General features: G+C 69.2%; 46 protein-coding genes and 1 pseudogene (2 of these 47 cut by a window edge). 24 read left to right on the top strand and 23 right to left on the bottom strand.

The genetic code is table 11. The annotated features are described in order from the left end of the window. On the bottom strand, nucleotides 1-976 hold the 5' portion of the coding sequence (locus ABH935_RS08560) for a polysaccharide lyase family 7 protein (protein ID WP_370377248.1). Its footprint begins 215 nt before the window's first position; only the first 976 of its 1,191 coding nucleotides appear in the window; it begins with the start codon at nucleotides 974-976; the stop codon falls past the left edge of the window. Nucleotides 977-1,240: 264 nt separating this feature from the next. On the opposite strand from ABH935_RS08560, the gene ABH935_RS08555 reads away from it, so the two are divergent. The 5 genes from ABH935_RS08555 to ABH935_RS08535 all read left to right on the top strand — a co-directional run bounded on the left by ABH935_RS08555 (nucleotide 1,241) and on the right by ABH935_RS08535 (nucleotide 6,504). Next, nucleotides 1,241-1,711, top strand: a complete 471-nt coding sequence (locus ABH935_RS08555) for a hypothetical protein (RefSeq protein WP_370377247.1) — start codon at nucleotides 1,241-1,243, stop codon at nucleotides 1,709-1,711. 97 nt (nucleotides 1,712-1,808) lie between these two features. Then, nucleotides 1,809-2,462, top strand: a complete 654-nt coding sequence (locus ABH935_RS08550; protein ID WP_370377283.1) for a PadR family transcriptional regulator — start codon at nucleotides 1,809-1,811, stop codon at nucleotides 2,460-2,462. Beyond that, nucleotides 2,459-3,193, top strand: coding sequence for an ABC transporter ATP-binding protein (locus ABH935_RS08545; RefSeq protein ID WP_370377246.1), 735 nt, complete (start codon nucleotides 2,459-2,461; stop codon nucleotides 3,191-3,193). The genes ABH935_RS08550 and ABH935_RS08545 overlap by 4 nt, the downstream gene beginning before the upstream one ends. Then, a complete protein-coding gene (locus ABH935_RS08540) occupies nucleotides 3,190-6,051 on the top strand; it encodes an FtsX-like permease family protein (protein ID WP_370377245.1) in 2,862 nt (953 codons plus the stop codon). Before ABH935_RS08545 ends, ABH935_RS08540 begins: the two co-directional genes overlap by 4 nt. Before the next feature lie 246 nt (nucleotides 6,052-6,297). After that, a complete protein-coding gene (locus ABH935_RS08535) occupies nucleotides 6,298-6,504 on the top strand; it encodes a hypothetical protein (RefSeq protein ID WP_370377244.1) in 207 nt (68 codons plus the stop codon). A gap of 154 nt (nucleotides 6,505-6,658) precedes the next feature. Here the strand turns inward: ABH935_RS08535 and ABH935_RS08530 are convergent, their stop codons facing one another. Beyond that, nucleotides 6,659-7,750: a mandelate racemase/muconate lactonizing enzyme family protein gene (locus ABH935_RS08530; protein ID WP_370377282.1), complete on the bottom strand. Its 1,092-nt coding sequence runs from the start codon at nucleotides 7,748-7,750 to the stop codon at nucleotides 6,659-6,661. 231 nt (nucleotides 7,751-7,981) lie between these two features. Here ABH935_RS08530 and ABH935_RS08525 point away from each other — a divergent pair, with 231 nt between their 5' ends. Further along, the gene (locus tag ABH935_RS08525; RefSeq protein WP_370377243.1) at nucleotides 7,982-8,377 is read left to right on the top strand and encodes a hypothetical protein; all 396 of its coding nucleotides are present in this window, start codon (nucleotides 7,982-7,984) and stop codon (nucleotides 8,375-8,377) included. 20 nt (nucleotides 8,378-8,397) lie between these two features. Here the strand turns inward: ABH935_RS08525 and ABH935_RS08520 are convergent, their stop codons facing one another. Both ABH935_RS08520 and ABH935_RS08515 read right to left on the bottom strand, forming a co-directional pair. Continuing rightward, entirely contained in the window at nucleotides 8,398-9,477 is a 1,080-nt protein-coding gene (locus ABH935_RS08520) for a phosphotriesterase (RefSeq protein WP_370377242.1), read from the bottom strand. A 10-nt stretch (nucleotides 9,478-9,487) separates the two neighbouring features. Next, nucleotides 9,488-10,438, bottom strand: coding sequence for an alpha/beta fold hydrolase (locus ABH935_RS08515; protein ID WP_370377241.1), 951 nt, complete (start codon nucleotides 10,436-10,438; stop codon nucleotides 9,488-9,490). Nucleotides 10,439-10,593: 155 nt separating this feature from the next. Between ABH935_RS08515 and ABH935_RS08510 the strand changes: the two genes are divergently transcribed. After that, a complete protein-coding gene (locus tag ABH935_RS08510) occupies nucleotides 10,594-11,058 on the top strand; it encodes a winged helix-turn-helix transcriptional regulator (RefSeq protein WP_370377240.1) in 465 nt (154 codons plus the stop codon). Nucleotides 11,059-11,194: 136 nt separating this feature from the next. Further along, a complete protein-coding gene (locus ABH935_RS08505) occupies nucleotides 11,195-11,515 on the top strand; it encodes a CsbD family protein (protein ID WP_370377239.1) in 321 nt (106 codons plus the stop codon). A 109-nt stretch (nucleotides 11,516-11,624) separates the two neighbouring features. Here the strand turns inward: ABH935_RS08505 and ABH935_RS08500 are convergent, their stop codons facing one another. Together ABH935_RS08500 and ABH935_RS08495 are read right to left on the bottom strand one after the other, a co-directional pair. Beyond that, nucleotides 11,625-13,097, bottom strand: coding sequence for a DUF4041 domain-containing protein (locus ABH935_RS08500; protein ID WP_370377238.1), 1,473 nt, complete (start codon nucleotides 13,095-13,097; stop codon nucleotides 11,625-11,627). Between the two features lie 3 nt (nucleotides 13,098-13,100). Then, nucleotides 13,101-14,384 carry a hypothetical protein gene (locus ABH935_RS08495; RefSeq protein ID WP_370377237.1) on the bottom strand — a complete coding sequence of 428 codons (1,284 nt, stop codon included), beginning with the start codon at nucleotides 14,382-14,384 and terminating at the stop codon, nucleotides 13,101-13,103. Nucleotides 14,385-14,751: 367 nt separating this feature from the next. Between ABH935_RS08495 and ABH935_RS08490 the strand changes: the two genes are divergently transcribed. The 8 genes from ABH935_RS08490 (at nucleotide 14,752) to ABH935_RS08455 (ending at nucleotide 26,941) form a co-directional block, all read left to right on the top strand. Then, nucleotides 14,752-15,987, top strand: coding sequence for an EfeM/EfeO family lipoprotein (locus tag ABH935_RS08490; protein ID WP_370377236.1), 1,236 nt, complete (start codon nucleotides 14,752-14,754; stop codon nucleotides 15,985-15,987). Nucleotides 15,988-16,186: 199 nt separating this feature from the next. Further along, entirely contained in the window at nucleotides 16,187-17,458 is a 1,272-nt protein-coding gene (gene efeB / locus ABH935_RS08485) for an iron uptake transporter deferrochelatase/peroxidase subunit (protein ID WP_370377235.1), read from the top strand. 151 nt (nucleotides 17,459-17,609) lie between these two features. Next, nucleotides 17,610-19,247 (top strand): phospholipase C, encoded by a 1,638-nt coding sequence (locus ABH935_RS08480; RefSeq protein WP_370377234.1) that lies wholly within the window; start codon nucleotides 17,610-17,612, stop codon nucleotides 19,245-19,247. 465 nt (nucleotides 19,248-19,712) lie between these two features. Further along, nucleotides 19,713-20,846 (top strand): hypothetical protein, encoded by a 1,134-nt coding sequence (locus ABH935_RS08475; RefSeq protein WP_370377233.1) that lies wholly within the window; start codon nucleotides 19,713-19,715, stop codon nucleotides 20,844-20,846. 110 nt (nucleotides 20,847-20,956) lie between these two features. After that, nucleotides 20,957-21,880 (top strand): hypothetical protein, encoded by a 924-nt coding sequence (locus ABH935_RS08470; RefSeq protein WP_370377232.1) that lies wholly within the window; start codon nucleotides 20,957-20,959, stop codon nucleotides 21,878-21,880. Nucleotides 21,881-22,030: 150 nt separating this feature from the next. Further along, nucleotides 22,031-24,940 carry an ATP-binding protein gene (locus ABH935_RS08465; RefSeq protein WP_370377231.1) on the top strand — a complete coding sequence of 970 codons (2,910 nt, stop codon included), beginning with the start codon at nucleotides 22,031-22,033 and terminating at the stop codon, nucleotides 24,938-24,940. Continuing rightward, complete coding sequence (locus tag ABH935_RS08460; protein ID WP_370377230.1) at nucleotides 24,933-26,489, top strand: HNH endonuclease; 1,557 nt, start codon at nucleotides 24,933-24,935, stop codon at nucleotides 26,487-26,489. The genes ABH935_RS08465 and ABH935_RS08460 overlap by 8 nt, the downstream gene beginning before the upstream one ends. Nucleotides 26,490-26,491: 2 nt before the next feature. Beyond that, nucleotides 26,492-26,941, top strand: coding sequence for an SMI1/KNR4 family protein (locus tag ABH935_RS08455; protein WP_370377229.1), 450 nt, complete (start codon nucleotides 26,492-26,494; stop codon nucleotides 26,939-26,941). Here ABH935_RS08455 and ABH935_RS08450 read toward each other — a convergent pair. The 7 genes from ABH935_RS08450 to ABH935_RS08420 all read right to left on the bottom strand — a co-directional run bounded on the left by ABH935_RS08450 (nucleotide 26,883) and on the right by ABH935_RS08420 (nucleotide 35,427). Next, complete coding sequence (locus ABH935_RS08450) at nucleotides 26,883-27,707, bottom strand: hypothetical protein (protein WP_370377228.1); 825 nt, start codon at nucleotides 27,705-27,707, stop codon at nucleotides 26,883-26,885. The two genes, ABH935_RS08455 and ABH935_RS08450, sit on opposite strands and share 59 nt — an antisense overlap. Nucleotides 27,708-27,777: 70 nt before the next feature. Next, nucleotides 27,778-29,715, bottom strand: a complete 1,938-nt coding sequence (locus tag ABH935_RS08445) for an arabinofuranosidase catalytic domain-containing protein (RefSeq protein WP_370377227.1) — start codon at nucleotides 29,713-29,715, stop codon at nucleotides 27,778-27,780. 283 nt (nucleotides 29,716-29,998) lie between these two features. Continuing rightward, complete coding sequence (locus ABH935_RS08440; RefSeq protein WP_370377226.1) at nucleotides 29,999-31,126, bottom strand: glycoside hydrolase family 19 protein; 1,128 nt, start codon at nucleotides 31,124-31,126, stop codon at nucleotides 29,999-30,001. Nucleotides 31,127-31,211: 85 nt separating this feature from the next. Further along, the gene (locus ABH935_RS08435) at nucleotides 31,212-32,429 is read right to left on the bottom strand and encodes a ricin-type beta-trefoil lectin domain protein (protein ID WP_370377225.1); all 1,218 of its coding nucleotides are present in this window, start codon (nucleotides 32,427-32,429) and stop codon (nucleotides 31,212-31,214) included. A gap of 247 nt (nucleotides 32,430-32,676) precedes the next feature. Continuing rightward, entirely contained in the window at nucleotides 32,677-33,027 is a 351-nt protein-coding gene (locus ABH935_RS08430; RefSeq protein ID WP_370377224.1) for a hypothetical protein, read from the bottom strand. A 400-nt stretch (nucleotides 33,028-33,427) separates the two neighbouring features. Continuing rightward, complete coding sequence (locus ABH935_RS08425) at nucleotides 33,428-34,537, bottom strand: hypothetical protein (protein WP_370377223.1); 1,110 nt, start codon at nucleotides 34,535-34,537, stop codon at nucleotides 33,428-33,430. A 50-nt stretch (nucleotides 34,538-34,587) separates the two neighbouring features. Further along, nucleotides 34,588-35,427 (bottom strand): NAD-dependent epimerase/dehydratase family protein, encoded by an 840-nt coding sequence (locus ABH935_RS08420; protein ID WP_370377222.1) that lies wholly within the window; start codon nucleotides 35,425-35,427, stop codon nucleotides 34,588-34,590. Between the two features lie 228 nt (nucleotides 35,428-35,655). Between ABH935_RS08420 and ABH935_RS08415 the strand changes: the two genes are divergently transcribed. Together ABH935_RS08415 and ABH935_RS08410 are read left to right on the top strand one after the other, a co-directional pair. Further along, a complete protein-coding gene (locus ABH935_RS08415; RefSeq protein ID WP_370377281.1) occupies nucleotides 35,656-37,197 on the top strand; it encodes an alpha/beta fold hydrolase in 1,542 nt (513 codons plus the stop codon). Nucleotides 37,198-37,325: 128 nt separating this feature from the next. Then, nucleotides 37,326-39,482, top strand: coding sequence for a S9 family peptidase (locus tag ABH935_RS08410; RefSeq protein ID WP_370377221.1), 2,157 nt, complete (start codon nucleotides 37,326-37,328; stop codon nucleotides 39,480-39,482). Here ABH935_RS08410 and ABH935_RS08405 read toward each other — a convergent pair whose 3' ends face one another. After that, nucleotides 39,483-40,892, bottom strand: coding sequence for an MFS transporter (locus ABH935_RS08405; protein ID WP_370377220.1), 1,410 nt, complete (start codon nucleotides 40,890-40,892; stop codon nucleotides 39,483-39,485). A gap of 298 nt (nucleotides 40,893-41,190) precedes the next feature. Here ABH935_RS08405 and ABH935_RS08400 point away from each other — a divergent pair. The 3 genes and pseudogenes from ABH935_RS08400 to ABH935_RS08390 form a co-directional block, all read left to right on the top strand. Then, a pseudogene (locus tag ABH935_RS08400) lies at nucleotides 41,191-41,322 on the top strand (RNA polymerase subunit sigma-70); the annotation flags it as partial. Nucleotides 41,323-41,348: 26 nt separating this feature from the next. Beyond that, a complete protein-coding gene (locus ABH935_RS08395; RefSeq protein WP_370377219.1) occupies nucleotides 41,349-42,173 on the top strand; it encodes an RNA polymerase subunit sigma-70 in 825 nt (274 codons plus the stop codon). 556 nt (nucleotides 42,174-42,729) lie between these two features. Further along, on the top strand, nucleotides 42,730-43,101 hold the full coding sequence (locus ABH935_RS08390; RefSeq protein WP_370377218.1) for a hypothetical protein: 372 nt from the start codon (nucleotides 42,730-42,732) through the stop codon (nucleotides 43,099-43,101). Nucleotides 43,102-43,202: 101 nt separating this feature from the next. On the opposite strand, the gene ABH935_RS08385 is transcribed toward ABH935_RS08390, so the two are convergent. From ABH935_RS08385 to ABH935_RS08355, 7 genes are all read right to left on the bottom strand, one after another. Next, nucleotides 43,203-46,040 carry a discoidin domain-containing protein gene (locus ABH935_RS08385; protein WP_370377217.1) on the bottom strand — a complete coding sequence of 946 codons (2,838 nt, stop codon included), beginning with the start codon at nucleotides 46,038-46,040 and terminating at the stop codon, nucleotides 43,203-43,205. Between the two features lie 4 nt (nucleotides 46,041-46,044). Continuing rightward, a complete protein-coding gene (locus tag ABH935_RS08380; protein ID WP_370377216.1) occupies nucleotides 46,045-47,028 on the bottom strand; it encodes a carbohydrate ABC transporter permease in 984 nt (327 codons plus the stop codon). After that, complete coding sequence (locus ABH935_RS08375; protein ID WP_370377215.1) at nucleotides 47,028-47,978, bottom strand: carbohydrate ABC transporter permease; 951 nt, start codon at nucleotides 47,976-47,978, stop codon at nucleotides 47,028-47,030. Before ABH935_RS08375 ends, ABH935_RS08380 begins: the two co-directional genes overlap by 1 nt. After that, on the bottom strand, nucleotides 47,975-49,330 hold the full coding sequence (locus ABH935_RS08370) for an ABC transporter substrate-binding protein (RefSeq protein WP_370377214.1): 1,356 nt from the start codon (nucleotides 49,328-49,330) through the stop codon (nucleotides 47,975-47,977). Before ABH935_RS08370 ends, ABH935_RS08375 begins: the two co-directional genes overlap by 4 nt. Before the next feature lie 55 nt (nucleotides 49,331-49,385). Continuing rightward, nucleotides 49,386-50,486, bottom strand: coding sequence for an enolase C-terminal domain-like protein (locus tag ABH935_RS08365; protein ID WP_370377213.1), 1,101 nt, complete (start codon nucleotides 50,484-50,486; stop codon nucleotides 49,386-49,388). A gap of 267 nt (nucleotides 50,487-50,753) precedes the next feature. Beyond that, complete coding sequence (locus tag ABH935_RS08360; RefSeq protein ID WP_370377212.1) at nucleotides 50,754-51,527, bottom strand: FadR/GntR family transcriptional regulator; 774 nt, start codon at nucleotides 51,525-51,527, stop codon at nucleotides 50,754-50,756. Between the two features lie 108 nt (nucleotides 51,528-51,635). After that, complete coding sequence (locus ABH935_RS08355; protein WP_370377211.1) at nucleotides 51,636-52,964, bottom strand: MFS transporter; 1,329 nt, start codon at nucleotides 52,962-52,964, stop codon at nucleotides 51,636-51,638. Nucleotides 52,965-53,084: 120 nt separating this feature from the next. Here ABH935_RS08355 and ABH935_RS08350 point away from each other — a divergent pair, with 120 nt between their 5' ends. Both ABH935_RS08350 and ABH935_RS08345 read left to right on the top strand, forming a co-directional pair. After that, nucleotides 53,085-53,795 carry a hypothetical protein gene (locus ABH935_RS08350; protein ID WP_370377210.1) on the top strand — a complete coding sequence of 237 codons (711 nt, stop codon included), beginning with the start codon at nucleotides 53,085-53,087 and terminating at the stop codon, nucleotides 53,793-53,795. A gap of 191 nt (nucleotides 53,796-53,986) precedes the next feature. Continuing rightward, complete coding sequence (locus ABH935_RS08345; protein WP_370377209.1) at nucleotides 53,987-55,441, top strand: hypothetical protein; 1,455 nt, start codon at nucleotides 53,987-53,989, stop codon at nucleotides 55,439-55,441. A 127-nt stretch (nucleotides 55,442-55,568) separates the two neighbouring features. Here ABH935_RS08345 and ABH935_RS08340 read toward each other — a convergent pair whose 3' ends face one another. Continuing rightward, on the bottom strand, nucleotides 55,569-56,048 hold the full coding sequence (locus ABH935_RS08340) for a MarR family winged helix-turn-helix transcriptional regulator (protein WP_370377208.1): 480 nt from the start codon (nucleotides 56,046-56,048) through the stop codon (nucleotides 55,569-55,571). 124 nt (nucleotides 56,049-56,172) lie between these two features. Between ABH935_RS08340 and ABH935_RS08335 the strand changes: the two genes are divergently transcribed. Continuing rightward, nucleotides 56,173-57,153, top strand: coding sequence for an alpha/beta hydrolase (locus tag ABH935_RS08335; RefSeq protein WP_370377207.1), 981 nt, complete (start codon nucleotides 56,173-56,175; stop codon nucleotides 57,151-57,153). 18 nt (nucleotides 57,154-57,171) lie between these two features. On the opposite strand, the gene ABH935_RS08330 is transcribed toward ABH935_RS08335, so the two are convergent. Further along, on the bottom strand, nucleotides 57,172-57,671 hold the end of the coding sequence (locus tag ABH935_RS08330; protein ID WP_370377206.1) for an MFS transporter. Its footprint extends 865 nt past the window's final position; 500 of the gene's 1,365 nt are visible here — the last part of the coding sequence; its start codon lies off the right edge, out of view; its stop codon occupies nucleotides 57,172-57,174.

The raw sequence follows: 57,671 nt of genomic DNA, 5'->3' as shown, positions 1-57,671 counted from the left end.
GCACGTTGCCGACGTAGGTGAGCACCTCGTTGCCGCCGGCCGGCGTCTGTTCGATGGCCATCTTGATGTCGCCGTTGGCGTAGTAGAACAGCTCCAGCAGCGGCTTGGTCGAGCCGCCGGAGCCGAGGTGGATCTGGCCGACGCACACGTGGTTGGGCACCTGCGTGACCTTCAGCGTGGCGCTGAGGGTGTTCGTGGTGCCGGCCGCGAACCAGTTCGCCGCCGAGCCGTCGGAGTTCATCTCCCGCAGTTCCGAGCGCGAGTAGTTCGAGTTCGGGGTGGTGACGCCGTTCTCCGGGTCCCAGAACGTCATCGCGCCGTCGTTCGGGTCGGTGTAGAAGTACGAGTCCTGATAGCCGTTCGCGCCTTCCAGCTGCGACGGCGAGATCGTGGTCGGCGAGCCCGGTGAGCCGGTCGGCTCCTGGAGCTCCCACACCGAGAGGTCGAAGTTGCCGCCGGGGGCGACCGAGGTGTTCAGGCCGCCGCCTCCGCCGCCGCTGGTGCCGGAAGGCAGCTTCCACTGCTGGTTGGCGGTGTCGGCGCAGCTCCAGATCTGCGCCTGGGTGCCCGATCCGCCGGAGCCGGTGTCGTCCAGGCACTTGCCGGAGTTCGGGTTCAGCAGCTCACCGTTGGACTGCGGGACCCAGGTCTGGGCGCCGGTGCCGTTGCAGTCGTACAGGTCGACGGTCGTGCCGTTGGCGGTGCCGGCGGAGTGCACGTCGAGGCACTTGCCGAGCACCTGCAGCGTGTTGCCGGTGCTGTCCACGGTCCAGCTCTGCGCGTTGGTGCCGTTGCACGTGTAGACCTGGACCGGATTGAGGTTCGTGGTCGAGGCCGAGCGGTCGTCCAGGCACAGGCCCTGGTATCCGGTGATCTGGCCGGTAACGTTTGCGGCCGAGGCCGCGGGAGCGAGCGCCACGCTCGTCCCGGCGACGGTCAGCGCGACGCCGAGGATTCCGGCGGCGAGGGACGCCATGGGGCGACGTCGGTGGGGGTGGGGGCTGCCAGTGTGGGGACTGGTGGGCATTGCGGAACGTCCTTTCCGGGCGTGGGCCCGTGCGGCGGATGTGGGGTGCCGAAGCAAGAAAGGTGCCGAGCGCATGAATTCACATACATGAACAGTGGTTATGTAGGTGAACGGCGCACACGATAAGAGACGCGAGCAGGCTCGTCAATGGCCTGAATCGCGACCTGCCGAGGGACACCAGAGCTGTCGCATGCTCGGGCTAGATTCGCCGCCATGACAGACACCGGCAGCCCGTCCCCCGCGCCCTTCACCGGCGACCTCGGCGACCCCGACATCCCGGTCCTGCGCGAGCACTTCCGAGACGTCACCCGCTGGGTGCTCCGCGACGCGGTGAGCGACCAGCTGGCCGCCGACCAGATCGACGCCCTGGCCGAAGAACTCGCGGTGATCCTGGCCACCGGCCTCGGCCCGGCACTGGGCCGCGAGATATCCCACCAGGCCGAGACGACCATCGCGAACCCGGAGAACGGCGCGGTGTCGTTCGGCTACGACCACCAGCTCAAGGTCGGCGGATTCTCCGCAACGGACCTGATGAAGCTCCTCGACGCGGTCGGCAGCCTCGTCGACGCCGGCGTCTCGGACGCCATCAGCGGACTGCACGACACCCACCAGCGCATGCTCTACAACGCGCACCACGCCTGGCGCGTGAAGAACGATCCGGAGTACGCCGCCGCGAGCGACTAAGACCTCTCCCCACCGCGCCACTTGCCCTCGCCGTGCATACCCGGTATCTATATAGCCGTGACCCGCAACCATACCGAGTATGCACGGACCCGATAGCGTGTCCGTCAAGCACTCTCTCCTGGCCGTTCTCGCCGACGGCGACCGCTACGGCTACCAACTCCGCGCCGAGTTCGAGGAACGCACCGGCGCCACTTGGCCGCTCAACATCGGGCAGGTCTACACGACGCTGAGCCGGCTGGAGCGCGACGGCTTAGTCGAGCCCGCCGGGCAGGATGCCGCCAACCACGTCTTCTACCGCATCACCGAGGCCGGGCGGGACGAGCTGTTCGCCTGGTTCGCGCGGCCGGTGACCCGGGCCGAGCGGCCGCGGGACGAGCTGGCCGTCAAGCTCGCGCTGGCCGTGACGGTCGCCGGGGTCGATGTGGCCGCGATCGTGCACGCGCAGCGCAAGCACGCGCTGGCCGCGCTACAGGACTTCACGCGCGTCAAGGCCCGGCTGGATCCCGACGAACTGGCCGCCTCGCTGGTGCTGGAGTCGATGATCTTCCAGTCCGAGGCCGAGATCCGGTGGCTGGACCACGTCGAGGCGCGGGTGCTGCGGCATGCGCGCGAGGGTCGGACCTTGCCGGTCGGCCGGACGGACACCCCAGCCGGACAGGCAGACGGCGAGAGCGGCACAAGCAGTACCAGCAGTACCAGCAGCACCGGCGCCACACCGGCCGCTGCCACCAGGGAGGGGAAAACCACATGACCGGCACAACGATTCTCGAACTCCGCAACGTCACCCGCACCCACGGCAAGGGCGCCGCCGAAGTCCACGCGCTACGCGGCGTGGACCTGGTCGTACGCGCCGGAGAGCTGGTGGCGGTCATGGGTCCTTCGGGCTCGGGCAAGTCGACGCTGCTGTCGCTCGCGGGCGGCCTGGACACACCGTCCGGTGGGGAGGTGGTGGTCCAGGACACGCCGCTGAGCAGCCAGTCCAAGGCCCAGCTGGCGGCCATCCGGCGGCGTTCGGTGGGCTACGTCTTCCAGGACTACAACCTGATCCCGGCGCTGACCGCCGCCGAGAACGTGGCCCTGCCCCGCGAGCTGGACGGGCTGTCGGCCCGCAAAGCCCGGGTGGAGGCGATCGCGGCGCTGGAGGAAATGGGGCTGCGCGCCGAGGCCGACCGCTTCCCGGACGAGATGTCCGGCGGCCAGCAGCAGCGCGTCGCCATCGCCAGGGCCCTGATCGGCGAGCGCCGCCTGATCCTCACCGACGAGCCGACCGGCGCGCTGGACACCGAGACCGGCGAGGCCGTGTTGCGGCTGCTGCGCAAACGCTGCGACGAGGGCGCGGCCGGCGTCCTGGTCACGCACGAAGCCCGGCACGCCGCCTGGGCCGACCGCATCGTCTTCATCCGGGACGGCCTGATCGTCGACGAGTCCGCGCCCTCGCAGCGCGCCGAGGACCTGCTGGTCGACGACGAGGCCCGGCCATGAGCAGCTGGGGCCTGGCGCTGAGGGTGGCGCGCCGCGAAGCGTGGCGGAACAAGAAGCGCTCGGCGCTGGTGGTGGCGATGCTCGCGCTGCCGGTCGCGGGCGCCTCGGCGGCCGACACGCTGTGGCGCAGCTCGCAGATCACGGCGGAGCAGAAGGCCACCTGGCAGATGGGCCGCTACGACGCGCTCGTCGACGACATCGGCACCCCGATGTATCAGCTCCCTGACGAGAGCGACGCCGGACCGGTGCGGGACGCGTCCGGGAACACCAAGGAGCTGCGCACGACGCCGGCGAGCGCCGCCGACCTGGCCGCGCTGCTGCCGCCCGGCTCACACGTCGCGGCGCCGCAGTCGACCGACGGCACGCAGGTGCAGGTCACCGAGAGCGACGGCCGGGCCTGGGGCCAGGTGCAGGAGAGCGACCTCACCGATCCGTTGCTGTCCCCCACGGTCGACCACGTCGCGGGCTCCGCTCCGACCACCGCCGACGAGATCGCGTTGAGCAGCACGATGGCCGCCGAGCTGCACCGGGGCGTCGGCGACAGCATCACGGTGCGCGTGATCGGGCCCGGCGGACGCGAGGCGACTCCCGCGGTATTGGTCGGGCCCAATGGACAGGCGACGCCGATCCAGACGCCCCCGCCGTCCTCATCGCAGGACACGACAACCGTGTCCCGAACCGTCCGCATCACCGGGATCTACGACAGCAAGCTGCAACCCTACAGCGACGTCGTCTTCTCCCGTCCCGGGGTCTTCACCCAGCAGCACACCGGCGGCAACACCGCCTTCCCGATCACGGTTCCCGGCGGCGTCGGCTGGGACCTGACCCAGAAGCTCAACGCCCAGGGCTTCACCGTGAAGTCCAAGCTACTCATCGCCCACCCGCCGGCACGGTCGCAGGTCCCTTACTACACGGCCTACCCGAACAGCCTCTTCAGCGACAACAGCCCGAGCCGGACGCTGGCCGTGGCAGCGATCGCGCTGTCCATCGTGCTGCTGGAGGTCGTGCTGCTGGCCGGACCTGCTTTCGCGGTGAGCGCGCGCCGCCGGCGCCGTGACTTCGGCCTGCTCGGCGCGGCCGGCGCGGACGGCCGGCGGCTGTGCCGTATCGTGCTGGCCGACGGCCTGGTGCTCGGGGCCGCGGGCGGGGTGATCGGCGCCGTGGTCGGCGTCGTGGCCGCGACCGTCACCCTGCCGTGGTTCGGGCACTACACCCAGCAGACGATGGGCGGCTTCCGCCTCAAGCCGCTGGAACTGCTGGCCGCGGCGCTGGTCGGCGTCGGCACCGGCCTGACGGCCGCGGTGGCTCCGGCGGTCACGACGGCCCGCCAGGACGTCCTGACCGCACTCACCGGACGGCGCGGGCAGTCGAAGACTCCGTGGAAACTCCCGCTGATCGGGCTGATCGGCGTCGTGCTCGGCACCGCGCTGATCCTGGTGGGCGCCTGGCATCACGGCAACGCGACCTTGGTGGCCTCCGGCGTCGGGGCTGCCGAGCTGGGCCTGGTCGCGTGTACACCGGTGTTGGTCGCATGGTCCGGCAAGCTGGCCCGGGCGCTGCCGCTGACCGGGCGCCTGGCGCTGCGGGACAGCTCCCGCAACCGCGGCCGCACCGCCCCGGCGGTGGCCGCGATCATGGCCGCGGTGGCCGGGGCCACGACGGTGGCGATGGTCATCAACTCCGACGACGCCCAGCAGCGGCACTACTACCAGAGCCAGCTCCGCATGGGCCAGGCCGCGGCAGCACTCAACAACAGCGGCTCCGGCGCCACGCCGGCCCTCGCGGACCGCCTGCTCAAGCAGATCAGCGGGGTGCTGCCGACCAGGGACGCGGCCGTCCTGCAGGGCGTCGGTTACGGAGAGCACGAGTCGCCTGCGACGCCGGACGTGATCCGCACGCCGCAGAACACGTGCCCGCGGAACGTGAGCATGGCCGCGCAGGGCAACGACAAGCGCTGCGACCACGGTTTCCAGAGCGGCGTGATCCCGTTCCAGACCGGTGCGTCGAACGTCGTGGCCGGGGGTCCGGACCTGGTGCGGGTGCTGCTCGGCCGCGAGGACAAGGCCGCCGAGGACACGCTGAAGGCCGGCGGCGCGGTCGTCTTCGACAAGTACGACCTGGCCACGACCGGGGCGCACCCGACAGTCCAGATCGGCGTCAACGCACCCTGCGACCAACAGCAGGAGCAACAGCAGTCGTGCCCTGACAAGGTCACGAAGACGACCCTGCCCGCAGCGCTCGTCGACAGCCCGCGCTGGGACATCACCGTCGTGGTGCCGCCGAACGCGCTGGACAAGCTCGGGGTGAAGTTCGCACCGATAACGCTGCTGTTCGACACCACGCGCATGCCGACCAAGCAGGAGGAGAAGCAAGCCGACAACCTCGTCGGCGGGGCGGGCATCGAGCAGTCCTTCTACGTCGAGCGCGGCTACCAGAGCCAGACCTGGGTCGGCGTGCTGGCCCTCGCCTTCGTGGCCGGCGCGGTGATGCTCGGCGCGGCGGCGGTGGCCACCGGGCTGGCGATCACCGACGCACAGGCCGACCTGGAGACGCTGGCGGCGGTGGGCGCCAGACCCCGGGTGCGGCGGCTGCTGGCCGGATCGCAGGCCGCGGTCACGGCGGGGCTCGGCGCGGTGCTGGGTGCGGCTTTCGGACTGCTGCCGGGCATCGGCCTGGTGGAGGCGAAGGCGCAGCAGATCGCACAGGATCCCTTCAACACGCTGGCCGCCGAGAAGACGCAGTTCGCGCCGCCCTGGCTGTACCTCGGGGTGCTGGTCGTGGCACTGCCGCTGCTGGCCGCCGCCGGTTCGGCCGCGTTCACCCGGTCGCGGATCGAGATGCGGCGGCGGCGCGGGTAGGGCGCGGCGGCTGCCGGGAGCACGCGCCGCAGCGGCGCGCGAGCAGGGGCGCGCGCCGACACCGGCCGCGGGGACGACAGCGTCCCCGCGGCCGGTCTTTCGTGTTGTGCGGTCCGGCGTCAGCGATCAACGAGGCCTTCGCCGGCCAGGCGAACACGGCGTGGAGCGAGTCACACGTCCACGTGGAGATCAAACGACGGCGCGCCGATCCTCGACGGCATCCCGGCCGCCGCGCTCGTGACGGCGGTGCAGGAGCTGAACGCGCCGGCGTTCTTCGGAAGGGAAGTCACGCCGCCGACAGGAGAGCCGTACACGACGCACACCCGGTTGGTGTTCTCCACGCCCGAGCGGCGGGCCCGGATCGCGACGCCGGGGACGCGGCTGCCGATCCGGTTCGATCCGACGCGGCCGACGCGGGTCGAGGTGGACAAGACGGCGCTCGACCTGGACTGAGGCCTGCGATGTGGACCAGCCGGCCGGGGCGAGGGGCCGTCACAGGGCTCGCCGACACTCCGCTCAGTGCTGAAGACCGCGCGAAGATCGCGTACGGCAACGCCGAGCGCATCCTGTGCCTCAAGGTCTGACGCGGCGACGGAACTACCTCGCCTCAGGCGACGCGCCGGTCGTCGATCGCGTCGAAGTCCCAGTCGATCCCCAGGCCGGGAGCCTCCGGCGCGACCGCGTGGCCGTTCTCGACCCGCATCTGGCTGCGCGTGATCGCACGCAGCTGGGGGATGTGCTCCACGTACCGGCCGTTGGGGATCGCGGCGACCAGGCTGACGTGCAGCTCCATCAGGAAGTGCGGGCACACGTCCACATTGAACGCCTCAGCCAGATGCGCGATCTTGAGCCACGGCGTGATACCACCGACCCGCGCGACGTCGGCCTGCACGATCGAGGCCGCGCCGCGCGCCAGGTAGTCGCGGAACTGCCCCACCGAGTACATCGACTCGCCGACCGCGATCGGGATGGTCGTGGACTGCGCCAGCGCGACGTGGCCGGCGACGTCGTCGGCCGGCAGGGGTTCTTCGAACCATGACAGCCCGACCGGTTCGAAGGCGGCGGCCCGCCGCCGGGCCTCGGCGCAGGTCATCGACTGGTTCGCGTCGACCATGAGGTCCAGCTCCGGGCCGACGGCGTCGCGGACCGCGCGCAACCGGTGCAGGTCGTGCTCCACGCGCGGCTTGCCGACCTTCAGCTTCACGCCGGACCAGCCGGCGGCCTGCGACGCCTGCGCACCCCGGACGAGCTCGTCGGTCGACAGGTGGAGCCACCCGCCCTCGGTGTCGTAAAGCGGCACCTCCCGCCGGAAGCCGCCGGCCAGTCGCCACAACGGCTCAGCTGCGCGCTTGCACCGCAGGTCCCACAGCGCGGTGTCGACGGCGGCCAGGGCGAGCGAGGTGATGGCACCGACGGTCGTGGCACGGGTGGAGGCGAACAGGTCGCGCCAGATGTGCTCGACGAGGGTCGCGTCCGCGCCGGCGAGCCGGGGCAGCAGATGGTCGCGCAGCATCGCGAGGACCGAACTGCCGCCGGTGCCGATGGTGTAGGAGTAGCCGACACCGGTGTTGCCGTCATCGGTGGTGACGCTGACGAAGAGGGTCTCCTGCTTGAGGAACGCCTGGACCGCGTCGGTCCGGACGGTCTCCACCTCCAGGTCGGTGAGCCAGGCGGCGGCTTCGACGATCTTGGTCGGCATGTCCGGCATGTGCTGTCCTGCTTTCCCCGCGCCCGGCGCGCCACGCTGGGAGGCTGCGCTGGGAGGCGGCGCGTCGGCTGGATGCTGCGCGCGTTCGACCGTACAGGATGTGGTGGGGGAAGATCAGCTCGCGCTCGCGGAGGTTCGGCGACTTCGCGGCCCGTCAGGGCCGCGGCGAAATCGGGGGCCGAACCCGCGTCATGAATCGGGGATTCGCCGGTCTCTTATTGTATGGCCGATACAACTATGGACCTTGCGGCGGATGCCAAGACGACCCGGTACACGGTCCGGCTGGCGTTCCGCGTGCGCGCCAACACCGTGTCCCGGCTCGGTTATCTGTTCCCGGCCGCCTACTTCCACAGCGGGGAGCAGGCCGAGCGGTTCGGGATGTGCCTGTGGGCCACGCGGCATCAGAACGTTGTCGCCTTGCATGTGTTTCCGCCGGTCAGTGGGCGCAGCCTCGCGCCGGACGGGTGGTCGATCGCCGAGGTGGTGCATGTCGACTGCGGCACGATGCTGCGGCGGCGGGTGCCCGCGATCGTCGTGGCGCCGGGTGGCGCGATGTGGTTGCAGGAGGCGTCGCATCGGGTGGCGGCGGCTGTGGGGCGCAGGCCTGCTCGCTTGTAGGTGTGCTTGGGGCGGCGCTGTTATAAGGACACGGATAGAAGCCGCGCGGGGTTGGAAATCAGCATCCTGTCGATGGCTTGATTGCTTGTGCCCAGTTCTTCGAGACTCTGGAGGAAGACACGTCCGAGGTAGCCGTAGCCATGTCGGCCATGAGTTGCGGGATTGAGCCACATCTGGCCGCCGGTCAGGTCCTCGGACAGGAGGATCCGGTCGGCGTAGCCCTCGGCGACGAGCGTGGCCAGGCGGTGCGCGCGAGTGCGGTCGGACTGCCTGATCGCCGGCTTGTCGTGGCGGCCGTCAGGCTCCTGATGTGACGGCGCGGGGCGGCGGACGTCCCAGTACTGCTTGCCGATGGAGTCGAAACCGATGCTCACGCCTCGATCGAGGACGCGGCGGACGTAGTCGAGGTCGGGGTGGTTGTCCATGTGGCCGATCACCACGCGGTCCGGCGGGACCTCCTCTTGGACGAGCAGGTCGATCTGTTCCAGGGCCATCGTTCCGTGGGTCGTGTGCGTGCTGATCGACAGGCCCGTCAGGTGGTGTGCTCGGGCTGCGGCGCGAAGGCCGCGTTCTTCGTGTTCGGTGATGTGGCCTTCGCTGGTGGGCTGCTCGCCGAGGATGCCGGCCCGGACGCAGGTGCCGGGACCGATGTCGCCGGTGCTGCCGATGCCCGTGGTACTTCCGATGCCGGTGGTGGCGTCGGCGACGAAGCGGTGTACGAGGTCTTCGATGCCGGCCCGCCTCACCCACGCGGGGCTGAATTCCTCGCGGTAGGTGGCTGTGCCCGACACGATGTTCAGCCCGCTCCCCTCGGCGATGCGCGGAAGGAGCACGGCGTTGGCGCCGGTGGCGTCGCGGCCTGCGTCGCCGTAGGGACTCAGGTCGACGACCGTACCGAAGCCGAGTTCCCTCAGACCGCTCAGCGCCTCGACCGCGGCCGTGACCTTCGCGTCATCGAACTCTGCGTCGGTCAGCGGGCGGCCGGACGGGCCCGGCCCCACGAGCAGCGCGAGCACGTGCTCGTGGGACAGGACGCGGCCGAGAGCGCGCGGGTCGACGTCGCCTCGTACCGTCCGGCACACGGCCTGGGTTGGTTCCATGCGCCAGACGCTATGCGGCGATCACTTCGGTGAGTGCCGAACCGTCGCTCGTGGCGTCGAGGAAGAGCTTGATGAGCGCGGTGATCGTCGCCGGGGCGTCTTCGGGGCTGTAGTGGCCGACGCCTGGCAGTTCGCTGACAAACCCGCGCGGGAACGCTTCGTAGAACAGCGGGAGGAAGTGCTCGGCGGCCAGGGTGCGGTCCTCCGATCCCCAGAGTGCGAGGGCCGGGAGGCCGGCGGCGCGTTCGCGAGCCCGGGGTCCGGGCTGTTCGAAGCGGTGGGCGTCGAGCTCCAGGCCCTTGGCCCAGCCCAGCGCGCCGGCCGCGGCCTCCGGAGTCGGGAAGGGGGCGGCGTAGGCGCGGAGCCAGGACGCGGTGATGATCTCGTTGTTTTGGAAGCCGTTGAGTTTCAGGGTGCTGAGGATGTTGTAGCCGAGGTCGCCGAGGGTGGCGTCGAGGGTGCCCCGGGCGTGCGCCTCGGCGATCCAGGTGAACCACGCCGATCGGGCCGCGTTGGCCTTGAACGCCGCGGGCAGGCCGGGCTGGCCGAACGCGGTCGGGCCGTTGACGCTGATCACGCGGGAGACGAGCTCGGGGCGGCGGCCCAGCAGGCCCATGCCGGCCGGGCCGCCGAAGTCGTGCAGGACCAGAGTGACGTCGGACAGATCCAGGTCGGCGGCCAGCGCTTCGAGGTTGTCGACGTGGTCTTGGAGCCAGTAGGTACGGTCCGCCGGGGTCTCACTCTTCCCGAAGCCCATGTGGTCCGGGACGATCACGCGGTGCGTCGGCGACAGGTCGGCGATCAGGTGGCGGTAGAGGTAGCCCCAGGTGGGTTCGCCGTGCAGACAGAGCACGACGGGGCCGGCGCCCTCGTCGACGTAGTGCATGCGGAATCCGGCGGCGGTGCTGAAGTGCGGCTGGAAGGGGAAGGTTCCGTCGAAGGTCTCGGCGGGGTCGATCATGGCGGCTTCTCCTCGCGGTGCTGGAGCCTCGGCGGGGCTCGGGCGGGGCTAGCGTAGGCAGAAGTGGTTTCGATTTGCAACCGATGTAGTCTTGTTTCACTACCACGCGGGGGAACCAGATACCACTACCAGCCAGGAAGCGAGGAGGCGCGGCGATGACGAAGCGGCAGGCCACCCATGAGCCGTGTCCGGTGATGCGGACAGTCGACCTGGTCGGAGACCGGTGGACACTGCTGATCCTGCGCGACGCGTTCGACGGGCCGTGCCGCTTCAGCCAGTTACAACGCAGCCTGGGCATCGCCAAGAACATCCTCAGCGACCGCCTCGCCGGTCTGGTCGAGGCCGGGATCCTGCGCACGGAACCGGCCGCGGACTCCTCGGCGTACCAGGCATACGCGCTGACGGACAAGGGCCGCGACCTGTTCGACGTCATCATCGCCCTACGCCAGTGGGGCGAGCAGCACGCGTTCGCCCCCGGCGAGGAGTACCGGCCGCTGATCGACCAGACGACCGGCGAGCCGCTGCGCCCCGTGGCGTTCACCCGGGAGGACGGAACCGCGGTACGTCCGAGCGAGACGGCACTCGGGGACCTGCGGCCGATCGGAGCGGCGGCGCGGTGATGCCACGCCTGCGTTAGGAGCTCACGCGGCGGGGTACCCGGTGTTCACGGCGGCGGTGAGCAGGAGCAGCGCGACGACCATCGGGTCAGGAGCAGGGGGGACCGCTCACACGACCGCGCGATGAAGGGAAGGAACCATGAGCATCAATGGCAAGATCGAGCACACGGTTCAGCGAATGAAGGGCCACGCCGAGGAAGGCGCCGGCAAGGCCCTCGGCGACGACGACCTCGTCGCCCACGGCAAGGCCGACCAGATCGCGGCGCACGCCAAGCAGGCCGCATCCCAGGCCGGCGACGCCGCCCGCCACGTCGGGCAGCGCTTCACGAAGCGCGCCATGCGCAGGCTCGGCAGGCTGCACGAGCGGCTGCATGAGGCCGCGGATGAAGCGGCGCGGGAGGCTCGGGAGATGCCGAAGGCCCAGGGAACGCAGGCGCGGCAGGACGCTGACAAGCGCTAAGCCCTCGTTGCGCTGAGGACATTGAAAGCGTGTCGCTTCGCAGGGACGCGCGCCGGGAACGCCCGTCGCCGAGGCGGAGCCGGATCAGCCGATGCGCGGCTGTGAGCAGTCAGTTCGTCCCGGACAGTTCGACACCGCCGGCGGCTAGCCTCTCGAACGCGCCGGGCGTTCTCTGATCACTCGTCGCGAGCGCGGCTTTTGGGTCACGAGCATGCTGCCTGACGCTGTCGGCACCCGGCCAGCGCCCCTTGGACTGGAAGTACTCCTCGGCGACTGGAGCCTCCGTGTATTCGAGGAGTCCGCCGACCTTCTGCTCCAAGATGGCGCGGACCTCGATGGGAGTGGCGAAGAAGAACTCGCGACGCTCGTTGACGAAGTTCACGCGGCGATGGGCGAACGCCTTGTGGAGTTCGTTCTCAAGCGCGATGGCGTCGTCGGAGAAGAACAGAGCGTGGACGTCGTACCGGAAGGGCACCGAGGCGTCGCCGAGCTCCCGAACGCGATCCATCGGCTCTAGCCGCCTGGTCATGCCGATCTTCACAACGCCCGGCCCGAAGGCGCCGATGTTGGATATGACGTACACGTACCCTGCACGGATGTTCGCGATGCGATAGTCGTTCGCTGCGATGGCCTGCTCAATGTCGGCCAGACGGCCGGCGAATTCAGTTGCCGCTGTGTCGTCGCCCTTGGCCCGAAGCGACTCCAGCACTGTTACGTAGTGGCTGCGTTCCTTCTCCAGCCGTTCCTTCTCAGCAGCGAGTTCGGCCTCTACCCGACGTTGCTCACGAAGGAGTTCACGTTCCTCGCGCGCCTTCTGCCGCTCTTCCTGGACCTTCACTTGGAAATCGGCGGTCAACTCCAGCTCGGCGACGCGCAGCGCGTGGTAGGTCGGGTTGATCCGCATCTCCATGATGGTTCCGAGCTTCTCGATCGCGATCATCGCGGATTCGAGGCGCTTCTTCGCGGTGTGCACATTGCCGGAACGAAGCGAGCGGACGCAGTTGTCCGCCTCGGCGTTGTAAGCGCGAAGCATGAGCTTCGACAGGTCGGCGACCAGCTTGCGGCCCTTCGCCAGAGAACCGCTGAAGGTGAACAGGTCGGACGCGAGGATTGCCTGTCCGGACTTGACGAGCGTGTCGATCTCGCTTTCCAGGTCGTGAAGACGCTGCTTGTACGCTGCCGCGTCCTCAAGTGGATGGTGGTAGCGGTAGATGCCGACGTCCTGAAGGATCCGCTGGTCGGACAGCTCGATCACCTCGGAAGCCGCGTCGCCGCCTTGGGCTGCGGCGAGGGCGGCCTCAAGCGACGCGATGCGGGCCAGCAACACGTCTGTCCCGGTCGCAGTTGTCGACGCGGGTGCCGCTGCAGGTGCTGCTGGAATGCTCGGCCGCGCTTCGGGTGCGATCGCACTCTCGGCCGACTGCACGTCTGAAGCAGTCGCGAGCTCGGCATCGTCGGCGTCGTTGATGAAGAGCTCCCAGCCCTCCGGCAGCGCGGGCCACGAAGCGTCCGGCACCCACCCGGCCGGCGGCGTCCACCCCTCCGGCGGAGTCGGCCAGCCCGGTGGTGGGTTGAAGCGCATCGGTCACACGCTCCGTGCAGCGCGGACACCGCGCGAAGTGTCCGCAGGTATCAGGTCGAAGGGTGACCTCGACAGTGCAGCGCCAAGGTGTTCGAGTGTCGCCTTCGGGACGACGTAGGACAGATCGAACTTCATGAACTCCTCCCGACCCGCGGCCACGATCACGAGCGGAATCGAGGTCGGAAGTCCTGTCGCGGCATTGATCGTCTCGACGGCGACGGTCAGTGCGACCGAATGGATTTTGCCGGCGCGATCGGCGTTGAAGACCTCATGCAGAGTGCGAAGCGCGACCCGCCACAGGACATCCGCGTACCAGCCCTTCCGCTCGCGGACCGGCAACGCCGTCGTAGTCATCTCGCTGGTAGCTTTGGTGTACTTGTACTCTTTGACCGCCGGGAATTTCGTCGGCTCCGGTACGGACACCGTCACGGTCAGCTCGCGCCCCTGAAGCGTGAACGTGTGGTCGTGATCAACCGGGAAGACTTCGGGGTAGGCCGAGTTGGCGAGAACTATTCCGACGTATTCGTCGATGGCTGATTCGACGTCGAACGCCAGACCGTTGATCAATTTATCGAGCTCGGCGTTGCGACTCTCGGCCTGAGCGATCCGGGCCTCGCACTCACTCCGATACGTAGCCTGGGCTTCAGCCAGCTTACGTTGGCGAGCCCTCTCCTTTTGGTCCCGGTACACGAGGTTCCGGCTATAGGTGGCACGCGTCTCCTGATCGACGCGCGCCCATTCAGCATATGTCGCTTCGAACGCGGCTCTCGCTTCGGCGACGTTCTTCTCGTGGCGTTTTCTGCCGCCGATCGCGGCGCCCACGGTGAACGGTCGCTCCGGTTCACGCCACACCGGGGCGTAGTAGAGCTGGGGCGCGGGGACCGCCGCAATCTCGACTGCCAGCTCACCGGGCTCGAAGGGCGGATGATCGATGGAGGTGATCTTCAAAGCGGCCAGGTCGACATGACTGTCCTCGTCGAGCGTCGAGGTCAGGAGTCTGTCGATCTCCGCGTACTGGGCCGCGAGGTTCGCGTTCATCTCTTCCGCCTCGGCAAGGCGCGCTTCGACACTGAGACGCGCCGCTTCCTTCTCGGCCGCCTTCCGGTTGGCCGCCGAGGCCCGCATCGCCGCAGCTTGCGCGCTTTCATAGGCACGCCGGGCCCGCTCATGCTCGCGCTGCGCGGCAGCGGTTGCCCGTTGAGCCGCTATCGCTTGTTGCTGACGCCGCTTTTCAGCCTGCTTCGCCTGATACTGCAACTCCGCGAGGAACCCTCGCCGCTTTGCCATAACGCCCCCAAGCATTTGCACTCAGCCCGACTTCGTGCAGCCTAGTCCAACGTGGTGAGCGGTATCACCATGTTGGACATGCTGTTTAAGGGTTGGCGTGACGACGACACCGCATTGCATTTGCCTGTCATGGCCATTACTTAATATTCATCACTGAATGACACGCGCAACAAACCCGCTACCCAGTACCGCGCACTGTGACAGGGGCCTGACACGACCCGGTTCCTCCCCGGTCTGCCGTGACCTCACCCCGAACCCGCCCCAGGCGAACACCCGGCGAAGGGGCGATGAATTCCGCGCTCAACCCCTTTCCGCCAAATAAGGATGCCCTAAGCTCGACGCGAACCCGTTCCGGACGCTCGCCATGATGGGGCTCCCCTTGTCCAAGATCCCGCCGAGGCTGGCGTCGCCGAAGGTTGTGCTCGCGTTCACCGCCGCCGTGGCGGTCTTCGGCGCGGTCGCCGGTAATGCGATGCACCACTCCCCCGCCAAGCCGGAGTATGCCGCTGGGCTGCCTTCCGGTGCGTTGACGGTTGACGCCTATGACTGCGGGGGTGGGTGGACGTCGGCGAAGCCGGGGAAGCAGAACCTGCTCATCGCCAACACCGGGATCGAGACGACTGAGGTCTACCTGATCGATCCGGGCAGTGGGGCGATTTACGGGGAGCTCGTCGGGCTCGCTGCCGGGACCAGCGATCAGATGCCGGTCGTGCTCGGTGACGGGACGTATGCGTTGAAGTGCTGGCCCGCTGACGCCGATCCGGTGACCGGGCCCGCTGTGCGCGTCACCGGCGGGGCCTCCGCGGCGATGGCCGGGGCCGTGACGCCCGGGGTGCTGCCGGTGTCGCGCGCGGATCTGACCGGGCCGGTGAAGCAGTACCAGTCCTACGTCGAGAACGGCTTGGGCCGGCTGAAGCCGCTGGTCCAGAAGCTTCAGGCGGACGTCGCCGCCGGGAACCTCGACGCCGCGCGTGCCGACTGGGTGCCCGCGCATCAGCAGTACGAGCGGCTCGGCGGCGCGTACGACGCCTTCGGCGACGTCGGCGGCGCGATCGACGGGCTGCCGAACGATCTTCCCGGCGGCGTCGGCGACTCCGGGTTCGGGGGCTTCCACCGCCTCGAATACGGGCTCTGGCACGGCCAGACGGCCGCGCAGCTGACCGGGCCGGCCGGGGACCTGGTGGCGTCGGTGGACAAGCTGGCGACGGAGTTCCCCGGCGCCCAGATAGACCCACTGCAGCTGGGCCTGCGCACGCACGAGATCCTGGAGGACGCGGTCCGCTTCGAGCTGTCCGGCCAGAGCGACCAGGGCAGCGGCACGACCCTGGCGACGATCGACGCCAATATCGACGGCACGCAGGCCCTGCTGGGCATCCTGCGGCCGATCCTGACCCCCCGCGACCCCGACCTGCCGCGCATCGACGCCGCGCTGACCCGGCTGCGCGGCCTGGTCGAGGCGCAGCGGCACGCCGACGGGTCGTGGACGCCGCTAACGCAGCTCACGAACTCCCAGCGAGAGGCGCTGAACTCGGCGGCCGGGGGCGCGGTGGAGTTGCTGGCGCCGGTCGCGACGATCTGCGAGCCGCGGTTGGCCAAGTCGTGATGGGGACGACGATGGCGGCGATGGCAATGGCGGCAAAATCTGCTCGGCCGCTTGCGCCGGACACAGCAACCGCGCCGCCCACACCGACCATTCCCATGCCGCCGCCCGTGCCACCGCCCGCGCAAGCCGCGCAACCCGCATCGATCGCGCGCCCCCGAACCACCCGCCGCACCCCAGCCCCACCCCCCAGGAGCACCCGATGACCGCCCCGATCGGCCGCCGATCCCTGCTCCGGGCCGCCGGCATCGGCGGCGTGGCAGCCGCCGCGACCACCGCCGGCACCGGCCTCGCCCTGACCCACGACACCGCCTCGGCCGCCACAGCCCCGGCCGAAGCCGCAGCGGCAGCCGCGGGCAACGCCGCAGCGCCGGCCCCCGCCCCCGCCTTCCACGGCCCGCACCAAGCCGCCGTCCTGCGCGGCGCCGCCCCGGCCACGATCATGCTCGCGCTCGACGTCACCGCGACCGACAAGCCCGGCCTGACCGACCTGTTCCGCACCCTCACCGCCCGCGCCGCGTTCCTCACCGCCGGGGGCCTGCCGGACCAGGCCGGGGTCAGCGGGCCGCCGACCGACTCCGGCACGCTCGGGCCGGAGGTCGCCGCCGACAACCTCACCGTGACCCTCGGCGTCGGCTCCACGCTGTTCGACGACCGCTTCGGCCTGGCCGCGCGCAAGCCCGCCGGGCTGTTCCCGATGCCGGTCTTCGCCAACGACGACCTCGACCAGGCGCAGTGCCACGGCGACCTGAGCCTGCAGCTGTCCGCCGACCACAGCGACACCGTGCTGCACGCGCTGCGCGACATCATGCGCGGCGTCCGCGGGGCCGCGCAGATCCGGTGGCGCGTCGACGGCTTCGTCAGCCCTCCGCGCCCTTCCGGCACGCCGCGCAACCACTTCGGGTTCAAGGACGGCATCGCCAACCCCGACGTCGCCGATCCCGCGCAGATGAACCGGCTGGTGTGGGTGGACCCGGCGAAGAACCCGGCGTGGGCCGTCGGCGGGAGCTACCTGAGCGTGCGGCTGATCCGGATGCTGACCGAGTTCTGGGACCGGGTCTCGCTCGGGGAGCAGGAGAACATGTTCGGGCGGCGGCGCGGCAGCGGCGCCCCGCTGTCCGGGCACACCGAGGCCGACACGCCCGACTACTCCAACGACGCGGTCGGCGAGACGATCCCGCTGACCAGCCACATCCGGCTGGCCAATCCGCGCACGGCGGCCACCGACGACTCGCGGATCCTGCGGCGCGGGTACAACTACGACCGCGGCGTCGACCCGAACGGGAACCTCGACATGGGTCTGATCTTCACGTGTTACCAGCAGGACGTGAAGCGTCAGTTCGAGACGGTGCAGAACCGCCTGAGCGGCGAACCGCTGGACGACTACATCTCACCGTTCGGGGGCGGGTACTTCCTGGTACTCCCCGGCGTTTCGTCCGGTTCTGACTTCTTCGGGTCGGCATTGTTGATCTGAGGTATCGATCTGAGGCATTGATCCGGGTCATCGGCCTGAAGTGTCCGCGCTTCGTGTCCAGAGTTCTCACGAGATTCCCGGCGCGTTCATTGCCGTTGTCGAGACTGGCCCCGCGAAAACTGGCAAGACCGTCTCTCAGGGAGAAGACCCGATGTCGCAAAGTAAGAAACGACTGATCAGCCGGAAGTGGGTCCTGCCCACCGCCGCAGCCGCGGTGATCGGTCTTGTCGCCACCCCGACCGCCTTCGCGTCCGGCTACGGCTGGCACCACGGCCACGACGGCAGCGGTGACAGCCGCACCAGCACCCCGATCAAGCACGTGGTCGTCCTGTTCGACGAGAACGTCTCCTACGACCACTACTTCGGCACCTACCCGCAGGCGGCGAACGACGGCCAGGGCACGACGTTCACCGCCAAGCGGGACACGCCGAAGTCGAACGGCCTGACCTCCTCGCTGCTGACAGCGAACCCGAACCAGTACAACCCGCAGCGGCTGACCCCGAGCCAGGCGCTCACCTGCGACCAGAACCACGGCTACACGGCCGAGCAGAAGGCGTCGGACAACGGCAAGAACGACCAGTACGTCCAGAGCACCAACGTCTCCACCTGCACCGGCCAGCCGATCCTGTACGGCGCCCCGGGCCTGGTCATGGACTACTACGACGGCAACACCGTCACCGGCCTGTGGAACTACGCTCAGAACTACGCGATGAGCGACAACTCCTACAGCGACGTGTTCGGCCCGTCGACCCCCGGCGCGCTGAACCTGATCGCCGGCCAGACCTACGGCGCCACCGCGGTGAACTCCACCAGCGGCCAGCCGGTCACGGCCTCGTTCATCGGCTCCCCGAACGCCTCCGGCGTCGGCACGCTGTACACCGACGCGGACCCGGCGTACGACGACTGCTCGGACAACGGCCACGCCTCGGCCTCGCCGCTGGCGGCACTTTCCGGCCAGAACGTCGGCGACCTGCTCAACAAGAAGAACGTCACCTGGGGCTGGTTCCAGGGCGGCTTCGCGCCGACCACCGCCGCGAGCAGCTCGGCGAACGGCTACGCGCAGTGCGGCGCCACGAGCAAGAACATCGGCGGCAACTCCTCGGCCGACTACTCGCCGCACCACAACCCGTTCGAGTACTACAAGTCGACGTCGAACCCGCACCACCTGCCGCCGTCGAAGCCGTCGATGATCGGCAAGACCGACCAGGCGAACCACGAGTACGACCTGACCGCCTTCTCGACCGCGCTGAACACCGGCCACCTGCCGGCCGTCAGCTTCCTGAAGGCGGCGGAGTACCAGGACGGCCACGCCGGCTACTCCGACCCGCTGGACGAGCAGCACTTCCTGGCGACCGAGATCAACGCCATCCAGAAGTCCCCGGAATGGCGTGACACCGCGATCGTCATCGCGTACGACGACTCCGACGGCTGGTACGACCACCAGTCCGGCAAGATCGTCAGCGGCTCGAACACCGCACTGGACAACTCCCCGGCCTGCACCGCGGCCGCCCCGGTCCAGGGCCAGGCAGACCGCTGCGGCGTCGGCCCGCGCCAGCCGCTGCTGGTCATCTCGCCGTTCAGCAAGCAGAACTACATCAGCCACAACCAGGTCTCCCAGGCCTCCATCCTGCAGTTCGTGGAGAACAACTGGAACCTGGGCCGGGTCGGTGACGGCTCGTTCGACGCCAAGGCCGGCTCGATCGACACCATGTTCAACTTCTGGGACCGCGACGTGTCCAACCGCGTCATCCTGAACCCGACCACGGGTGCCATCGCCTCGCGGTGGTAGGGATCCGCGGTTTGATCAGTAAGTCATAGCACTGCGACGGTACGGCCTCCCGGCGGCGATCCGCTGGGAGGCTGTATCTCGTTTCCGTCCTGGATAAAGTGTTTTCCGTACCGTGGGCCGCTCAGAATGCATTCTTGAGCGGCCCATATCACGGTCTGTCTCAATGCCTGGTAGGACCCTTGATATCCGTACCCTGATCCACGTCCTTACGCAGGTCACGACCCTATATCCGGGCGTTCGCCGAGTCTCGGGTATGCCTTTCAATTCCCTTCCGCAATTCCTTCTCTTTTCCCCAGGTGCGGTCGTACCATGAAGCACGCTTTTGCGCGGGCTGGCGCAATTCGCCGTACATATGGCACGGGTACGGCAGGGGGAGGAACGAACTACGTGGCTTTCGCGTACTGCCCTAACTGCTGGGCTTCGATAAACACCGATACAGAGTCCTGCTCCGCATGTGGGGCATCGGTGAAAACCAAGCCGCAGGCTTGGTTTTTCGGCACCGAACCTCCGACGCCGGTCCCCCCGTGGGGCCAGGGCGGGCCGAGCCGCAAGCTGCTGCTCGGTCTCGGCGTCGGGCTGCTGGTATTGATCGTCGGCGGCGGAGGCGCGTTCGCCGCCGTCACGGGCTCCTCCGGGAGCTCGACGTCGGCCGGGTCCGTCGGTTCGGGCCTGCCGACCTACGCGGCGAACGACGGCAACGGCGACGGCTCCGTGTTCGGCGGCGGGGCGACCGCGCCGACGGACACGACCGATACGACCGACACGACGGACACGCCGTCGGAGACGTCGCCGCCGACTCCGCCGACCTCGTCGTCCTACCAGTTCCCCGACTTCATCAGCGCCCCGACCGACTCGGCCGCGCCGTTCACCGGGGACTCCTCTGTCCTGGGCGTCTGGGAGGGCCAGGTCACGTGCGGGTCGCACGAGGTCGGCATCATGCTGGAGGACGCGGCGGCCGGCGGCGACCACGTCGCAGGGTTCTGGGACGCCTACTCGCTGACCGGCGCCGCCGACCTGGCCAGCACCGGTTCGGCCACGATCGGCCTGGCCGACAGCGGGCACCTGGCCGTCCGTGGAGACCTGACGCTGGTCGGCGGCGGGATCCAGCTGGGCTCGTTCGAGGGCACACTGAGCGCGGACGGGAACGACCTGACCGGCCCGATGAGCGGCTGTGGCAGCCAGCCGGTCGATCTGCGAAAGCAGCAGCTGCTCTCCGGCGCGCAGGACCCGCTGCTCGGCAAGTGGTCGGACGGCCAGGGCAACACGTTCACTTTCACGTCCACCGGATCCGGCCAGTACACGGGTTCCCAGTCGGATGTCTCCGGCTGCACGACCAAATACAAGTTCACGCTGACCGGCTTCAACGGCCACTACGCCGGCCAGGCCGCGCCGCTGACCAATTCCGGCTGCACGATCCCGATCGTCACGGACCTGGCGGCGCTGAACATCTCGTCGCAGGACGGGACGGCCGTGGTCGAGCTCGACGGGACGCCCAAGTTGACGCTGACCAAGGCCGGCGGCGGCACGAGCAGCCCCGCCACGCCAAGCGGGTCCTCCACGCCGGGCGGATCCTCCGAATCATCTCCGTCAGCGAACTGATTCACCCCGTTCGCCCTTCGGCACCTCCTGTCCGTCAGCAACCCCCAGGCCCCTTCGCGGGCTGGTTCCACGCACCGGAAATCACCCTTCGAGTGGAGAGACGAGACGCCATGACGACCACCACGCATTCCCCCGGTGCCGCAACCGGGGGCCGATATATCAAGTTCTCCGTCGGCGGCTACGAGCCGATCGAGTCCGTGTTCGACGAGCGCGTGACCCCAGGCATGCTGTTCCGGCTGTGGCAGCGGGCGGCGGTCGGCGCGATCCTGATCTGGGTCCCCGTGCTGATCCTCGGCGGGATCCTGGTCGCGATGGGCCTGTGGCCGATCTTCGTGCTCTGCCTCATCGCCGGGCCCGTGATCTACATCGTGCTGCTGCTCATCATCACCACCAACGACCCGATCTCGGAGTCCAAGTCGCTCATCCCGGACCAATGCCAGGCCGCCAACGGGGCGTTCGCGGCCATCGCCTGGTCCCTGCGGAACCGCCAGGTTCCGGTGCAGGCGCAGCCGAAGCTGGTGCGCAGCGACATCATCCTGCGCGGCAGTGTGGCCAACCGGCTGGAGATCCGGGACGGCAGCTACTACGCGTACGTCAGCGTGTTCGGGTACGGCACCAGCCTGTACATCGGCTGGACCATGTGGCGGCGCCGTCCGGGCCGCGTGCTGATCTTCACGTACTGGAAGGACCTGTTCGCCAACGCGGCCAACCGGGCCGACCTGATGCGGCAGATGCTGCGGACCGAGATGGCGCGCGCGATGCGCGAGGCGCTGGACGTCGCCACCCGCGAGGGGATCGAGGCCGCGATCGAGGGCACGTCGCTGACGTTCGAGCAGGTCTTCGGCGGGATGCTGTCGGTGGAGAACGTGGACGTGACGCCGGCCGCCGGCGGGGTCGCTCCGGCCCCGGCGCCGGCGCCGCTGCCGGTCCCCGCGCCGCTGCCGCTGCCGTTGCCGTTGACCCCTGCGGGCTCGTCGGGGTCGCCGGGGTCGCCGGCGGGCGACCAGGTGCCGCCGCAGGGCTCCGGGAGCTGAGCGGCCGGCCCCACCGGCCTGTCCGTCAGCAGTGCTCGTGCTGCTTGCGAAACGCGACGTCCCCGCTCCCGGCTCGCGCCGGCGCGGGGACGTCGTGCAAGACCCCTGATTCGCGTCGCACCCAGGACCCGAGGAACCCCAGGAGCCGTCGTGACATCACAGGACTCTCAGTCCCCGCACCATCCCAGCTTCCTGATACAGACCGCCGGCGCCTGGACGTACGCCTGGACCGGCGTGCGGATCGAGGCCGCCGCGGACCTCACCGAGGCCGAGGAGTACAGCGGCCTGTCCGAGAGCGCGCGGCTGGACAAGACCGCGGCCGCCGATCGCGCGTGGACCGGCGGGCTGTGGGAGCACGCGCATCTTGAGCGCTATGACACACGGTACGTCAGCGATCCGGCGACCGGACGGATCGGCTGCACCGTGCTCGGCCGGGTCGCGGCGAACAGTTTCGACGGCGCGATCCAGGCCGCGACCGCGTTGCGCCGTCAGCTGGCTTTGACGATGCCGCGGCACGTCCACGCCGCGGAGCTGGAGTCGGCGGCGGAGGTCGGCGCGGCACTGGTGCCGTTCCGGCCGCCGATGCGGGGCATCGCCGAGATCCGGAAGCGGATCTGGTCAGGGGTACCGCAGCGTCCTGATGCCGGGGTGCCGTACTACCGCATGGTGCAGCCGTTCACGGTGACGCCGGCTTCGTGGGAGCCGGTGCTGCGGGCGTTGGCGGCGCAGGCCACGCCGGTCATGCTGTCGGTCGGGCTGATCCCGGCGCAGACCGGTCCGGACGTCGTCAATGCTCTGAATCAGTTGGCGACGTCCTATCACCGGCTCGGTTCGCCCGGGGAGATCCCGGAGGGCATCTTCACGTCGCGCATCCAGCTAACGGCGGACGCCTTCGCCGTGGACGCGCATCGGGTTTTCGTCGACGCGGCTCGGCGGTATGCCGGGCGGGTCTTCAAGATGCGCATCACGGTGGCCGGCCCGGAGCCGATCGCGGACGGTTTGTGCGAGCTGATCGGTCGCGCGGTGTCGCCGTCCACGACGTCGGCGAGTGCGAGCGGGGCTTTCGGCGGGGTTCTGGTGCAGAGCTTTTCGGGGCCTGCGTATCGGATCGTGCGTCCCCAGGACGAGCAGGAGTTGGCGTCCGCGTGGCACAACGTGGCCGCTATCGAGCAGCTGCGGTGGGACCGGGACTATTACAACGACCAGCCCGGTGTGTTGCAGCCGTTGCTGCGGAGCTTGTGTGAGCTGGTCGATCCCGGTGAGGCATCGGCGGCTGTGCGCCTGCCTGCCGCGGTTTCGGGAGCGCTGCCCGGTTTCCCGGTGCGCCGACCGGCTGCGGCGGGGCTGATCGAGTACGGGTTCGATGATGGTCAGGTGTCGCTCGGCGAGCAGTTCGCGGAGGGTCGGCCCGCGGGGCGGTTGGGCATCTCGGTGGACGATCTGACGCGGCACGCGTTGTTCGTCGGCGCGCCGGGGTCGGGCAAGACGAACTCGACGCTGGCGTTCTGCGAGCAGTTGTGGCGTGACCATCGGGTGCCGTTCCTGGTCGTGGAGCCGGTCAACGCAGACCTCGATGATTACCGGTGGCTGGCGACCCGGCCCGGGTTCGAGGACCTGGTGGTGCTCACGGTCGGGGACGAGCGGATCGCGCCGTTGCGGCTGAATCCGTTCGAGGCGCCGCCGGGGGTGACGGTGCAGGCGCACATGGGTGGGCTGAAGTCGTGCTTCGACGCGGCTTTCGGGTTGTGGGACCCGTTGCCGGCGATCTATGACAGGGCTCTGTTGGCGGTGTACCGGAACCGGGGGATCGTGCCGTCCGAGCGTTCTTCGGAGCGGTATGCGGGGCGCTGGCCGCGGTTGGCGGAGTTCAGCGACTGCCTGGCCGAGGAGGTCGCGAAGCTCGGGTATCGCGGCGACGTGCGCGCCAACATCGAGGCGGCGGCGCAGTTGCGGGCCCAGAGCTTGGCTTACGGGGCGTGCGCGGGGACGTTGGACTGCGCGACGTCGTTCCCGGTCGCGGCGCTGCTGGACCGGCCGGTGGTGGTGGAGCTGGCCGCGCTCGGCGACAACGAGCGCGAGCAGACGCTGGTGACGGCGTTGCTGCTCTCGGCGCTGACGGAGTACTACAAGGCGAATCGCGAGCCGGCGTCGGGGACGCGGCACGTGATGGTGATCGAGGAGGCGCACCGGCTGCTCGGGCGGCCTTCGGCGGCGGCCGGCGGCAAGGAGGGCGACGCGCAGGCGGCCGCGGCGACGCGGTTCGCGAACACGCTGGCGGAGAACCGGAAGTACGGCGAGGGCGTGGTGATCGTCGAGCAGGTGCCGGGGAAGCTGATCGAGGACGCGTACAAGAACTCGAACTTGAAGGTCATGCACCGGCTCCCCGCCGACGACGACCGCGCGACCATCGGCGGCACCATGCGCTTCAACGCGGATCAGGAGCGGCAGGCCGCCGCGCTGGCACCGTTCGCAGGGTACGTGTATCACGACCGAATGGACCGGCCGATGCTGGTACAGGTGCCGGACGTGCGGGGGCAGGCCGCGCTGGCCTCCGGCCTCGGCCGCGCACCACTGGCGGGCGCGGCGGTACTACGGGAGCGCTTCGAACGGTTCGTGAAGGACGTGCCGGAGGCGGACGCCGCCCTCGCGACGTTCCCGGAGTGCACAGGCTGTCGGCACCGATGCTTCTACCGCGGCAACGCGGAGCCCGCCGCGACGAAGGCGACCGCAGCCGAGTTCGACCGGCGCGTGACAGCCTTCCGCGAGCTGCCGAAGCCCCAGCGCGCGGCCTGGTGGTCGGACACATTCGAGTGGCTGAGCACCACAGCGGCAGGCACCGCACCCGCAAGCCTCCCAGACCTGCTGGAAGACGGCAGCGAACAACTGGCCGACTACGAGGCCTGCGTCGTGATCCACCTCGGCCGCCACCTGAAGTGGAAGCACACCGCCGCCTGGGCCCAGCAGGTCCGCCAACGCTGGCCGGAGTGGACGCGCACGCACCGCGCCGCAGCGGTGGCGGCGGGGACGGCGGAGGCCGAGCCGGACTTCAGCGATGAGTGAGTGGGACGAGGGCGGCGGCGAGGCTCCGGAACCTGCGGAAGCGGAGGACGGCGGGGACGGGGAGGCCGGCGACGAGGCGGGTGATGAGGATGGAGGGAATGCGGACTTTGATCCCGGGGACGAGTTCGGGGAGGAGGGCGAGGAGGCGGATGAGGCTGCGGAAGGTGATGAGGCTGCGGCTGAGACCGAAGCCGAACCAGAGCCTGAAACCGAAGCCGAGCCCGAACCTGAGACTGGGCCCGAAGCCGAAACCGAACCAGAGCCGGAGACTGATCCCGAATCCGACACCGAAGCAGAGCCCGAAGCCGAAGCCGAGCGCGAACCCGAGACTGATCCCGAAACGGAGCCCGAGCCGGAGCCCGAGCCGGAGCCGGAGACTGATCCCGAATCCGACGCCGAAGCTGATCCCGAAGCCGAGCCCGAAGCCGAGCCCGAAGCCGAAGCTGATCCCGAAGCCGAGCCTGAAGCCGAAGCCGAGCCCGAAGCCGAGGCCGAGCCAGACACTGAAGCTGAGCCCGGGCCTGAGCCCGAACCTGAGTCTGAGACCGGGCTCGACGCCGAAGCCGAGCCCGAGTCCGAGGCTGAAACTGATCCCGAGCCTGACACCGAGGTTGCGCGCGAGCCCGACACCGATGCTGATGCTGATGGCGAAGCCGGTCAGGAGCCCAGCGAGCCCGAAGCTGAGGCCGAGGATGCGCAAGACGCTCCCGAGACCAAGATCGGCGCTGAGGCCAGCCAGTCCGAGGGTGGTGCGGGCGAAGATCCCGGCGTCGAGAGCGACAGCGATGACCTGGATGAGGCGCCCGACAACTCTGACTTCGATCCCGGCTTCGGCGACGACGATCCCGCCGAGTCCCCGGAATCGCCTGAGCAAACGGTGCCCGTTGAGCGTGGCGAGCCGACTCCCGAGGCCAGCGATCCGGATGCCGCCGACAGCTCCCCTGTCGATAACGCCGACTACGATCCAGACCTCGATCTCGCCGATGACTTCGCAGCCGATGAGGCGCCCGACAACGACACCTCGGACCTGGCCGACGACATCGCCGACACCGCCAGTGCCACCGACACCGACACCACCGAGCGCCCCGAATCCACCCTCGGCAGCGCGTCCGAGCACCCCGACCGCTCGCTCAGTCCGGAGGAGCACGCGGCGCGCAAGGAGGCCGGGTTGGCGCGGGCGCATGAGATTCTCGGTCCTCGGAACTGGGCCAATTCGAAGTACGCTGGCGAGGTCTACGACGATTTGTCGCCCGAAATGAAGGAGCTGTTTCCCGGCGGCGTCGAGTTCAGCTATGAGGGCTTCCCCATCTTCGAGCCGCATGCCAGTCATGTCGTGGAGTTGCCTGGGGGCTTCGGGGCGAATCGGGCGGAGGACTTTCGGCGGGCGGACAAGTTGGCCGGGTTGACTGAGAAGTCCGAGACCGAGACGTGGCATCACAAGGAGGACGGGAAGACGCTCGTGTTGGTGAACCGTGAGTTGCACGACCAAGTCCGACACTTGGGTGGCGTGTCCATCAACAAGGCCCTGAAGCGAAACCGGAAGGCGTGAGGATGACCATCAACCTGCGAGCGCACGGCCCCGCGTCCGAGCAGGACGTCGCCGAGGTCGAGCACCGCCTCGGCGTCGCGCTACCGCCGGCCTACCGCGCGTGGCTGCTCACCGTCGGGGGCGGCACGCTCAGCGACTACACCGTGATCCCCGGCACCGACGACAACGGCGTGATCGACCAGTTCGAGACCGTCGACAAGCTGGTCCGCTACCAGGACTTCCCGACCCACGACCTGATCCCGCCGGGCCACCTCGTCATCGCCCTCGGCAGCGGCGGACGCCTGACCATCCGCACCGCCGACGACGACTACGGCTCGCTGTGGTGGGCCGACTTCGACAAGGCCGACGAGCTCGACCTCGCCGGCGACACGCCCGAGGGCCCGACCCCGGAGATCATGGCGCGCCTCGCCGACGACTTCCCGTCGCTGCTCGCGTTGCTGGAGATCGTCTGACGGTGAGAAGCCAGCCGATCGCCGCGACGAGGAACAGCGGCGGCACGACGTAAGCCGTCGTCGACAGCGCGCCGTAGTCGTCCCGGATCCGCAAGATCACGACTACCGCGAACGACAAAGCCGCGACCACATGCACGGGCAGCGCACGCCGACGGCTCATCGTGTAATACGTCAGGAAACCCCAGGCGATCGCGCCGAAGCCGAGGATGAACGCCATCAGGACCAGGATTCCAGTCGCGTCATTCGGAACGCCCCATTGGGGGCCCTCTTCAGTCGAGATCGGCGCGCCGCCCCGGGTCGCGGGCTGGATGACGGCAGGCTGGCCGTGCCACCAGGCGATGGTGACCGCTTCGCCGTCGGGGGGTGGTGACGCACCGACGATCCGCGCTTTGACCAGTTCGCCGGGCCCGGTGAGCAGGTCGACCTCGGTGTACCCGCCACCTTTGCCGCCGCCGTGGTGGGCCGAGTGCAGGACCGTCGCTCTTTGGACCGGGCGGCAAGGGACGCTGGTGGCCGGTTGTACATAGGCCGCGCAGATCGGTGCCGCTTTGAATGCCGCCAGCTCCGAGCGCTGGTGGGAGTACGCCGCGGCGAGCCACCCGAGGCCGGCCGTGGTCAGAAGCGCGGCGACCGCGAAGCCCCAGCCCATCCACCGCGCCTGGCGGGGCGTGGGTTTCGTGGCCTTCGAGGTCCACAACCGTGCCATACGACGCCCCCAGCCCGCACTGCGCCAGCCGGACGGCGTGGCGACAACGCCGACGATCATACGGGACGCCATACCGGGCCAAACGCGCTCAGCTCGGGCGACGGCCCGAGCTGAGCGCGATGGTCAGCCGTCAGTCGAAGGCGATGTCGAACTGCTCCGACTGCCCGATCGACGTCGAGCTGGCGATCAGCGACGAGGCACCGCCGTTGGGCGCCGTCACGTAGTCGTTGTTCGCATGAGCACGCAACGTCACGCTCCCGATGCCGTTGGCGATCAGATCGAACTCCTCCCACGGCCCGACCGAGGTCCGGTTGGCGATCAGCGGCGACGCGCCGGCGTTGTCCGCGGTCACGATGTCGTTGTTGGCGTGCGCCCGCAGGCTGACGCTGCCGTCGCCGTTCGGAAGCAGGTCGAAGGTCTCCCACGGCCCGATGGCCGTGCGGTTCGCGATCAGCGGCGCGGCACCGGCGTTCTCCGCGGTCACGTAGTCGTTGTTCGCGTGGGCCCGCAGGCTGACCGGGACCGTGTCGGTGACGAGGTCGAACTCCTCCCACGGCCCGATCGCCGTCCGGTTCGCGATCAGCGGGGACGCCCCGGCGTTGTCGGCCGTGACAATGTTCTGATTCGTGTAAGAACGCAGGCTGACACTGCCGTCGGCATTGTGGATCAAGCCGAAGACCTCCCAGTTGCCGACCCCGCCGCGGTTGGCGATCAGCGGTGCGGCGCCATCGTTGTCGGCGGTCACCCAGCTGTTGGCGGCCAGCGACTTCAGGTTCACGGTGCCGTCGGTGCCGGTCACCACCTCGAACTCCTCGGCCTTGCCGATCGAGGTGGCGTCCGCGATCAGCGGCGTGGTGTTGTTGGCGGCGTCGACGTACTTGCCGTTGGCGTGCGCCTTCAGGCTGACGACGGAGGCACTGGTCGTGAACGTGGTGTTGTTGTTCGCGTAGCCGGCGGCGGTGACGTTCGCCTGCACCGCGTTCTCAGTCGCGTCGGAGGGGAAGCCGGCCGTGACGGCGCCCTCGAAGAACTCGCCCTTGCCCAGGTCGCTGTTGTCCCCGCCGGTGCCGAGCTCGATCGAGTTCTGCACCTTCATCGGGTTGTAGCCGGGGCTCGGCAAGGCTCCGGAATAGGCCTGATTCAGGCCTCCGGATTGTCCGTTGCCGTATTTGAGTGTGAAGTTGGTCGTCCCGTTGTTCTTCTCCCAGGCGGTGACGAACGAGCCGGTCTCGCTGGGGATGTTCGTGGGGTTGGGACCCGCGGCGCTGAAGTACATGCCGTTCTCCAGGTCGCCGCCGACCCACGGGCCGGTGCCCGAGCAGCCGCCGGTCCAGCAGGCGGTGCCGTAGTAGATCGCGTTCATCGTGCCGTTGCCGTCGTCGCTGTCGTTGGTCTCGGCCGAGCCGAAGTCGAAGCAGCAGCTGGAGCTGGTCAGGTTGGACGACGTCAGCATGTACTCGCCCTCGGGCTGCGAACCGGTCGGCACGTTCTTGGCCGCGTTGTTGCGATATCCGGTGCCGACATTGTTCACGAGCACGCCGAAGGCCTGCTGGCCACCGATCGTGATGGGCAGCGCCATCGCGTTCGCGCCGATGTCCGAACCGTTCGGGCCGGGGCCGCCGAGTCCTCCGGAGCAGCCCGAGCAGGACTTGCCGGGGGATATCGGCAGGTTGTTGGCGTTCGCGGTCTGGTCGTAGAGCAGGGTGATGGTGCAGGTGGTGCCGGAGCAGAACGAGACCTGGGGCGCGGAGTTGACGACGCCGCCCGCAGACTGCAGGCCGATGTTCAGGGTGCTGTTGTCCGAGGCGCGCTGGATTTGGTAGAGCGGGCCGCTGTAGGAGCTGAACATCGCGCGCGTGGTGCTGTACGCGGCCTCGCACGGGGTGCTGCCGGAGGCGTAGATGTCGCACGGCGCCGTGGTGGCAGCAGCGGTGGCAGCGGTGGCCTTGGCCGCGGTGGCGGCGGCCTTCGTGGTGGCCGCCCCGATCATCGGTATCGCGAGCGCCATCGCCAGCAGGAACGCGAGCAGGAGTCGCGTTCGTGGTCGGGTTCTGATCGTGGGCAGCACCGATACCTCCAGGACGTCGGCCTCGTGGGGTGTGTGTCATCCGTGTGACACACCGCACACCTTCATCTGAGTATTGACGTAAGTCAAGACTGAGGCGAACGTCTTGGCGCAAATTTTGAGGGATCTCCTGCAAAAAGAGAGCTCGAACACTGTCTCGCCGACCAGGCTGTGCGCAACTTCGACTCCTGGGGCGCACGCGAAAACCCCGGCTCCCCCGGCGGCTGCGGGACCGCCGAGGGACCGAGGTGGGGGATTCAGAACGCTGTGTCGGCTGACCGGTATGTCAGCAGGTGAGGTTGCCGCCGGGGCTGACGCCGAGGATGGAGGTGAAGGACTCGTAGTCGTTGACGCGGTCCTGCATCTCGGCGGTGTTGCCGCCGTTGCACTCGATGTCGTTGATGGCGCGGATGGTGGCGCCGAACCCGTTGCCGTTGACCATCGCGTTGTGGGAGGTCACGCCGCCGTTGCCGGTCCCGGTGAACCAGTACCACAACGCGGTCTGCCAGGAGATCGCGGCGTTGGTGGCCACCTGATCGGGGTTGTCGAGCAGGTCGATGCCCAGCGCGTTTCCGGCCGCGTAGTAGTTGAAGTTCCAGCTGATCTGCAGCGGGCCGCGGCCGTAGTACTGGTACGTGCCGGCCGGGCAGCCGTAGGACTCGCTGGCGCAGTAGTTCCCGGACTGGTCGATCTCGCGGATGTAGACCAGACCGCCGGTCTCGTGGTCCACGTTCGCCAGGAACGCCGCAGCCTCCTGCCGCTGTGTGGTGGCGCTTCCGGTGGTGGCGAACGCGGGGTACGAGTTCAGCGCCGTGACCAGTCCGCTGTACGTGTAGAAGGAGTTCCGGTTCGGGAACATCTGGTTGAACTGGGCCTGGCTGACGACGAACCCACCGCCGCCTCCGCCGCCACCCCCGCCAGGCAGGTTCCAGGACTGGTTGGCGGAGCCGGCACAGTCCCAGATCTGGACCTGGGTGCCCGAGCCGCCCCAACCGGTGTCGTCCAGGCACTTGCCGGAGTTCGGGTTGAGCAGCGCGCCGTTCGACTGCGGCTGCCAGACCTGCGCGCCGGTACCGTTGCAGGTGTAGAGGTCGACCTTGGTGCCGTTGGCGGTGCCGGCGGCGTTCACGTCGAGGCAGTTGCCGAGGACCTGCAGGCTGCCGTTCGATCCGACGGTCCACTGCTGGGCGCCGGTGCCGTTGCAGGTGTAGACCTGGATCGGGTTGAACTGCGCGGTGCTGGCGCTGCGGTCGTCCAGGCACAGGCCCTGGTAGCCGGTGATCGGGCCGGTGCCGCTCGCGGCCTGGGCGACGCTCGCGGTGCTCATGCCGATGCCGGCCACGAGGACGACGGCTCCGAGGAGTGCCAGGGTTCTGTGTCTTGCGTTGCGTATCAGTGTTTTGAGGTGTTTCATCCGGGCGGTCCTGCCTTTCGGATCGGGCGAGCGGTGCGAGTGGCGGTACGAATGGCGGTGCGCTTTTGATGAAGTGGCGGTACGGCTAGCTGGGAAGGTGCCACTGCTGGTTGGCGGAGCCGGCGCAGTCCCAGATCTGGAGCCGGGTGCCGTTGGCGCTGCTGTTGCCGGTGGCGTCGAGGCAGCGTCCGGAGTTCGGGTTTCGCAGGGTGCTGTTCGCGCCGACGGTCCACTGCTGCGCGGCGGTGCCGTTGCAGTCGTAGAGCTGGGTCAGCGTGCCGTTCGCGGTGCCGGCCGCGGTGACGTCCAGGCACTTGCCGAGGGCGCGGATCGTGCCGTCTGTACCGACGGTCCACTGCTGCGCGGCGGTGCCGTTGCAGCCGTAGAGCTGGACGGCCGTGCCGTTGGCGGTGTTCGCGCCGGCGACGTCGACGCACTTGCCGGCGATGCCGGTGATCGGACCGGTCGCGCCTCCGCCGCCGGAACCCTGGGTGGCGTTGAAGGAGAACGAGTTCGTGCCCAGGCCCTGGCCGCCCTGCCAGATCTCGAATCCGGCCTCGGCGTCGATGAGGTAGGAGTTCGCGCCGGTGACGCCGCGCTGAACCGAGTCGTTGATCAGAGCTTTGACGTCAAGATTCGTCACCGAGGTGCCGCCGCCCTGCAGGACGTAGGAGACGATGTTCCAGGAGGTCTGGCGACCGGTGTAGACGTTCCAGTTCAGGCCGCCGGCGGACACGGTGCCGGTCTGCGAGCCGAACGGCGAGACGCCGCCGCGGCTGTTGAGCCAGATCATGATCTCGCTGTCGTCCGGCTGGCCGCCGGTGCTGGGCGCCGAGTTGGTCCACAGGTCGTAGGCGACGTCGTACGCGCCGGCCGCGGGCTGCGTCGTCGACCAGGAGGAGGTCGCGCTGCCGAGCTTGCTGACCTGGATCGGCAGTCCGCTGTTGGTGGTGCAGGCGCCCCAGTGGCAGCCCTTGTAGATCGAGGGGTAGGTGGCCGGGGCGCCGCCGCTGAGGTTGAAGTTCGCGGTGCTCACGGTCCAGGCGGTGCCGGTCGTGGCCGTCACGCACTGCGGGGCGGAGGAGTTCCATTCGTTGCTCTGCAACGTGTATTCGCCGCCGGCCAGGCTGATGGAGCCCTGCGGCTGGCAGTTGGTGACGTCGGCGGGGGCGGCGGACGTCGGGGACGTCGCGGCGGCGGTGGCGGCGGAGGTGGTGGCGACGGCGGTCGGCACGGCCAGCGCGACGCAGACCGCCACGACGAAGGAGGAGGCACGGGAGCGGGTCAGCAGTCGCCGGATCACGGCAGATCCCTTCGAAGATTGATCAGATCTTGATTCGCGAAGACCGACACTGCTCTGCGGCATGGGGATATCGTTCGTGGACCTGCGTGGGAGGTGTCAGTCGTGCGTCGAGCTGTGACAGAGCTTTACTTCACGACTTAGTTCACGACTTGGATTGAACCGCCGGGGCTACCCTGGGTCAAGGGTCTAGACCAAAGTTTTGGTCTGGACCACTCTCGACGATCTACCGGGACCAGCCGCCGCTCCGCTAGCGCGGGTATTCGATGACTTCCTGCCCGCCGAACGTCCGGCACAGCTCGAAGAGCGTGGGGAGCTGATCGCAGGCGTCCTTGATGATGGTTTCCTGGTGAATGAGCGTGGTGACGTCGCTCAACGTCATCGACTGGCCCTGGATGAGCGCGCCGAGGCTGGTTCCCGTCACTTCCTGACCGTTGAACACGGTGGTCGTCAGGGCGTACGCCTGGAGCTTGTAGCGGTTGACGAGCTCAGTTTCCTCCGCCGTGAGCTCAAGCCGGCACCCGAGCTTGAAGGAGACCCCCTTGTGCCCGCCGAACGCGCCCTTCATGTCCTGCTGTTCGCGCGTGATGATGAGTTTCATGGGACCCCTGCGCTCCTCGCACGACCTGGCCACGGTGCCGGCAGTGAAGTGGCCTCGGGCCGTAGCTTTCCACGATTCGTCGGAAATGACACCAGGGGACTGACGGAGAGAACAGAGAACCGGGAGCGCCTTGATGTACTTCCCCGACTTGAGCCCTTACGCCTACCGGAGTGGCCTCGACAAAATCACCCTCCCCGCTCCGGAGCGCAGCCGCGTGGTTCCGGTTGTGACGTGGCGCCTCAATATCGGCTGGCTCGACGACGTCCATCCCTATGCCACCGGCCCCGTGCCTGAAGAGACGTTCGAGGCGCTGCAGAGGATCATCGCGCACCAAGACGTCAACAAGATGCGCGGCTTGCACAAAGACCTCGTAGTCCGTGCCGAAGTACCGATGACGACGTCAGCCTCCGCTGTGCTGCAGCAGCTTGCCCTGGCCGTCCGCGACCAGCGTCGCAGTACCCTTATCGCCGGTCACCACGATGCGGAGCGCCAGCGAGCCGGTGGCGCCGTCGGCGCTGACCTGCCAGGTCTTCACGGAGCCGACGGCGGGGGTGTTCTCGGCCTGCTGGACCAGGGCGGGGATGCGGGCGTAGGGCAGGGAGCGCGGGTCGAAGCCGCCGATCTTGACGTCGTTCGGGGCGAAGACGACGGTCAGCCGGGTGTTCTGGATGACGACGGTGAGCGCCTGGCGGTTGTCCCCGTCCTGCGTCACCGATTCGACGGCGGACTGGAGTGCGCCGGAGTCCAGCAGCGACTCGCCGGGGCCGACGGTGACCGTGCCGACGTCCGAGGTGACGGTGGTCGTCGTCGTGGACGAGGAATCGGTCGAGGACGTGGATGAGGACGTCGTGTCGGCGGCGGTCTTGTGGTGGTGGAACACCTCGGTGTGGAACAGGCTGAGGACGGCGGCGGCGCCGACCAGCAGGCCGAGGAGCGTCAGAAGGCAGCCGGTGCAGCTCGCCGGGGATACTTCTTCCTTCTGCGCCGGGCCGGGGGCGGAGTCCAGGCTCGCCGTGGCCGCGCGTTCGGCCCACTCCGCGGTCGGCTGCTTCACGATCCGCACCTTCAGCGGCCGGTCCGGCGGGTACTCGACCACGACGATCCCGCGCGGGCGGTAGTCCGGCAGTGCGACGAGGTTGATGTCCTGCCGGATCTCGACGCGGTAGGAGCGCGCGTCGTCGGGGGCGACGGTCAGGTCGAAGCGCACCGGGATGTCGCTACTCTCGCCGCCGACGGCTTCCAGGCTCTCGATCATCGCCAGGGCCGTGCGCGGCACGACGGCGGCCGCGGCGGCGCGGGCGCGGGCCCGGCTCTGGTAGGTGATCAGGGCGTAGAGCAGGCCGTAGCCCGGAAGCAGCGCCAGCGCGATGACGACCATCGACACGCTCTGTGCGATGCACCCGGCGATGAAGGAGGTCAGAGCCGCCCCCACCACAACGCTGGTCAGGAACCCGCGTATACGAGCGGCGGGCTTGCTGGGCGCGGGCGGTGCGCCCACGGTCGTCGTCATGGGGCTGATTGTGCACGGCGCGCGTGACGTCCGGCAGTCGTTTGGGTGACCTAGTCGGGGGTCGCGGTGGTGAAATCCCCACCGAGAAAGCGCACCTCCGGATCGTCGGGGTCGACCGGCAGGCCGGCGAAGCGGTGGGCGAAGACCGAGGAGTCGTCCTGCGGCACGTATCCGAGCCGGCGTCCGGGTTCCAGGTCGGCCCACGCCGTCGGGTTCGCCGAGACGCCGTAGACGATCTCATAACCCAGATTCGGCACAGTGGCCAGCGCGTGGAACAGCCGGACGGCGTCAGCCGGGCTGAACCAGGTGTCGAGCATCCGCGGGGTCCGTGGTTCGGGAAGCAGCGCGCCGATACGGACGCACGCCACCTGAAGGCCGTGCCGGTCGTGGTAGTAGGAGCCGAGCGCTTCGCCGAACGCCTTCGACACGCCATAGAGCGTGTCAGGCCGAGTCCGCTCCACGGTGCCGAGGGGCCGGTCGGCGAAGGCTGAGCGCCGGTAGTAGCCGACGACGTGGTTGGTGCTCGCGTACAGCACGCGCGGCACGCCGGCCCGGACGGCGGCGTCGAAGACCTGGTACGTGCCGTCGATGTTGGTGTGCAGGATCGCTGCGAAGTGGTCCTCCTTGGGAATCCCCGCCAAGTGCACCACGACATCGACGTCCGCCATCGCCGCGAGGACGGCCGCCTCGTCGGTGACGTCGCCGACGACCCACTCCGCGTCCCCGGCGTCCCCGGCGGCCCCGGCGTCGTCGGGAATCCGCAGGTCCAGACAGCGAACGGTCCAGCCAAGCGCCGCCAGGCCGGTACGCAGGATCGTGCCCACTCCCCCGGCGGCCCCGGTGATCAGGATCCGTTCTCGGGTGGACCGCTCGCCGGGCTTCTCAGACATCTGTCAGCGCCTCTCCGTGGGACTCAATCATCAACATGTATACAACTGCGAAGTCGGTCCATGTTTACTGCTTTACTGTCGCTGACCAAACCACGCTGTCGGGCGTGGGTACCTTCCTGCGCCATCCAGAAAGGTCGTTCTTTGAAGACCCACCTTCGGTCCCGGACCGGGCGCCGACTCACCTCCATCCTGGCGGCGGCGGTTCTCGCCACCGGCCTGGGGGCCGGTATGGCCGTCGCCAGCCCGGCCGCGCCGCACGACGACCAGCCGCCGGTCCCGACACTGAACTGGACCGACTGCAGCGGCGGCTTCCAGTGTTCCGACGCGGCCGTGCCGCTGGACTACCGCGACCCGACCGGCCGCACCATCACGCTGCACCTGATCCGGCACCTGGCCGCGGACCCGAGCCAGCGGGTGGGCACGCTGTGGATGGAGCCCGGCGGGCCGGGCAGCAGCGGGCTGAGCTTCGGCCGCAACAGTTGGGCGAGCCTGCCGACCGAGCTGCAGAACAAGTTCGACCTGGTCAGCTTCGACCCCCGCGGGATCCAGACCAGCTCGCCGGTCGTGTGCTACAACGACACGCAGTACGCCGCAGCCGTGGACGCGACCCCGGGCGTGCCCGGGCCGGACGCGTTCGACACCGCCGTGCGGGTGGCCGCGGACTACGACCAGAACTGCGTGAAGAACCTCGGCGACACCGCCGGCCTGTTCGGCACGCAGTACGTCGCGCGCGACATCGACCTGATCCGTCAGGCGTTGGGCGAGCAGCAGCTCACGTTCTACGGCCGGTCGTTCGGCACGTACGTCGGCACCGTGTACGCCAGCATGTTCCCCAGCCGGGTGCGTGCCATGGCGCTGGACGGCGCGTACGACCCGAACCACTACGCGAACGACCCCTACGCGTACGACTTCCCGCAGTACCTGGCGACGGACGCGTCGATGAACGACTTCCTGACCTGGTGCGACCAGAACCAGTCGATGTGCGGCTTCGGCAACGGTGACGCCAGGGCGGCGTTCACCGCCCTCAAGGCGGACCTGGACGCCAACCCGGTCACGCTGCCCAGCGGCCGCAAGGCCAACGGCTTCACCCTGGCCTACCGCCTGCTGTTCAACGTGGACGACGGCAAGGTGATCTGGCCGGCGTTCGGCCAGGCGCTGCGCCAGGCCCAGCAGCACGACCCGAGCTCCTTCCTGCTCAACCCGCCGTCCCCGGCGAGCTGGGCCCAGCTCAACCCCAACACCGTGGTCTCGTGCAACGACCGCGACTTCCCGACCAGCATCGACGAGCTGAAGGCGTACGTCACGACCGAGGCCGCGGCGGCCCCGCTGCTCGGCGCGCCGTGGGCTTACGCTCCGCCGATGTACGACCAGAACAGCGCGCCCGCGTGCGTCCAGTGGCCGGTGGAGCGGGTCAGCCGCTACAGCGGCTCCTACCGCGCGACCGGCTCGGCGCCGATCCTCGTCATCGGCACGACGAAGGACCCCGACACCCCGTACCAGGACGCTGTCACGCTCTCCCACACGTTCGACAACGCCGAGCTGCTGACCTTCGACGCCGAAGGCCACACCGCCTTCGGCCGCAGCGCGTGCGTGACCGCCGCGACCGCGACATACCTGGCCGACCTGACGCTCCCGCAGCCGGGCACGGTGTGCTCGGACGAGACCCCGCCGAGCCCGGTCACCGCGGCGAACACCGTTTCCGGCAAGCTCTACAGCGAGCTGCGCAGCGGCAAGGTGGACGACCACAACCGGATCGACTTCGCCGGCTGACGCAGGCGTCGTCCCGGGCCGGTTCGCGAACTTTGGTGGTTCGCGGGCCGGCCTTTTGGCGCCCCCGACCTATCTGTGGGGTAGCCTCACCGCCTCCCGACGCGGCGGCCGCCGCCTAGACTTCCGGTATGAAGCCGCCGGTAGCTGCCCGCCATGACCACGAACGTTCCCGTCACGGCGATGTCGTCAACGATCCCTACGCCTGGATGATCGACGGGGAGGACGCGGACGTTCTGGCGTACCTCAAGGAGGAGAACGCCTTCACCGAGGTCGCGACGGCCGGGCTGGCCGAGCTGCGGGAGACGGTCTTCCAGGAGATCAAGGGCCGGACGAAGGAGACCGACCTGTCGGTCCCCACCCGCAAGGGTGACTGGTGGTACTACTCGCGCAATGTCGAGGGGCTTCAGTACGCGATCCACTGCCGGGTCGCCGCCGACGGCCCGACGCCGCCAACGCTGCCCGAGGACGGGTCCGCGCTGGCCGGTGAGCACGTTCTGCTCGACGGCAACGTGATCGCCGACGGGCACGAGTTCTTCTCCCTCGGCGGGTTCGAGATCTCCCCCGACGGCCTGCTCCTGGCCTACTCCGTCGACTTCGCCGGCGACGAGCGCTACACGCTCAAGGTGCGGGACCTGGCCACCGGCGAGGACTTCGCCGACGAGGTCGCCAACACCTACACCTCGATCGCGTGGACCCGCGACGCCTCGACGCTGTTCTACACCACGATCAACGACTCCTTCCGGACCCACCGCGTCTACCGGCACGTGCTCGGGACGCCCGCCGCGCAGGACGAGATCGTGCTGCAGGAGGACGACGAGCGGTTCTACGTCGACGTCCGGCTCACGCGCAGCGAGCGGTTCATCGAGATCTTCAGCGGCTCGAAGATCACCAGTGAGGTGCGGCTGCTGGACGCCGACGACCCGGCCGGCGAGTTCCGGATCGTCGCGCCGCGCCGCAACGGCGTCGAGTACTCGGTCGAGCACTGGGCCCATCCCGGCGATCCGTCCCGCGACCTGCTGCTGGTCCTGCACAACGCGGACGGGAAGACCGACTTCGAGCTCGCGTCCGCGCCGCTGTCCGCGCTCGGCGACCACACCGCGTGGACCCCGCTCGTGCCGTACCAGCCGGGCGTCCGGCTGGACTACGTGGAGGCGTTCGCCGGCCACCTTGTCGTCGCCTACCGGCGCGACGGGCTCACCGGCCTGGCCGTGCACAAGGTCGACGCGGCCACCGGGACGCCGTCCGCGCAGGGCACGCCGATCGAGTTCCCCGAGCAGGTCCGCACGGTCAGCCCGGACAAGAACCCTGACTACGACACCACCCGCTACCGCCTCGACTACACCTCCATGGTCACCCCGTCGAGCGTCTACGACTACGACGTCGCGACCGGCGAACTGACGCTGCTGAAGCAGCAGCCCGTGCTCGGCGGCTACGACCCGGCCGACTACGTGCAGGAGCGGGTCTGGGCCACCGCGCAGGACGGCGTACGGGTGCCGGTGACTCTCGTGCGCAGGCGGGGCGTCGTCGCCGACGGCTCGAACCCCTGCCTGCTGTACGGGTACGGCTCCTACGAGGCCTCCATCGACCCGTACTTCTCGATCCCGCGCCTGAGCCTGCTCGACCGCGGGTTCGTCTTCGCGATCGCGCACGTCCGCGGTGGCGGCGAGCTGGGGCGGCAGTGGTACGAGGACGGCAAGCTCCTGCTCAAGCGCAACACCTTCACCGACTTCGTCGCCGCCGCCCGGCAGCTGGTCGCCGACGGGTGGACCCGCCGGGACCGGCTCGTCGCGCGCGGCGGCAGCGCCGGCGGGCTGCTGATGGGCGCCGTGGCCAACCTCGCGCCGGAGGACTTCCGGGCGATCGTCGCCGAGGTCCCGTTCGTCGACGCGCTGAACACGATCCTCGACCCCGACCTCCCGCTGACCGTCATGGAGTGGGAGGAGTGGGGCAACCCGGTCGAGGACGCCGAGGTCTACGCGTACATGAAGGGCTACAGCCCTTACGAGAACATCGCGGACGTCCAGTACCCGGCGATCCTGGCGGTGACCAGCCTCAACGACACCCGCGTCGGCTTCCACGAGCCGGCCAAGTGGATCGCGCGGCTGCGCGCCGAGGCCGGCGGCGTGCAGGACTTCCTCCTCAAGACCGAGATGGAAGCCGGACACGGCGGGCGGTCGGGACGGTACACCGCCTGGCAGGAGGAGGCCTTCAACCTGGCCTGGATCATCGACAAGGCGACGGGTTCGGGGGCTGACTCGGAGGCGGATTCGGGGGCTGCCGGCTAGTCAGGCATCCCCGTCGCCCCCTCCGTCCCCGCCTCTGTATTCGACATTCGACGGGCCCCGCACGAGCAGGAGTGCCACGGGGACGCCGGCCAGGCCGACGAGGCCGCAGACCCACAGCGCCTGGTGGAATCCGCCGGTGAGGGCGTCGGCGGCGAGGTGGCCGTGGCCGAGCATCGCGCGGGAGCGTGCGGCGGCCACGGTCGAGGCGACGGCGATCCCGATCGCGCCGCCGAGCTGCTGGGAGGAGTCGATGAGGCCGGAGGCGATGCCCGCGTCGCGTTCGGTGACGCCGACCAGGGCTCCGATCGAGACCGGGATGAACACCCAGGTGACCGTCCCGGTCAGGAGGAAGGGGCCGACCAGGTTCGCCAGGAAGCTGCCGTGTACCGGCGCCTGGGTCGCCCACAGGATCCCGGAGCCGGTCAGGGTCATGCCGACGGCCATCACGAGCCGGACCGACGCGCGGGTGACCAGGATCTGGGCCGGTCCGGCGAGCACGACTCCGGTCATGCCGACGGTCAGCCAGGCCAGGCCGGTCGTCATCGCGGAGTAGTGCAGCACCTGTTGCATGTACAGGGTGCCGATGAAGATGTAGCCGTAGAAGCTGGCGCCGAGCAGGAAGCCGACCGCGTTGGATCCGGCCAGGGACTTCAGGCGGAACAGGCGCAGCGGCAGCAGTGGCGCCTGCGCTCTGGCCTCGACGACGACGAACGCGGCCAGCAGCACCGCCGCCGAGGCGAGCAGGGCCAGGGTCCGGGCAGCCGTCCAGCCGACGGTCGGCGCCTGGGAGATCGCGTAGACCGCGAGCACCAGGGCGCCGGTCACGGTGACCGCGCCGAGCGGGTCGTAGCGGCGGCGCGTGCCGGGCTGTGCGCCGTCCGGTACGGCCCTGCTCTCCGGCACGACCCGGCGGACCAGCAGCAGCGCGACGCCGCCGATGACGACGTTCAGGTAGAAGATGTACTGCCAGCCTGCGTACCGGGTGAGGGCGCCACCGGCCAGCACGCCGAAGGTCGCGCCGCTGGCACCGACCGCACCCCAGATGCCGAGCGCCTTGTTGCGTTCGGCGCCCTCGGGAAACATGTTCATCACGATGGACAGCGCGGAGGGCAGCACCGCGGCGGCGCCCAGGCCCTGGAGTCCGCGCATGACGATGAGGAACGTGGCGCCGGTCGCCAACGCGCAGGCCAGCGAGGCCGCGGTGAACAGCGCGAGCCCGGCGGTGAACACGCGGCGGCGGCCGAGCAGGTCGGCGGTCCGGCCGCCGAGCAGCAGGAAGCCGCCGAAGGCGACGGCGTACGCGGTCACCACCCACTGCAGGTCCGACTCGGCGAAATGGAGCTTGGTGCCGATCGTCGGCAGGGCGACGTTGACGATCAGCATGTCGACCGCCGTCATGAAGGCGGCCACGGCGAGCAGGGCGAACGCGCGCCAGGGCCGTTGGGTGCCGGGCGGCGCGGGCGGCGCGGTTGGTGCGGGTGGCGCGGGTGGCGCGGGTGTTCCGGGCGCGGCGCCGCGGATGTCGCTGGTGAGTCGCTCGTGAGTCGCTCGTGAGTCGCAGGTCGAGTCGCGGGCGAAAGTCCTCACCAGGTGAAGCACCGGCCGTCGTGGCGAATCACCGACGCGTCGGCGATGAATTCGGGCCGCCGCCGGTGTTGCATTCTCAGGACGGGTTTTCAGCCGGCCGGACGAAAGGACAGGACTCACCATGACTGAGGCGACCCTCGCCCGGGCCCAGGCCGGGGACGGTGAGGCCTTCCGCGAGCTCATCGATCCCCACCGCCGTGAGTTGCAGGCGCACTGCTACCGGATCCTCGGATCGGTGCAGGACGCCGAGGACGTGCTTCAGGAGGCCCTGTTGGCGGCATGGCGGGCGATCGGACGGTTCGACGGCCGGTCCGGGCGTGGCTGTACCGGATCGCGACCAACCACTGTCTCAACTACCTGCGCGGCGAGTCCCGGCGCCCGCAGCCGGCCGGGCTGCCCGACCACGGCGCGGGGCGCTCGGAGCAGGGCTGGTCCGGCGAGCCGTGGTGGCTGGAGCCGTTCCCCGGCGACGTGGACGACCTGACCGCCGGGCCCGAGGCCCGCTACGACGCGCGGGAGTCGATCGCGCTGTCCTTCGTGGCGGGGCTGCAACGCCTGCCGCCACAGCAGCGCGCGGTGCTGGTGCTGCGCGACGTGCTCGGCTTCCCCGCGGCCGAGACCGCGGAAATCCTGGGCACCACACCGACCGCCGTCAACAGTGCCCTGATCCGGGCGCGCGCCGCGCTGCCGCCGGACCAGCATCCGCACGAGGTCCCGATGCCGAAGTCACCGGCCGAGGCCGCGGTCGTGGACCGGTTCGTGAGCGCGTTCCAGCGCTTCGATCTGAAGGAGCTGCTGGCGCTGCTGACCGACGACGCCCGCCTGACGATGCCGCCGGAGCCCGACGAGCATCGGGGGCCCGTGGAGATCGCGCGCTTCCTGCTGCAGACGCATCGGGGGCAGGAGTTCAAGTTGCTACCCACCCGGGCCAACGGACAGCCGGCGCTGGTGCTGTACCTGCTCGATCCCCAGGCGCCGATCTGGCGGGCCTGCGGGCTCATCGTGCTCGCGGTGCGGGGCGAGCAGATTCAGGCGCTGACGCGGTTCGCGAGTATGGGTTCGCTTTCTCGGTTCGGTTATCCGCGGACCTTGCCGCGGGGTTGAGAAGCCGCGGTCCGACAAGGCAGGCGCCCGGCCGGGGTAATCCAGCCGAGCGCCTGCGGGCCTTGCGATCTCCTGCCTCTTGCCCTTTGCTTTGCCTCCTACCGCACTGAACCGGCCGTCCCCCGCCGCCGCGCCGCGTAGGCCAGCGCGCCGCCGGCGGCGAGGGCCGCCAGGGCTGCCATCGAGGTCTGCCACAGGCCGGTGGCGCCGGTGGCGGCAGGGTGCCGACGGTGATGCGGTTCATGGGGTCGTTCGGGTCGTTGCTGTTGTTGCCGGGGTTCGGGTCGATGGCGTCGCTGGCCGCGGTCGCCTTGTTCCTGATGTCGGAGCCGTTGTCGCTGTTGGTGCCGGCGAGCCGACATCCCGGCCTTACATGCCCTCGGCTCGGGCTCTGAGGGGCGGAGGTGCGCCTTGAGTGTCCATACTTTGCGGTCTATGCAACTGAAATTTTCAATACCCTGCGAACATATTGCGCTCCGTCGTCGTGGCAGGCATCTTGTACCCAAGAAATCCGTCGCACCTTGTCCGAGCTACATCCGAGCTACGAGGAGCTGCTGTGAAGCTGAGATCTCTGCGTTCGAGCCGCCTGGGCGTCGGCGCCGCCACGGCGGCGCTCATCGGCGTCGCGGTGCTCGTGCCCGCGTCGGCGGCGCGGGCCGGTACGGAGCCGCCGACCATCGCGGGGTTGTACTGCAACAGCTGGGGTGCCAACCAGTTCTTCTGCTCCATGTCCATCGAAGGCGGGATTTCGCCCTGGACCTCGTACTGGTCGGGCGGGGCGAACGTGAGCGGCTTCGGTTCCCACGGCGAGAGCTACACGTTGGGGACCTGCACGACGCAGGGCCTGTACACCCAGGTCAACGTCGTGGTGTCCGACGGCTACGGCTACTACTCCGCACAGTCGTCCTTCGGGTTCACCTGCGCATAGCCCGCGCGGCCTTGGACCCACACCCACACCCACAGGCCGCTGGCCCGACGCGGAACAACGCGTCGGGCCGGCGGCGTGATCAGCCTCCTGGTAGGTATGGATCAGCGGGCGGACAGGGTCTGCGGCACCAGGCCGTAGGCCGACAGCTCGCTGATGGCCATCTGTCCCCCGGTCTGACCGCCGTTGTCCGGCCGGTCGGCGACCACCCGGAGGTAGCGCGCGCGGACCGGCGCGTCGAGCTGGATGCCGGTGAGTCCGCCCATCGCGTCGGTGCGGCGGGCGACGGTGTAGTAGTCGGAGCCGTCGAGGGACACGTCGATGTGGAACGCGGTCGCGAACGCGGTGTGCGCGGCGCTGTCCGGCTGAAGCAGGGTGATCACGTCGAGCGACCGGGGCTGCTGGAGATCGACCTGCTCGGTCCAGCGGTACTGCTGCGTCGCCTGCGCGTAGGTGTTCGGGTCTCCGTCGACCGCGGAGGAGGGCAGCGAGTTCGGCTGCATCTGGGCCTGCGTGCCGTCGATGTACAGCGCCTGCGCGGGCTTGCCCAGCGCCAGGTTCGGCTGCGGGGCGGCGGGAGCGGCCGGGGCGTACGCGCCGACCTCGTTGATCGCCATCTGGCCGCCGACCTGGCCGCCGTTGTCCGGCTTGTCGGCGACGATCCGCAGGTAGCGCGTGCTCAGCGGCGAGGAGAAGACCACCGGGACGGTCCCCCAGCCGCTGTCCGTCACGGTACCGACGGTCGTCCAGGCGCTGCCATCGGTCGAGGCGTCGACGTGGAACGCGGTGCCGAACGCGCGCTGCGGCATGCTCACCGTCATCGAGCCGAGCGTCGTGGGCTGCTGCAGATCCACGATCAGCTGCCAGCGGTACTGCCCGGTGGCCTGGACGGCGGTGCCGAGGTCACCGTCGGTCGCGTACGAGACCTGATCCCCGGGCTGCAACTGCGCGGTGCTGCCGTCGAGGTACTGCGCCTGCGCCGGCTTGCCGAGCGCGAGGTTCACCGGGGCGGTGCCCCTCGGCGCGGAGGCGAGGCACGCGTACTGCGGCTCAAGTCCGGCGGCCGCGAGCAGCGAGGCGGGCACGCCGGTGCCGTCGGACGAGACCTGGATGTTGCCGCTGATATTGACGTTCGTCGGGTTGCCGGCCGGCCAGTCCGGCGTGGTGTTCTCGGCGTAGTTGCCGGTGAAGACGAAGTCGCCGTACGGCGTTCCGTTCCCCTCGTAACTGCCGCCCATCGACGGGATGTCGTTGCCGTAGATGGCGTTGCCGGTCATGGTGATGTACTGGCTGCCGCCGTCGGTGTAGATCGCGTGCCCGACCGCCCCGGCGCCGTAGCGCACCACGTTGCCGCTGATGGTCAGGCCGTCGGCGAGCGAGTCGCCCTCGATGCCGAGCACGTAGATGCCGCCGCCGTCGATGCGCTGCTGGAGGAAGTCGTAGACCAGGTTGTTCAGGATCTTGTTGCCGGTGGCCTCGGTCGCGGCGTGGCCCCAGCCCCAGTTCGAGCTGATCCCGCTGTAGGGCACGTTGTTGATCTGGTTGTGCTCGATCACGTCGTCCCGCGTGTAGCCCTGGAAGATGCCGACGCCGCCGGTGTACTCGACCGCGATGTTGTGGACCCAGTTGTCCGCGACGGTGTTGTTCGCGGGCATCAGGCTGAGGTCCGCCGGGGCGGCGTCGGAGCCGTTGCCGATCTCCAGCCCGTTGCCGGAGATGTCGGTGAACTGGTTATCCTGGATCGTCGAGCCCTCGACGTTCTGGCCCAGCTGAAGCCCGGCGGCGCCGAGGTGCTCGAAGGTGCCGCCGGTGATCGACAGGCCCGAGGTGTGGTCGAACACGACGTTGCCCGGCGTCATGGTCCAGGCGCCGTAGGGGCAGGTACCGGGATCCGTGGTGGAGAAGCGCGTGCACGTGCCCTCGGTGCTGTACGCGTTGTTCCCGGTCAGCCGCATGTTGGCCTGCACCTCGGCGAAGCCGTCGGGGCCGTTCGGCTCGGTCCAGCCGCCATACTCGAAGGACAGGCCCTTCAGCGCCAGGCCGGTCAACGGGTTCGCTTCGGTGCCGGTGCCGGAGACCAGGGTCTGCAGGCGCGGGATCTCGACGTCCGCGGTCGCCAGGTTCTGGCCCGGACGCGGCAGGTAGTACATGGTGTGCGCCGACCGGTCTAGGTAGAACTGGCCGGGCTGGGTGAGCAGTTCCTTGGCGTTGTCCACGAAGCTCGGCGTGCTCGCGTTGACGCCGTACGGCTTCAGGGTGATGTTCTGGAAGCAGGGTTCTTGCATCGTCACAGTGGTGCCGGAGACGGACGCGATACCGCAGCGCAGCTGTGTCCAGCTCGCGTTGTAGACGAATTCGACGTCTGAGATGTTGCCCCAGTTGTCCAGCGTGGTGCCGGAAGCGGTGTAGCCGGTGGCGGTCTGGGTCAGGCCGACCGGCACGGAGCCTGCGGCCCGGTTGGCCCGGACGCCGTCCACGTACAGCTGCCGGGTGTCGGTGCCGGCGGGGACGTTCGCCTGCCAGATACCGCCCGAGGTCTGCGTCCAGCCGCTCACCTGCTCACCGCCGCTGAGCACCGGGTGTGCTCCGGGGGCGGCCTCGTAGGTGACTGTGTTGCTGCCGGGGGCGGAGTCGCCCTGCGCGGCATCGAAGGCGAGCGTCTGGTTAAGGCGGTAGGTGCCGCCCTGGAGGAACACGGCGACGCTGGTCTGCGAGGCGCGGACGGCCTGCCGTGCGCGCTGCTGCGCCATCTGCAATGAGCACGGAGCTGCGGCGGAGCAGTCGCTGCCAGAACCGTTCGGCGCGACGGTGAGGGTGAGTCCTGCGGCCGGGCTGTGGTGCGCGGCCTCGGCCGACGCCGCGGGGCCGGCGACGAACCCGGCGGCCAGCGCGACCGCCGCAACTATCGCTCGTGCGGTTCTTGCTGATCTCAGTGTGCGCATGGTTTCACTCCTTGGTCGAGCCGGCGAGCATGCCCGAGACGAGCGCCCGCTGGGAGAAGAGGAAGAGCACGAGGACAGGCAGGATCGCGATGATGATCGCCAGCGCCAGTTCCGGACTGGTGATGTCCAGGCCTTTGCCGGCGACCGGGTTGAAGGACGGGGTGGAGGACAGGAGCTGGTTCAGCCCCACCTGCACCGGGAACTGCTGACTGCTCGGCAGGACCAGGTAGGGCAGGAAGAAGTTGTTCCAGTTCCCGACGAAGCTGAAGAACGCGACGAGCCCGATCACCGGCCGGGCCAGCGGCAACGCCACCCGGCGGAAGATCTGCCACTCGTTCGCGCCGTCGATCCGCGCGGCGGCGAGCATGTCGCGCGGCAGGCTGGTGGCGAAGTAGATGTAGACGAGGTACACGCCGAACGGGAAGAACGAGAACGGCAGGATGATCGACCAGGCGGTGCCGATCAGGTGGAACAGGTTCAGTTCCAGGAAGATCGGCAGCACCAGGGCCGCGCTCGGCATGATCATGACGATGAGCGTGACCGTCAGCAGCAGCTTGCGGCCGCGGAAGTTCATCAGCGCCAGCGCGTAGCCGGCCGGGATGCTCGTGGCCAGCGTGAGGATCAGCGCGCCGCCGGAGTAGACCGCGGAGTTGCGCAGCCACAGCCAGATGGCGCCGTTCTGGAACGAGGTCAGGTGCCGCCAGGCCGCCGCGAGCTGGCCGAAGGAGCCGAACGATAGCGGGAAGCCGCTGTTCAGTTGGGCGTCGGTCTTGGTCGGGGCCAGCAGCAGCCAGAGCACCGGGAGGACGAAGAACACCAGCAGCGCCACGATGATCGCGGCGACGACGAGCGTCGAGACCAGGCGCGAGGTGCGGCGGGCGGCGCCGGTCCGGGCGTCGGGAGCGCGGTTGGCTCCGCCGCCGGACTTGCCGCCCGCCTTGCCGTCGGAAGTGCCACCGGACCGGGAGCCGGCCGAGAGGATCGTCATCAGTCTTCATCCACCTTGAACAGGCCGGACCGGGTGACCAGCAGCCCGGCACACAGCAGGCCGACCGCCAGCAGCACCAGCGAGATCGCGGCGGCGCCGTTGAAGTCCCCGTTCTGGAACGCGAAGACGTAGGCGAGCTCGTTCGGCGACCACGTCGGGCTGACCCGGTTCAGGCTCGCCGTCTGCAACAGCTGCGGTTCGACGAACAGCTGCGTGCCGGCGGCGAAGGCGAGGATCGCCATGTAGACGATCCACTTGCGGATCATCGGGATCTGGATGCGCCAGGCGATCTGCCAGGGCCCGGCCCCGTCGATGCGCGCCGCCTCCAGGACCTCGTCCGGGATGTTGTTCAGCGCGCCGTACATGACCACGATCCAGCCGCCGGCCCCGGTCCAGAACGCGATCAGCACCAGGATGACCGGCAGGTTCCCGGGAGCCAGAACCTGATCGAAGTTCTGCATGCCGAGCGCGCGCAGCAGGCGCGCGGCCGGGCTGACGGCCGGGTCGAGCATGAACAGCCAGACCAGCACGCTCGCCACGCCGGCGAGCGCCCCGGGGATGTAGAACAGGAACCGCAGCACCGCTGAGACGCCGCTGCCGACCCGGCTGCGCAGGATGACCGCGACCACCACGGTGAGCACGACCACGAGCAGCAGCCACATCACCAGGTAGACGCCGATGTTCGCGAACGCCGGGCCGAAGCGGAAGTCCTGGAAGACCTTGGAGAACTGGCCGAGTCCGGTGAACTGGCCGTCGGCGTTGGTGAAGGCGAGGTAGACCGAGTAGCCGGTCGGAAAGACGCCGAACGCGAGCAGCAGGACGGTGTAGCCGGCGACGAACAGGTAGCCGACGCGGCCGGTCCGCCCCGCCTGCCCGGCCCGCCGCCGCGCGAGGCGGCGGGCCGGACCGCTCGCGGGTCCCGCGAGCGGTTGTTCCTGGAGCGCCGTCATCGCGTGACGACCGTGTACCCGACCGACTTCGCCTCGTTGACGATCGCGGTCTGCCAGGCGGGCAGGGACGAGCTGAGCGACTTGCCGGCGGTCAGCGCGGACAGCACCGCGTTCGACCACGGCGTCGCGTCGCTGAACTTGGTGTTCGACCAGCCGGTCCACACCTCGTTCGCGGCGGCGAGGAAGACGTCGGAGACGTCGGTGGCGAAGTAGCCCTTGTTCGCCGGATTCGCCAGCCAGGCCTTGGCCCCGGCGACGAAGGCCGGGTAGGTCGGCGCGCCCTGCAGGTTCTCCGTCGAGGTGGTGAGCCAGGTCGTGAGGTCGGTGGCGGCCTTGATGTTGGTGCTGTGCGAGGAGATCATCCAGATGCCGCCGCCGACGTTGCCGGTGGCCGTCGTGCTCTGGCCGTCCCACTTCAGCGGCGCCGAGGCGGCGATCTGGCCGGCCGGGACCTTGAAGGCGGAGTTGAACAGGTACTGGCCGTACCAGGAGGGGCCGATCGCCATCAGGACCTTGCTGCCGTCGAAGCCCTTGGTGAAGAAGCCCTGCGTGCTCACCGCCTTGTCGGCGATCAGCGGATCGAGCAGGCTCGCCATCCGCGTGCACTCCGGCGCGGTCAGGTCCACCTTCAGGGTGTTGTCGCCGACCAGCTGCTGCGCCGGGCACTGGCTGGACCAGAAGTAGGACTCCTGCGAGTTGGTGTCGCCGACCGCGCCGACCACGTAGCCGGGGTGCTCCGCGGCGACCTTCTCGCCGAGCGCCTGGTACTGCGCCCACGTCGTCGGGACCTGATAGCCCCACTGGTCCATCAGCTTCTTGTTGTACCAGGTCACGACCTGGGCGATGTCGTTGCGCAGACAGTAGGTGTGGCCGCCGGTCTGGCACGGTGCTAGCGAGCCGGCGGCGAAGCCCTGCAACGTCGAGGCGGGCACCAGCTGGTCGACCGGCGCGGCGAAGGCCTTCGCGCTCGGGTTGGTCGGCACACTGGCCCAGGTGACGTCGGTCGGCGAGGCGAAGACGACGTCGGGCCAGCCGCTGCCGGTGCGGTCGAACAGCTGAACCTTGGTCTGGAGGTAGGTCGAGCCGTCGGCGCTGCCGTCGTACGTGACGACGTTCATCTTCACGGCCGGGTGTTCCTGCTGGTACTTCTGCACGTCCGGCAGGCGCGTGGAGTCGGTCCAGACCGTGATCGCGGAAGCGTTGTCCTGCGCGGCCTGCTTGAACGCCGACGGCGCGGTGGCGGTCTTCGTCGTGGTGCTCGCGCATCCCGACAGCGCCGCCGCGGCGCCGACGACGAGTGCGGCGGCGGCGATCGTCCGTCCGCGGGTGCGGGCGACTGTGCGTGGAGACATCATCGTCTTGCCTTTCTGAGGGAGGGGTCGGGCAGGTTGTCGGGTGGAGGTACTGCTAGGCGGCGGCACCTTCGACGTAGGGCAGGAGGGCGCTCGGGTAGTCGAGCCCCGGGGGCAGCGCGATGCCCGGGCCGGTCGGCGCGTGCACGAGGCCGTCCTGGTCGACGGCGCGTTCGCGGACCACCGGGTTCGAGGTGACCAGCGACTCGTAGTAGGTGGTGTTCGAGATCGCCATGCAGAGGTGCTGATTCGGGATGTCCGAGCCGTGCACCTCGGCCCGGAGCCGGTAGGCGTCGGCGAGGTGCGCGGTGCGCATCGCGCCGGTGATCCCGCCGCGAAGATTGGTGCTGGCGCGCACGCCGAAGGTGGCCGCGCCGGCGGCGATGAAGTCGGCGGAGTTCATGTGCGCGCCGTCGGAGGTCTCGGCGACCAGCAGCGGCACGTCGACGAGCTCGGCCAGGCGCCGGTAGGCGCTGACGCTGAACTCGCGCATCGGCTCCTCGTACCAGAGGTACTTCGCCTCGGACAGCGCCGCGCCGACGTGCAGGGCGTCGGGCAGGTCGAAGCCCGCCGAGCCGTCGTACATCAGCGGGACCTCGGGGCCGAGGTGGTCGCGCAGCGCGAGGATGAGCTGGGCGTCGCGCCGGGCGTCGCCCCACGCGTGCAGCTTCACGCCGTGATAGCCCAGGGCCAGGCACTGGTCGGCGACGTCGAAGAACTCTTCGACGCTGCCGAAGGTCGAGGTCGAGGCGTAGGCCGGGATCTCGGTGCGGTAGCCGCCGAGCACCTGCCAGGTCGGCAGGTTCTGCGCGCGGCCGGCCAGGTCCCAGAGCGCCACATCGATCAGGCCGAGCGTCGGCAGCGGCAGTTCGTGGATGCGGTCGAGCTCCCAGACCCGGTGCCAGATCCATTCACGCCGCAAGGGGTCCTGGCCCAGGAGTTCGGGGCGGAAAATCCGCTCGACCAGGTCGTCGAGCAGCACCGCCGCGCCGGGCCGGGAGAAGAAGGCGACGCCTTCGACGCCGGCGTCGGTGCCGATGCGCAGGATGCCGCCCTCCCCCGCCGGCGCGCTGCCGGCCAGGCCTTCGCGCCACCGGAAGGGCGGATCCACGGCGGGCACGGGGACCCGGAAGGACTCGACGTGGGTGATCTTCATATCTGCTTCCTGATCGCTGCCGGACGAGGTGCGCCCGGAAAAGGGCCGGAAAAAGGCATGGCGGTATCGAGGAGTGGCTAAGGAGGTGTTTCGAGGCAGGCGTTATCGCGACGGCGCCGTCACGGTGCCGGCTTTCAGGGCCGCGCGTCCGCCTGCCACGTGATGGATTGCCGAGTGATGGCGTGCTTGTGCTGGATGATGGCGTGCTTGGTAGCGGCGTGCCGGTCAGGCAGCCGGTTGTTCAGATGTGTCGGCGAGCGGCGGGGTTCAGGTCCGGGTGTCGGGGGTGAACAGCCGGTCGCGGATCCGGTTCTCGAACTGGTGCCGGGTGGTGTCCACGTGCTGGGCCATCAGGTCCATCGCGCGGACGGCGTCCCCGGCGCCGATCGCCTCGGCGATCTCGACGTGCTGCCGGCCGGCGGCCTCCAGCGAGCCCGGGGCCAGGCCGTGGAACAACAGCACGTCGCTCTGCGCGGCGAACTTGCGCACCGTGGCGACCGAGGACTGCAGGAAGACGTTGTGCGCGGCGGTGGCCACCGCGGTGTGGAACAGCTCGTCGGCGCGACCGAAGGCGTCGGCGTCGCCGGCCACGCCGACCTCGGCCGACTCCAGTGCCGCCTCGCGGATGGCCTTGACCTCCAGCGGCGTGGCGATGGTCGCCGCGCGCCGGGCGGTCTCGGTCTCGATCACCTGGCGGTAGTCCAGCAACATGAGGACGTGCTCCATGTCAGTGGGCTGATAGTGGGCCAGCTGGTCGTTGTCGGCGACCGCCGGGGCCGCGGCGACGAAGATGCCGGCGCCGCGCCGGACCGTGAGCCGTCCGATCGCGGCCAGCACCTTCACGGCCTCACGCGTGACGTTCCGCGTGACGCCGAGGATCTCGGCCAGGCCCTGCTCGGTCGGCAGCCGGTCGCCGGGGCGCAGGTTCTCCTCGGCGATGTAGTGCAGCAGGCGTTCCGCGACGAGTTCGTAACCGGGCCGGTACCGGTCGTCGTCCGGCGCGGCTCCGTCCGGGCCCAGGGGGGCGGGGTTCCTCGTCACGGTCGAAGTCCTCCCTTGGTGAGTGACGGCGTGGGATGAGTATGGCAGATCGTCGAATTAATGCAACTCATTTGTCACAAGAGGCGGCTACGGCCACGATGAACCAGATCAATCCCGGGCTTTTGCGGGCAATTTCGCCGCCGGCTCGTTGGATTGATCTGATTCTTCGCAGCATCGGGAGGTGCTTAGCCCGCCACGCGCCGCCACCCGGCGGGCCAGGGCCAGTCCCCCGGCGGCGGCCACCAGGCACGACACCCCGCCGACCGCCAGCCCCGAGCGCGGGTCGGACAGGGCGATCACCCAGCCGACCAGCGGGCCGCCGATCGGCGTCGTGCCCTGGAACGCCACCTGCCACAGCGCGATCATCCGGCCGCGCTTCTCCGGGTCCGAGGTCAGCTGGATCGTCGAGTTGCCGATCGCGATGAACGAGACGCTGGCCCAGCCGACCAGCAGCATCACCGCGCAGGACAGCGCGAACACCGGCGCGTAGGCGGCGGCCAGCATCGACACGCCGAAGCCGGTCGAGGCGATGATCATCGGGCGCACGCCGGTGCGGCCGCGGGCGGCGGTGACCAGGCCGCCGACGACGGCGCCGACGCCCATCGCCGAGGTCATGAAGCCGAAGGCGACCGAGCCGCCGTGGAACGTGCGCTCCACGAAGACCGGCAGCGAGACCTGGAACTCGTACGCCAGCAGCCCGACCAGGCCCATCATCGCCAGTGGGATCGCGATCGCCGGCGTCGCGGCGGCGTAGCGCAGACCCTCGCGGAGCTGGCCGCGGGCCCGCGGCGTCGGCGGGCTCGGCTGGAGCGCGGAGCGGTCCATGCGCAGCAACGAAGCCACGACCGCGACGAAGCTGGCCGCGTTGAACAGGAAGCAGACCCCGATGCCGACCACCGCGATCAGCACACCGCCGACGGCCGGCCCGATCGCGCGCGCCGCGTTCACCATCACCGAGTTCAGGGTGATGGCGTTGCGCAACTCGTCGCGCCCGACCATCTCCCGGACGAACGACTGGCGCGTGGCGTTCTCGAAGGCGTTGTTCATGCCCAGGACCACGGCCAGCGCGCACACCTCCCAGAAGCTGACCGCCCCGAAGACAGTGAGCAGGCCGAGCACGAGCGCCTGGATCCCCATCGCGGTCTGCAGAATGACCATGAGGCGCTGCTTGTCGGCGCGGTCGGCGACGACGCCGCCGTAGGGGCCGAAGAGCAGGACGGGCAGCGTCTGGAGCGCGACGACCAGGCCCAGGGCGGTGCTGGAGTGCGTGAGGGTGAGGACCAGCCAGGACTGGGCGGTCATCTGCATCCACGTGCCGACCAGGGATATCGACTGGCCGGTCATGTACAGGCGGTAGTTGGGCACCTTGAGCGAGGAGAAGGTCCGCTGCCGGACGGATTGCGAGGTCGTAACCGGTCCGGCGTTGATGATGCTCATACGACGACGGCCTTCCGCTGCCCAGCTTTATTTGCTTAAGCGTACTAAATAAAGATCGGGAGCGGCTGGGCGGGATACTCGGCCGGAGACGCGATGCCACCGGTCCGAGGGGAGACGATCGTGCGACTCGACAAGGAAGGTGAGCCGGCCACGACAGCCGGCCTGCTCGCCAGATTCGGTACCACCCGTCCGTGGCTCGACGACGAGCTCACGTTCCTGGACGATGTGGACGGCCGGGAGGCCGCGGAGCAGTCCGGATCGGTGCGGCTCTATCCGGAAGGTCTGTCGACCGACGAGCCCGTGGAGACCGACGGCGGCCCGTTCATGGTGGTCGTCAACGGAGACCTCGTCACGTCGGACCACGTCCGCTTCTGCACGGACGACTACATCCCAGGGCTGATCGTCGTCACCGGAGACCTGCGCGCGAAAACGCTGTTCTTCGAGAGCGGCGCCCGCGTGATCGTGGAGGGTTCCGCGCGCATCGCCCAGGCGTGCTTCGGCAGGTGGGGAGACGAGAACGCCATGCTCGACGTGCAGGGCGAGCTGGAGACGCCGGTGCTCGTCCTCGACGGCCAAACACCGGCATTCGCACATCGCGGCGTTCGCACGGTGACGTCCAACAGCCTGGGATGGTGGGACGGGATGAAGCCGGACATCCTCCTGGACCAAAGAAAGGACTACTTCCGGCAGGACCTGCTCAATAGCGATGGCGGCCTCAATTGGGATCTCGCGTATGCGGCGGCGCAAGAGGGTTCGCCGTTGCTGCGGCCCGGCGCCGAGGAGTCGTTCCCTCAACGCCTGGAGGCTCGGCCGGCCGTAAGCGGGTATTGATAAGACATCCGCGGGGATGGACACGAGGGCACTGGCCGCTGCCCGAACGAGCGTCGTGCCGGGACCATCCGTCCGGGATTCTCAACGCAGCGTTCTACCGCGCCTGACCGGCCCGTAAGGTGTCCGGACAAGGTTGCCCGGCCGGTGTTCGCAGGCGGGCTCGGGGCAGGTGGGCCGGCAGGAAGCAGCGGATGGTGTGGGTTGATGTGAACCCGGTGACGGCGGACGTCGAACCGGGTGGCGAGGCGACGGTGACGATCACCGTGCGCAACACCGGCGACATCGTCGAGGAATACCACCTGCAGGCCACCGGCGACCCCGGACAATGGGCCGTCGTCGAACCACAGACCCTGCGCCTGTACCCCGGAACCACCGGCACCGCACAACTCACCTTCACACCGCCACGCAGCTCCGAAGCCCAAGCCGGCCCACAGCCCTACGCGGTAAAAGTCACCCCACGCGAAGACCGCGAGAACACCTTCGCCATCGAAGGCATCCTGCGCGTCGCAGAATTCGCCGACCTACGCGCCGAACTCGTACCGGCCACCACCCGAGGCTGGCACCGCGGCCGCGTACGACTCGCCGTCGACAACTACAGCAACATCGCCACCAGCGCCGCCGTAACCACCACCTCCAACAACACCAACCTGCACATCGACATCCGCACCCCAGCCCTGCGACTCCAACCCGGACGCGCACAATTCAGCAAATTCGCCGTCCGACCCGGACGACTGCTGTGGTTCGGCGTCAAAGCCCGGCACCAATACAACATCACTGTCACCCCCTCAGGCCTGGGACAACCGGTCAGCCTGCAAGGCACGTATCTGCAATCGGCGCTACTGCCGCGTTGGCTTCAACGACTGCTGATGTTCTTCGCCGCAGCCGCCGCAGCTGTGCTGGCACTGTGGTTCGGGATCCACCCCTCGTTCGCCTCCAGCACACAGGCTTCACCGCAACCCGCCGCCGCGACCGGGCCGCAGGTGATCGTCATCCAGCCGACGCCATCAGCGCCGTCCAGCACCCCGTCGCCGACACCATCGCCGAAGCCGACGTCCGGAGGAGCGCCTCCGGCCCCCACATCCAGCAGCGCCCCGCCGGCACCGGCCTCCAGTTCCAAGCCCGCCGCTCCCCCGCCGTCGACGCCGTCGCCCTCCAAGTCGCTGGTGTCGACGCAGATCAAGACGACCAACATCCTCAACTACGCGGCCAACGCCTCGGTCGACCTGTACCAGGACCACTTCACCGACGGTCAGCAGGTGGAGATCTGGCCCACCCTGCACAACAACGACCAGGCCTGGACGGTCTGGCTCTACGCCGGCACCGGCATCGGCGACTACAACCTGGTCATCCAGTCCAACGACCAGCCGGACAGCGCGGGCACGAAGGTCCTGCAGGCCGACCCTGGCAACAACGCCAACGTGACCATCTCCGACGACTGGGGCGGCGTGGCCGGCCTGAAGGCGCACCTGGTGGCCGACTACCAGCAGTGGTCCCTCACCAGCGTCCCCGGCAACAACAGCTACGGGGTGCTGAAGAACAAGCAGACCGGGACCTGCCTGGCCGGCAAGGGCAACCAGCAGTGGCTCACGACGGCGCCCTGCAACACCGGGGATCAGAACCAGTGGTTCTGGCTGTTCGCACTCTGATTCGCCGCACTCTGATTCGCCACGGTTCGCTCCCGGCCGGACCCTGACAGGGATTCGGCCGCTCTGCTGGTGCATACCGAGACCGGCAACCGGCTCGACGGCCGGAAACGGTCCTGGCAGAGGCGGATCAGACCGAACCGCCCGACACGTTGTCCGCCAGCAGCCGCAGCAGCCGCTTCGCCTCGTCGAACTGCTCCGGGGTCAGCGCCATCGCCGCGCCGATCGCGGCCGGCACGTCGGCGGCGCGGGTGCGCAGGTCCTCGCCCTGCTCGGTGAGGCTGACCTGGACCGTGCGCTCGTCGTCCGCGACGCGTTCGCGGCGGACCAGGCCGTTGGCCTCCAGGCGCTTGATCAGCGGGGTGAGGGTGCCGTAGTCGAGGTGGAGGGCGGCGCCGATGTCCTTGATCGGGACCGCGCCGTGCTCCCACAGCACCAGCAGCACCAGGTACTGCGGGTAGGTCAGGCCCAGCTCGTCGAGCAGGGGGCGGTAGCGCTGGGTCACGGCGCGCGAGGCCGCGTACAGGGCGAAGCAGAGCTGGTCGTCCAGCAGCATCGAGAAGCCCGGGTCCGGGGCGGGAGCGTCGTTCACCGTTCGTGCGGTGTTCATGACAACCAGCATAGCTCTGGAGGCGATCCCCTCGTGAGCACTTAACTTGTGGGCGATGTAATCGCGCACTAGTCTTGCGGATGTGAGCTTCCCGCTCACCGAAGCGAAGCACAAGGAGCCAGTCATGTCCGAGTACGTGCCCACCGCCCCCGCTCCCGCCCCCGTCCTGGAGCCGGCCGCCGCCGAGTTCGCCGCCGCCACCGCCAACCCGCCCTACCTGTTCGACCTCGGCCCGGTCGAGGGCCGCAAGGCCGTGGACGACGTGCAGTCCGGCGAGATCGAGAAGCCGGCCGTCGACGAGGAGTGGGTCACCGTCAGCGGCGGGCCGACCGGCACGGTCCGGGCCCGGATCGTCAAGCCGGCCGGGAGCACCGGCGTGCTGCCGGTCATCGTCTACATCCACGGCGCGGGCTGGGTGTTCGGCAACGCCCACACCCACGACCGCCTGGTGCGCGAACTGGCCGTCGGGGCGCGGGCCGCCGTCGTCTTCCCCGAGTACGACCTGTCGCCGGAGGCGCGCTACCCGGTCGCGATCGAGCAGAACTTCGCCGTCGCGCGCTGGGTCGTCACCGACGGCGCGGCCAAGGGCCTGGACGCCACCCGCATCGCGGTCGCGGGCGACAGCGTCGGGGGCAACATGGCTGCGGCACTGACCCTGATGGCCAAGGAGCGCGGCGGCCTGCCGCTGGTACAGCAGGTGCTGTTCTACCCGGTGACCGACGCGAGCTTCGACACCGCCTCCTACCACCAGTTCGCCGAGGGCTACTTCCTGCGGCGCGACGCGATGCAGTGGTTCTGGGACCAGTACACGACCGACCCGGCGCAGCGTGCCGAGATCACCGCCTCCCCGCTGCGCGCCTCGGCCGAGCAGTTGGCCGGGCTGCCGCCGGCGCTGGTCGTCACCGGCGAGGCCGACGTGCTGCGGGACGAGGGCGAGGCGTACGCGAACAAGCTGCGCGCGGCCGGCGTGCCGGTGACGGCGGTGCGCTACCAGGGCGTCATCCACGACTTCGTCATGCTCAACGCCCTGCGCGGCACCCACGCCGCCGAGGGTGCGATCAACCAGGCCGTCGCGGTGCTGCGGACGGCGCTCGGGACGAACTGAGGCCAGTGCCTGCGGCTATTACGTATTGGACGCATGCGATCGGGTGAGTACGGCAGCGTTCGATGAGTCGTCGTCTGCCGCCGGCAGCGGCTTCTGGAGGCGTCGTGTGGGGCGGCGCCGCAGAAGCCGCACGCTGATGAGGAGCACTGCGATGGTGCACAGCGCCATCACCGCCGAGAGCAGCTCGAACGCATCCGCGTAGGACCGGGGCCTGAGGTATCCACCGGCGGCGACCCGAGCGGCGAGCGCCGTGTCGTGCAGGTTGGCGGCGATCGCTTGGGCAATGCCCGCCCCGAACCCCGCGATCACCACCGCTTCGCTTCCGAGGCGGAGGAAGTTCATCGCTCCCGCCGCGGTGCCTGACTGGTCGTCGGGGACCGAGCCGATGGCTTCGCGGTCGACCATTCCCATGGGGAGCCCGAATCCGCATCCGAGCAGCAGCATGCCGGGGATGAGGGCTCCGTCCGGCGCTGTCGGCGTCAGCGCTGGGAGCAGGAGCAGGGTCCCCGCGGCCAGCA

It is taken from the genome of Catenulispora sp. GAS73 (assembly GCF_041262085.1).
Classification (GTDB): domain Bacteria; phylum Actinomycetota; class Actinomycetes; order Streptomycetales; family Catenulisporaceae; genus Catenulispora.
The sequence above is the reverse complement of the archived record's forward strand: the minus strand, read 5'-3'. Positions and strand labels throughout refer to the sequence as shown.

Excerpts from the sequence above, each read along its gene's own strand:
- ABH935_RS08555 (WP_370377247.1), top strand. The coding sequence starts at position 1,241 with ATGACAGACACCGGCAGCCCGTCCCCCGCGCCCTTCACCGGCGACCTC.
- ABH935_RS08545 (WP_370377246.1), top strand. The coding sequence starts at position 2,459 with ATGACCGGCACAACGATTCTCGAACTCCGCAACGTCACCCGCACCCAC.
- ABH935_RS08540 (WP_370377245.1), top strand. The coding sequence starts at position 3,190 with ATGAGCAGCTGGGGCCTGGCGCTGAGGGTGGCGCGCCGCGAAGCGTGG.
- ABH935_RS08530 (WP_370377282.1), bottom strand. The coding sequence starts at position 7,750 with ATGCCGACCAAGATCGTCGAAGCCGCCGCCTGGCTCACCGACCTGGAG.
- ABH935_RS08525 (WP_370377243.1), top strand. The coding sequence starts at position 7,982 with ATGGCCGATACAACTATGGACCTTGCGGCGGATGCCAAGACGACCCGG.
- ABH935_RS08520 (WP_370377242.1), bottom strand. The coding sequence starts at position 9,477 with ATGGAACCAACCCAGGCCGTGTGCCGGACGGTACGAGGCGACGTCGAC.
- ABH935_RS08515 (WP_370377241.1), bottom strand. The coding sequence starts at position 10,438 with ATGATCGACCCCGCCGAGACCTTCGACGGAACCTTCCCCTTCCAGCCG.
- ABH935_RS08510 (WP_370377240.1), top strand. The coding sequence starts at position 10,594 with ATGACGAAGCGGCAGGCCACCCATGAGCCGTGTCCGGTGATGCGGACA.
- ABH935_RS08505 (WP_370377239.1), top strand. The coding sequence starts at position 11,195 with ATGAGCATCAATGGCAAGATCGAGCACACGGTTCAGCGAATGAAGGGC.
- ABH935_RS08500 (WP_370377238.1), bottom strand. The coding sequence starts at position 13,097 with ATGCGCTTCAACCCACCACCGGGCTGGCCGACTCCGCCGGAGGGGTGG.
- ABH935_RS08495 (WP_370377237.1), bottom strand. The coding sequence starts at position 14,384 with ATGGCAAAGCGGCGAGGGTTCCTCGCGGAGTTGCAGTATCAGGCGAAG.
- ABH935_RS08490 (WP_370377236.1), top strand. The coding sequence starts at position 14,752 with ATGGGGCTCCCCTTGTCCAAGATCCCGCCGAGGCTGGCGTCGCCGAAG.
- efeB (WP_370377235.1), top strand. The coding sequence starts at position 16,187 with ATGACCGCCCCGATCGGCCGCCGATCCCTGCTCCGGGCCGCCGGCATC.
- ABH935_RS08480 (WP_370377234.1), top strand. The coding sequence starts at position 17,610 with ATGTCGCAAAGTAAGAAACGACTGATCAGCCGGAAGTGGGTCCTGCCC.
- ABH935_RS08470 (WP_370377232.1), top strand. The coding sequence starts at position 20,957 with ATGACGACCACCACGCATTCCCCCGGTGCCGCAACCGGGGGCCGATAT.
- ABH935_RS08460 (WP_370377230.1), top strand. The coding sequence starts at position 24,933 with ATGAGTGAGTGGGACGAGGGCGGCGGCGAGGCTCCGGAACCTGCGGAA.
- ABH935_RS08455 (WP_370377229.1), top strand. The coding sequence starts at position 26,492 with ATGACCATCAACCTGCGAGCGCACGGCCCCGCGTCCGAGCAGGACGTC.
- ABH935_RS08450 (WP_370377228.1), bottom strand. The coding sequence starts at position 27,707 with ATGATCGTCGGCGTTGTCGCCACGCCGTCCGGCTGGCGCAGTGCGGGC.
- ABH935_RS08440 (WP_370377226.1), bottom strand. The coding sequence starts at position 31,126 with ATGAAACACCTCAAAACACTGATACGCAACGCAAGACACAGAACCCTG.
- ABH935_RS08430 (WP_370377224.1), bottom strand. The coding sequence starts at position 33,027 with ATGAAACTCATCATCACGCGCGAACAGCAGGACATGAAGGGCGCGTTC.
- ABH935_RS08425 (WP_370377223.1), bottom strand. The coding sequence starts at position 34,537 with ATGACGACGACCGTGGGCGCACCGCCCGCGCCCAGCAAGCCCGCCGCT.
- ABH935_RS08420 (WP_370377222.1), bottom strand. The coding sequence starts at position 35,427 with ATGTCTGAGAAGCCCGGCGAGCGGTCCACCCGAGAACGGATCCTGATC.
- ABH935_RS08415 (WP_370377281.1), top strand. The coding sequence starts at position 35,656 with ATGGCCGTCGCCAGCCCGGCCGCGCCGCACGACGACCAGCCGCCGGTC.
- ABH935_RS08410 (WP_370377221.1), top strand. The coding sequence starts at position 37,326 with ATGAAGCCGCCGGTAGCTGCCCGCCATGACCACGAACGTTCCCGTCAC.
- ABH935_RS08395 (WP_370377219.1), top strand. The coding sequence starts at position 41,349 with ATGGCGGGCGATCGGACGGTTCGACGGCCGGTCCGGGCGTGGCTGTAC.
- ABH935_RS08385 (WP_370377217.1), bottom strand. The coding sequence starts at position 46,040 with ATGCGCACACTGAGATCAGCAAGAACCGCACGAGCGATAGTTGCGGCG.
- ABH935_RS08380 (WP_370377216.1), bottom strand. The coding sequence starts at position 47,028 with ATGACGATCCTCTCGGCCGGCTCCCGGTCCGGTGGCACTTCCGACGGC.
- ABH935_RS08375 (WP_370377215.1), bottom strand. The coding sequence starts at position 47,978 with ATGACGGCGCTCCAGGAACAACCGCTCGCGGGACCCGCGAGCGGTCCG.
- ABH935_RS08370 (WP_370377214.1), bottom strand. The coding sequence starts at position 49,330 with ATGTCTCCACGCACAGTCGCCCGCACCCGCGGACGGACGATCGCCGCC.
- ABH935_RS08365 (WP_370377213.1), bottom strand. The coding sequence starts at position 50,486 with ATGAAGATCACCCACGTCGAGTCCTTCCGGGTCCCCGTGCCCGCCGTG.
- ABH935_RS08355 (WP_370377211.1), bottom strand. The coding sequence starts at position 52,964 with ATGAGCATCATCAACGCCGGACCGGTTACGACCTCGCAATCCGTCCGG.
- ABH935_RS08345 (WP_370377209.1), top strand. The coding sequence starts at position 53,987 with ATGGTGTGGGTTGATGTGAACCCGGTGACGGCGGACGTCGAACCGGGT.
- ABH935_RS08340 (WP_370377208.1), bottom strand. The coding sequence starts at position 56,048 with ATGAACACCGCACGAACGGTGAACGACGCTCCCGCCCCGGACCCGGGC.
- ABH935_RS08335 (WP_370377207.1), top strand. The coding sequence starts at position 56,173 with ATGTCCGAGTACGTGCCCACCGCCCCCGCTCCCGCCCCCGTCCTGGAG.